At 63.5% G+C, this 43,542-nt stretch carries 44 protein-coding genes and 1 pseudogene; 30 read left to right on the plus strand and 15 right to left on the minus strand.

The window, feature by feature from the left end:
* The 18 genes and pseudogenes from QN397_RS20260 to QN397_RS20345 form a co-directional block, all read left to right on the plus strand.
* Window positions 1-260 (plus strand): annotated as a pseudogene (locus QN397_RS20260) (23S rRNA pseudouridylate synthase B); the annotation flags it as partial.
* A gap of 144 nt (window positions 261-404) precedes the next feature.
* A complete protein-coding gene (gene ndk / locus QN397_RS20265; protein ID WP_187052455.1) occupies window positions 405-830 on the plus strand; it encodes a nucleoside-diphosphate kinase in 426 nt (141 codons plus the stop codon).
* Between the two features lie 21 nt (window positions 831-851).
* A complete protein-coding gene (gene rlmN, locus QN397_RS20270; protein WP_323501741.1) occupies window positions 852-2,078 on the plus strand; it encodes a 23S rRNA (adenine(2503)-C(2))-methyltransferase RlmN in 1,227 nt (408 codons plus the stop codon).
* A gap of 4 nt (window positions 2,079-2,082) precedes the next feature.
* On the plus strand, window positions 2,083-2,928 hold the full coding sequence (pilW, locus tag QN397_RS20275; RefSeq protein WP_323501742.1) for a type IV pilus biogenesis/stability protein PilW: 846 nt from the start codon (window positions 2,083-2,085) through the stop codon (window positions 2,926-2,928).
* Window positions 2,921-3,859, plus strand: coding sequence for a helix-turn-helix domain-containing protein (locus tag QN397_RS20280; protein ID WP_323501743.1), 939 nt, complete (start codon window positions 2,921-2,923; stop codon window positions 3,857-3,859). Before pilW ends, QN397_RS20280 begins: the two co-directional genes overlap by 8 nt.
* Complete coding sequence (gene ispG, locus QN397_RS20285) at window positions 3,856-5,127, plus strand: flavodoxin-dependent (E)-4-hydroxy-3-methylbut-2-enyl-diphosphate synthase (RefSeq protein ID WP_323501744.1); 1,272 nt, start codon at window positions 3,856-3,858, stop codon at window positions 5,125-5,127. Before QN397_RS20280 ends, ispG begins: the two co-directional genes overlap by 4 nt.
* 13 nt (window positions 5,128-5,140) lie before the next feature.
* Window positions 5,141-6,439 carry a histidine--tRNA ligase gene (hisS, locus tag QN397_RS20290; RefSeq protein ID WP_323501745.1) on the plus strand — a complete coding sequence of 433 codons (1,299 nt, stop codon included), beginning with the start codon at window positions 5,141-5,143 and terminating at the stop codon, window positions 6,437-6,439.
* Between the two features lie 6 nt (window positions 6,440-6,445).
* Window positions 6,446-7,135: a tetratricopeptide repeat protein gene (locus QN397_RS20295; RefSeq protein WP_323496447.1), complete on the plus strand. Its 690-nt coding sequence runs from the start codon at window positions 6,446-6,448 to the stop codon at window positions 7,133-7,135.
* Window positions 7,132-8,274 carry an outer membrane protein assembly factor BamB gene (bamB, locus tag QN397_RS20300; RefSeq protein WP_323501746.1) on the plus strand — a complete coding sequence of 381 codons (1,143 nt, stop codon included), beginning with the start codon at window positions 7,132-7,134 and terminating at the stop codon, window positions 8,272-8,274. Before QN397_RS20295 ends, bamB begins: the two co-directional genes overlap by 4 nt.
* Before the next feature lie 17 nt (window positions 8,275-8,291).
* Window positions 8,292-9,638 (plus strand): ribosome biogenesis GTPase Der, encoded by a 1,347-nt coding sequence (gene der / locus QN397_RS20305; protein WP_323496449.1) that lies wholly within the window; start codon window positions 8,292-8,294, stop codon window positions 9,636-9,638.
* Between the two features lie 161 nt (window positions 9,639-9,799).
* Complete coding sequence (gene hfq, locus QN397_RS20310; protein ID WP_261802415.1) at window positions 9,800-10,045, plus strand: RNA chaperone Hfq; 246 nt, start codon at window positions 9,800-9,802, stop codon at window positions 10,043-10,045.
* A gap of 49 nt (window positions 10,046-10,094) precedes the next feature.
* Window positions 10,095-11,267 carry a GTPase HflX gene (gene hflX / locus QN397_RS20315; RefSeq protein ID WP_323501747.1) on the plus strand — a complete coding sequence of 391 codons (1,173 nt, stop codon included), beginning with the start codon at window positions 10,095-10,097 and terminating at the stop codon, window positions 11,265-11,267.
* A gap of 75 nt (window positions 11,268-11,342) precedes the next feature.
* Window positions 11,343-12,707 carry an FtsH protease activity modulator HflK gene (gene hflK / locus QN397_RS20320; protein WP_323496512.1) on the plus strand — a complete coding sequence of 455 codons (1,365 nt, stop codon included), beginning with the start codon at window positions 11,343-11,345 and terminating at the stop codon, window positions 12,705-12,707.
* 14 nt (window positions 12,708-12,721) lie between these two features.
* Window positions 12,722-13,630, plus strand: coding sequence for a protease modulator HflC (gene hflC / locus QN397_RS20325; RefSeq protein WP_323496454.1), 909 nt, complete (start codon window positions 12,722-12,724; stop codon window positions 13,628-13,630).
* Window positions 13,631-13,683: 53 nt separating this feature from the next.
* A complete protein-coding gene (locus QN397_RS20330) occupies window positions 13,684-13,872 on the plus strand; it encodes a DUF2065 domain-containing protein (protein WP_187052444.1) in 189 nt (62 codons plus the stop codon).
* An 84-nt stretch (window positions 13,873-13,956) separates the two neighbouring features.
* Window positions 13,957-15,108, plus strand: coding sequence for an ATP phosphoribosyltransferase regulatory subunit (locus tag QN397_RS20335; protein ID WP_323496456.1), 1,152 nt, complete (start codon window positions 13,957-13,959; stop codon window positions 15,106-15,108).
* 14 nt (window positions 15,109-15,122) lie between these two features.
* Window positions 15,123-16,454: an adenylosuccinate synthase gene (locus QN397_RS20340; RefSeq protein WP_187052442.1), complete on the plus strand. Its 1,332-nt coding sequence runs from the start codon at window positions 15,123-15,125 to the stop codon at window positions 16,452-16,454.
* Window positions 16,455-16,472: 18 nt separating this feature from the next.
* The gene (locus QN397_RS20345) at window positions 16,473-16,997 is read left to right on the plus strand and encodes a phosphoribosyltransferase (protein ID WP_323496457.1); all 525 of its coding nucleotides are present in this window, start codon (window positions 16,473-16,475) and stop codon (window positions 16,995-16,997) included.
* A 7-nt stretch (window positions 16,998-17,004) separates the two neighbouring features.
* Here the strand turns inward: QN397_RS20345 and QN397_RS20350 are convergent, their stop codons facing one another.
* From QN397_RS20350 to QN397_RS20370, 5 genes are all read right to left on the minus strand, one after another.
* Window positions 17,005-17,382 (minus strand): DUF2784 domain-containing protein, encoded by a 378-nt coding sequence (locus tag QN397_RS20350; protein ID WP_323496459.1) that lies wholly within the window; start codon window positions 17,380-17,382, stop codon window positions 17,005-17,007.
* Between the two features lie 16 nt (window positions 17,383-17,398).
* A complete protein-coding gene (locus tag QN397_RS20355) occupies window positions 17,399-18,235 on the minus strand; it encodes an ABC transporter permease (RefSeq protein ID WP_323496461.1) in 837 nt (278 codons plus the stop codon).
* Between the two features lie 34 nt (window positions 18,236-18,269).
* Window positions 18,270-19,532 carry an ABC transporter permease gene (locus tag QN397_RS20360; protein WP_323501748.1) on the minus strand — a complete coding sequence of 421 codons (1,263 nt, stop codon included), beginning with the start codon at window positions 19,530-19,532 and terminating at the stop codon, window positions 18,270-18,272.
* 28 nt (window positions 19,533-19,560) lie between these two features.
* Window positions 19,561-20,595, minus strand: a complete 1,035-nt coding sequence (locus QN397_RS20365; RefSeq protein ID WP_323496464.1) for an ABC transporter substrate-binding protein — start codon at window positions 20,593-20,595, stop codon at window positions 19,561-19,563.
* A gap of 64 nt (window positions 20,596-20,659) precedes the next feature.
* Complete coding sequence (locus tag QN397_RS20370; RefSeq protein WP_323501769.1) at window positions 20,660-21,760, minus strand: ABC transporter ATP-binding protein; 1,101 nt, start codon at window positions 21,758-21,760, stop codon at window positions 20,660-20,662.
* Window positions 21,761-21,991: 231 nt separating this feature from the next.
* Here QN397_RS20370 and alaS point away from each other — a divergent pair, with 231 nt between their 5' ends.
* From alaS to QN397_RS20385, 3 genes are read left to right on the plus strand one after another with little or no spacing between them, the layout of a single operon-like run.
* Window positions 21,992-24,643: an alanine--tRNA ligase gene (gene alaS / locus QN397_RS20375; protein WP_323501749.1), complete on the plus strand. Its 2,652-nt coding sequence runs from the start codon at window positions 21,992-21,994 to the stop codon at window positions 24,641-24,643.
* 14 nt (window positions 24,644-24,657) lie between these two features.
* Window positions 24,658-25,722 carry a 2-dehydropantoate 2-reductase gene (locus QN397_RS20380; RefSeq protein ID WP_323501750.1) on the plus strand — a complete coding sequence of 355 codons (1,065 nt, stop codon included), beginning with the start codon at window positions 24,658-24,660 and terminating at the stop codon, window positions 25,720-25,722.
* 19 nt (window positions 25,723-25,741) lie between these two features.
* Window positions 25,742-26,995, plus strand: coding sequence for a D-amino acid dehydrogenase (locus QN397_RS20385; protein ID WP_323501751.1), 1,254 nt, complete (start codon window positions 25,742-25,744; stop codon window positions 26,993-26,995).
* 48 nt (window positions 26,996-27,043) lie between these two features.
* Here QN397_RS20385 and QN397_RS20390 read toward each other — a convergent pair whose 3' ends face one another.
* The 5 genes from QN397_RS20390 to QN397_RS20410 all read right to left on the minus strand — a co-directional run bounded on the left by QN397_RS20390 (window position 27,044) and on the right by QN397_RS20410 (window position 30,332).
* Window positions 27,044-27,343 (minus strand): hypothetical protein, encoded by a 300-nt coding sequence (locus QN397_RS20390; protein ID WP_323501752.1) that lies wholly within the window; start codon window positions 27,341-27,343, stop codon window positions 27,044-27,046.
* Between the two features lie 18 nt (window positions 27,344-27,361).
* Entirely contained in the window at window positions 27,362-28,120 is a 759-nt protein-coding gene (locus QN397_RS20395) for an ABC transporter substrate-binding protein (RefSeq protein WP_323501753.1), read from the minus strand.
* A 43-nt stretch (window positions 28,121-28,163) separates the two neighbouring features.
* Window positions 28,164-28,844, minus strand: a complete 681-nt coding sequence (locus QN397_RS20400; protein WP_323496471.1) for an SAM-dependent methyltransferase — start codon at window positions 28,842-28,844, stop codon at window positions 28,164-28,166.
* A gap of 106 nt (window positions 28,845-28,950) precedes the next feature.
* The gene (locus tag QN397_RS20405) at window positions 28,951-29,715 is read right to left on the minus strand and encodes a class II aldolase/adducin family protein (RefSeq protein WP_323496472.1); all 765 of its coding nucleotides are present in this window, start codon (window positions 29,713-29,715) and stop codon (window positions 28,951-28,953) included.
* Window positions 29,716-29,726: 11 nt separating this feature from the next.
* Window positions 29,727-30,332 (minus strand): HD domain-containing protein, encoded by a 606-nt coding sequence (locus QN397_RS20410; RefSeq protein WP_323501754.1) that lies wholly within the window; start codon window positions 30,330-30,332, stop codon window positions 29,727-29,729.
* 137 nt (window positions 30,333-30,469) lie between these two features.
* Between QN397_RS20410 and QN397_RS20415 the strand changes: the two genes are divergently transcribed.
* Window positions 30,470-31,192 carry a Crp/Fnr family transcriptional regulator gene (locus QN397_RS20415; protein WP_323501755.1) on the plus strand — a complete coding sequence of 241 codons (723 nt, stop codon included), beginning with the start codon at window positions 30,470-30,472 and terminating at the stop codon, window positions 31,190-31,192.
* 58 nt (window positions 31,193-31,250) lie between these two features.
* Window positions 31,251-31,709, plus strand: a complete 459-nt coding sequence (locus QN397_RS20420; RefSeq protein ID WP_323501756.1) for a surface-adhesin E family protein — start codon at window positions 31,251-31,253, stop codon at window positions 31,707-31,709.
* A gap of 151 nt (window positions 31,710-31,860) precedes the next feature.
* Here the strand turns inward: QN397_RS20420 and QN397_RS20425 are convergent, their stop codons facing one another.
* From QN397_RS20425 to QN397_RS20435, 3 genes are all read right to left on the minus strand, one after another.
* Window positions 31,861-32,433: a cytochrome b gene (locus QN397_RS20425; protein WP_323501757.1), complete on the minus strand. Its 573-nt coding sequence runs from the start codon at window positions 32,431-32,433 to the stop codon at window positions 31,861-31,863.
* Window positions 32,430-33,497 (minus strand): catalase family peroxidase, encoded by a 1,068-nt coding sequence (locus QN397_RS20430; protein ID WP_323501758.1) that lies wholly within the window; start codon window positions 33,495-33,497, stop codon window positions 32,430-32,432. The genes QN397_RS20425 and QN397_RS20430 overlap by 4 nt, the downstream gene beginning before the upstream one ends.
* A gap of 282 nt (window positions 33,498-33,779) precedes the next feature.
* Window positions 33,780-34,556 carry a coniferyl-alcohol dehydrogenase gene (locus tag QN397_RS20435; RefSeq protein WP_323501759.1) on the minus strand — a complete coding sequence of 259 codons (777 nt, stop codon included), beginning with the start codon at window positions 34,554-34,556 and terminating at the stop codon, window positions 33,780-33,782.
* A 247-nt stretch (window positions 34,557-34,803) separates the two neighbouring features.
* Here QN397_RS20435 and QN397_RS20440 point away from each other — a divergent pair, with 247 nt between their 5' ends.
* From QN397_RS20440 to QN397_RS20470, 7 genes are read left to right on the plus strand one after another with little or no spacing between them, the layout of a single operon-like run.
* Entirely contained in the window at window positions 34,804-35,661 is an 858-nt protein-coding gene (locus QN397_RS20440) for an SDR family NAD(P)-dependent oxidoreductase (RefSeq protein WP_323501760.1), read from the plus strand.
* Window positions 35,662-35,714: 53 nt separating this feature from the next.
* Window positions 35,715-37,037, plus strand: a complete 1,323-nt coding sequence (locus QN397_RS20445; protein ID WP_323501761.1) for an ABC transporter substrate-binding protein — start codon at window positions 35,715-35,717, stop codon at window positions 37,035-37,037.
* 40 nt (window positions 37,038-37,077) lie between these two features.
* Window positions 37,078-37,788, plus strand: coding sequence for an ABC transporter ATP-binding protein (locus tag QN397_RS20450; protein WP_323501762.1), 711 nt, complete (start codon window positions 37,078-37,080; stop codon window positions 37,786-37,788).
* On the plus strand, window positions 37,785-38,540 hold the full coding sequence (locus QN397_RS20455) for an ABC transporter ATP-binding protein (RefSeq protein WP_323501763.1): 756 nt from the start codon (window positions 37,785-37,787) through the stop codon (window positions 38,538-38,540). Before QN397_RS20450 ends, QN397_RS20455 begins: the two co-directional genes overlap by 4 nt.
* Window positions 38,537-39,439 (plus strand): branched-chain amino acid ABC transporter permease, encoded by a 903-nt coding sequence (locus tag QN397_RS20460; protein ID WP_323501764.1) that lies wholly within the window; start codon window positions 38,537-38,539, stop codon window positions 39,437-39,439. The genes QN397_RS20455 and QN397_RS20460 overlap by 4 nt, the downstream gene beginning before the upstream one ends.
* 1 nt (window position 39,440) lies before the next feature.
* Window positions 39,441-40,499, plus strand: a complete 1,059-nt coding sequence (locus QN397_RS20465) for a branched-chain amino acid ABC transporter permease (protein ID WP_323501765.1) — start codon at window positions 39,441-39,443, stop codon at window positions 40,497-40,499.
* Window positions 40,500-40,515: 16 nt separating this feature from the next.
* Entirely contained in the window at window positions 40,516-41,772 is a 1,257-nt protein-coding gene (locus QN397_RS20470) for an amidase (protein WP_323501766.1), read from the plus strand.
* Here QN397_RS20470 and QN397_RS20475 read toward each other — a convergent pair.
* Both QN397_RS20475 and QN397_RS20480 read right to left on the minus strand, forming a co-directional pair.
* A complete protein-coding gene (locus tag QN397_RS20475) occupies window positions 41,766-42,557 on the minus strand; it encodes an SDR family NAD(P)-dependent oxidoreductase (protein WP_323501767.1) in 792 nt (263 codons plus the stop codon). The two genes, QN397_RS20470 and QN397_RS20475, sit on opposite strands and share 7 nt — an antisense overlap.
* Before the next feature lie 50 nt (window positions 42,558-42,607).
* The coding region (locus tag QN397_RS20480; RefSeq protein ID WP_323501768.1) for a Tm-1-like ATP-binding domain-containing protein at window positions 42,608-43,542 on the minus strand (935 nt) is incomplete at its 5' end.

A 43,542-nucleotide genomic window follows, 5' to 3' on the forward strand; every position in this document is an offset into this window, starting at 1 on the left:
GTGGCCAGGGCGGCGGCGGTGGAAACAACCGCGGCGACAGTCAGCCCGGCTTCAAGGGCGAAGACCGTCCGCCGAGCGGTGCCAATCAGCCCGATCCGATGAAGACGTCGGTCGGCTACATCGGCGCCGACAGCTTTTCAAGGCAGCGCAAGGAGCAACGCCAGGCGCCGCGGCGCGGCGGTGGATCGGGTGGCGGCTATGGCGGTGGCGGTGGTGGCGGCAATGCAGGCGGCGGCGGGGGTCGCCGTCGCGGTCGCTGAAAGCACCGCCGCCCCGCGGTTTTTCATGGATCGGTCATGGGTCGTTCGGCCCGGCCGGTTAAAATCAGAGGCTTTGTCAAGGCGGCAACCGATTGGGTGCGGCGCTGACGAATCGTCTCAAAATCAAGCAGGAAGCATCTCAAAATGGCCATCGAACGCACTCTCTCCATCATCAAGCCCGACGCCGTCGCCAAGAACGTCATCGGCAAGATCGTTTCTCGCTTCGAAGCCGCCGGCCTCAAGGTCGTCGCTGCGAAGCTCGTGCATCTGTCGCGCAATGAAGCCGAGCAGTTCTATGCCGTGCACAGCGCACGCCCGTTCTTCAAGGACTTGGTTGAATTCATGATTTCCGGCCCGGTGTTCGTGCAAGCGCTCGAAGGCGAAGACGCCATTGCCAAGAACCGCGACCTGATGGGCGCGACCGATCCCAAGAAGGCAGCTGCCGGCACCATCCGCGCCGACTTCGCCGACAGCATCGATGCCAATGCAGTGCACGGCTCCGACGCACCTGAAACCGCTAAGAACGAAATCGCTTTCTTCTTCGCCGGCCTCAACGTCTACGCACGTTGAGGTGCCCGCCCGACTGACGCAATGACGACGGCCAACCTTCTCGAGTTCGATCTGGAGGGGTTGGCCGCGTTCTGCGAGCGGCTGGGTGAAAAACGTTTCCGCGCGACCCAGCTTTTCCGCTGGATCCATCAGCGCGGCGCCAGCGACTTTTCGCAGATGACCGATCTCGCGAAGTCGCTGCGCGAAAAGCTGGCGACCACCGCGCGCATCGAAGCGCTCCCGGTCACCACGCAGCACGAGTCCGCTGACGGCACCATCAAGTGGCTGTTCGACGTGGGCGACGGCAATGCGGTCGAGGCGGTGTTCATTCCCGAAGACGATCGCGGCACTTTGTGCGTGTCTTCCCAGGCGGGGTGCGCCGTCGGCTGCCGCTTTTGTTCGACCGGCCACCAAGGCTTCAGCCGCAATCTGACGACCGGCGAAATCGTTGCGCAGCTTTGGTTTGCCGAGCATTTTTTGCGCAAACATTTGAAGCGCGATCCGGGCCAGGAAGACCGTGTCATCTCGAACGTCGTGATGATGGGCATGGGCGAGCCGCTGCAGAACTACACCGCGCTGGTTCCGGCCCTTCGCACGATGCTTGACGACAACGCCTACGGCTTGTCTCGTCGCCGTGTCACCGTCTCAACCTCTGGCGTGGTGCCGATGATCGACCGGCTCGGTACCGACTGTCCGGTCGCGCTTGCGGTGTCGCTTCATGCGCCGACCGACGCACTGCGCGACGACCTGGTGCCGCTGAACCGCAAGTACCCGATCGTCGAATTGCTCGAAGCATGCAAGCGCTATCTGGCGCACGCGCCGCGCGACTTCATCACCTTCGAGTACTGCATGCTCGACGGCGTCAACGACCAACCCGAGCATGCCGAGCAACTGGTCGCGCTGGTTCGCCAGCACGGCATTTCGTGCAAGTTCAATTTGATTCCTTTCAACCCGTTTCCCGCGTCTGGTTTGCTGCGGTCGCCGCAGGCCCGAGTGCTGGCTTTTGCGAAGACGCTGAGTGCAGCCGGGCTGGTGACGACCATCCGCAAGACGCGCGGTGACGACATCGACGCGGCATGCGGACAGCTGGCTGGCGATGTCAAAGACCGCACGCGGGCTGTCGAGCGCATGGCTGAACGGCGTGCGAGTGGTGCCGCTTCCACCTCGGGTCGAACCATCGTTTTGCACCCGGTCCGCGAGGCGCGGCCCAGTTCGAACACCGCGAAGATGTCGACGACTTCGAACACACCGAACATTCAGGAGCACTGAAGCGATGAGCATGGCTTTTTCGATGACGCGTTCGTTCGCGCAACCGCTGTTGGCGCGCCTCCTTCTTTGCCTGGTCACCGGCATCGCGCTGGCCGGATGCGCCAACAAGGGCACCGGCGCGGTGGCGAGCACGGCCGGCAATGGCGCGCAGTTGCTGACCGACTCCGACGAAGGCAATGGCCGCAAGCGAGCCCGCCTGCGGCTTGAACTCGCCATCGGCTACTTCGAAGCCGGGCAGACCACGGTGGCGCTCGACGAAATCAAGCAATCCCTGACAGCCGACCCGACCTACTCGGAGGCCTACAACTTGCGCGGCCTTGTCTACATGCGGCTCGACGACGCCGGCCTGGCCGAAGACAGCTTCCGCCGCGCCATCGCGCTCAATCCGCGCGAACCAAACACGCTGCACAACTACGGCTGGCTGCTGTGTCAGCAAGGCCGCAACGGCGATGCCATGCAGCAGTTTGGGCAGGCTCTGGCAATTCCGGGCTACCCCGATCGTGCCAAGACGCTCATGACGCAGGGCGTGTGCCAGATCAAGGCAGGCGACCGTGCCGATGCCGAGCGCAGCCTCACGCAGGCTTATGAAATCGATCCCGGCAACCCGGTGATCGGGTTCAATCTGGCCACCTTGCTGTTCCAGCGCGACGACATGACACGCGCCCAGTTCTACATCCGGCGCGTCAACAACAGCCCGTCTGCCAATGCCGAATCACTCTGGCTCGGCATCAAGATCGAACGCCGCCTGAATAATCGCGAAGCACTGGCCCAACTCGCCAGCCAGTTGCAGCGCCGCTTCTCTCAGTCGCGGGAGGCCATTGCGTACGAACGCGGAAATTTCAATGATTGAACGCGCCAGTGAGTTCGGCGCTTCGCAAGGGGCGCCGCTGGTGGTCGGCGACAGCACGAACATGAGCGCTGGCGACATGCTGCGCGAGGCGCGCGAAGCCCATGGCCTGCACATCGAAGTCGTGGCTGCGGCGCTGAAGGTGCCAGCGCAAAAGCTGCAGGCCCTCGAAGACGATGACATCGACTCCTTGCCCGATCCGGCTTTCGCTCGCGCACTTGCCGCCAGCGTCGCGCGAGCGCTCAAGATCGATCCGGTCAAGGTACTGGCGAAGATGCCCGGCTCGCCTCGCGCCGCGCTCGCCGACGCCGACCGCACCATCAGCAGTAGCTTCCGATCCGGTGCGCCGCGATCGGGACGAGGCTCGAATTTGTTGCCTTCAGGCGCGTTGCTCGCGGTCGTCGCGCTCTTGCTCATCGGTGCCGCTGCGTTGTTCTGGCTTCCCCAGTCCGCATTCGACCAGGTGAGCTCGGCCTTCGCGCGCATCACGTCGCGCAGTGCGGCCGAAACTCCCGCCGAGACCGAATCGGCTCCCGTCTCCGCAAGCGCACCCGGCACCGTGGTCGAGCCCGCCATGCCGGCGACGGTGCAGCCCGCGACGCCTGCGACCACCGCCCCTGTGGGGTCCCCGGGAGCGCAAGTCGGTGCTGTCGGCAGTGCTACCGCGACGACTGCAGCCGTCGCTGCAGGCAGCGACATCCTGGTTTTCGTCGCCCGCGCGGACTCCTGGGTGACCGTGACTGAAGGCGACGGCAAGCAGGTGCTTCGCCGCACCGTGCAGACCGGAGAGACTGTTTCGGTCACCGGCAGTCTGCCGCTGACCGTCGTCGTCGGCCGCGCGTCCGGCATCGATGTGAAGGTGCGTGGCAAGGTTTTCGATTTGGGCCCTGTGACCAAGGGCGGCGGCGTTGCACGCTTCGAGGTGAAATCATGAACGATTGCTTTCCGATCGAGTCAGCGGCGCCCAAGGCGCGGCGTTCGCGTCAGGCGACGGTGACGTGGGGCGCGCACACGGTCACGGTTGGCGGCGACGCACCGGTGCGCGTGCAGTCAATGACCAACACCGACACGGTCGATGCCATCGGTACCGCGATCCAAGTCAAGGAACTCGCGATCGCGGGCTCCGAGATGGTCCGCATCACGGTCAACACGCCCGAGGCGGCGGCCCAGGTTCCGTACATCCGCGAGCAGCTCGACCGCATGGGCATCGACGTGCCGTTGATCGGAGACTTCCACTACAACGGGCACCGTCTGCTCACCGACTATCCGGCCTGCGCCGAAGCGCTCAGCAAGTACCGCATCAACCCCGGCAACGTTGGCAAGGGCGACAAGCATGATCGCCAGTTCGGTCAGATGATCGATGCCGCGATGCGCTGGAACAAGCCAGTGCGCATCGGCGTGAACTGGGGCAGCCTCGACCAGGAGCTGCTGTCGGGCTTGATGGACATCAACAGCCAGCGTGCTGCGCCCTGGGACGCGAAGCAGGTCATGTACGAAGCACTCATCACTTCGGCCATCGATTCGGCCAAGCTCGCTGAATCGATGGGCATGGACGGCAATCAGGTCATCCTGAGTTGCAAGGTCAGCGGTGTGCAAGACCTGATATCGGTCTACCGCGAACTGGCAAAGCGTTGCGACTATCCGCTGCATTTGGGCCTGACCGAAGCAGGCATGGGTACCAAGGGCACCGTGGCTTCTGCTACGGCCTTGTCGATCCTGCTGCAAGAGGGCATCGGCGACACCATCCGCGTGTCGCTCACGCCGCAACCCGGCGAAGCACGCACCCAAGAAGTCGTGATCGCCAACGAGATCCTGCAGGCGCTGGGCCTGCGCATGTTCGTGCCGAGCGTGACCGCGTGTCCCGGTTGCGGTCGCACCACCAGCACCACGTTCCAGGAACTCGCCAAGCAAATCGACGACTACCTTCGCGCACAGATGCCGGTGTGGCGCACCAAGTACCCGGGCGTCGAAACCATGAAGGTGGCGGTGATGGGCTGCATCGTCAATGGGCCCGGCGAAAGCAAGCACGCGGACATCGGCATCAGCTTGCCGGGCAACGGCGAGGCACCTGCCGCACCCGTTTTTATCGACGGCGAAAAGGCACTCACACTGCGCGGCGACAACATCGCCAACGAGTTTCATCAGCTCGTCGAAAACTACATTGAAAAGCGCTTTGGTGGCAAGCACGCCGTCGTCGCCTGACCTTCCGGAATCCATGGCCGATAAATTGAATGCCGTCAAAGGCATGAACGACATATTGCCGCCCGAATCGGCGCGCTGGGAGGCGCTCGAGCAGACGGTGCGCGAACTTATGGGGCGCTATGCCTATCGCAATATCCGCACGCCGATCGTCGAGCCCACGGCGCTCTTCGTGCGCGGCACTGGGCAAACCACCGACATCGTCGAGAAGGAAATGTATTCCTTCGAAGACCGGCTCAACGGCGAGCAGCTCACGCTGCGGCCCGAGAACACGCCCGGTGTCGCGCGTGCGGCCATCGAGCACAACCTGACCTACGACGGCGGCAAGCGGCTCTGGTACACCGGCCCGATGTTCCGGCACGAGCGACCGCAGCGCGGGCGCTACCGCCAGTTCTACCAACTCGGCGCGGAGGCACTGGGCTTCTCGGGCCCGGAGGTCGATGCCGAGCTGATGCTGCTGGCGCACCAGCTGTTCCAGACGCTCGGGCTGCGCAACATCCGTGTCGAACTCAATAGCCTGGGTGTGCCGGTGGAACGTCAGGCGCATCGCGCGGCGCTCATCACCCACTTTCAGCAGAACGCCGACATGCTCGACGCCGACGCGCAGCGTCGCCTCGAGACCAATCCGCTGCGCATCCTGGACACCAAGAACCCGGCGATGCAGCCGCTGGTCGAGGCAGCGCCGCGCCTGCTGGACTATTTGGGCGACGCGTCGCGCCGCCATCTCGAAACCGTGCAGTCCCTGTTGACCGCTTGCGGCGTCGAATGGACGATTAACCCCCGCCTGGTGCGCGGTCTGGATTACTACAGTCACACGGTGTTCGAGTTCATCACCTCCGAACTCGGCGCGCAGGGAACCCTGTGCGGCGGCGGTCGCTACGATGGCCTGTTCGAAGTGCTCGGTGGCAAGCCGACGCCCGCCGTGGGATGGGGCATGGGGCTTGAACGCGTGCTTGAACTGCTGAAGGAGCAGGCCAGTGCGACCACTTTGCCAGTGCCAGACGCTTATGCGGTGATCCCGGATGCGGCAGCGCTCGCGCAAGCCATGCCGGTGCTGCAGCAACTGCGCGCGGCCGGCGTTGCCGTGCAGATGCATGCCGGCACGGCCGATGGCTTCGGCAGCTTCAAGTCGCAGTTCAAGAAGGCCGATGCCAGCGGCGCTTTGTACGCGCTGATCTTCGGTGCCGACGAGCTGACCCGCGGCGAAGTCATGGTCAAAGCGCTACGAGATGGCAGCGGTGCCCAGACCGCACGACCGCTCGCCGAGGTGGCCACCTGGGCCGCCACCCTACAATCTCGGGCTCTCTACATCTGACAGCGCATGGCAACTCCACTCGATCTCGAAGAACAGGAACAGCTCGACCAGCTCAAGCATTTCTGGACCACCTACGGCAGCCTCATCACCTGGGTCGTGCTGATTGCGGCTGGCGCATTCATGGCGTGGAACGGCTGGCAGTACTTGCAGCGCACCAAAGCTGCTCAGGCCGCTGCTCTCTATGACGAGCTGGAACGTGGCGCACAGGCCGGCGACACGGCGCGCATCGAGCGCGCGCTGGCGGACATGAAAGAGAAATTCGCAGGCACCGCCTATGCCCAGCAAGCGGGGCTGCTCGCGGCCAAGACGCTGCATGAAAAGGGCAACGACGAGGCATCGCGTGCCGCGCTCGCATGGGTCGCCGACAAGGCCGTCGACCCTGGTTACCAGGCCATCGCCAAGCTACGGCTGTCGGCCGAGCTGCTCGACAGCAAGGCATACGACGACGCTTTGAAGCAGCTCTCCGGCGGCATGCCCAAAGAATTCGAGCCCCTGGTGGCGGATCGCAAAGGCGACATCTATCTGGCCCAGGGCAAGCGTGAAGAAGCGAAGACCGAATACCGCAAAGCCTGGACCGGCTTCGAAGGTCGTGGTGACTATCGCCGCCTGATCGAAATCAAGCTGAATGCCGTCGGCGTTGATCCGAAGACCCTGGCGCCGACCATCACCGTTACCCCAGCCAAGACCACATCATGAATTTGAAGCGATTAGTGTCTCTGAAGCACGCCCTGCGAGCGGGCGCCGCGATCGTCGCGATCACCGTGCTCGCCGCCTGTTCCGGCACTGAAAAGCCGAAGCCGGCCGAACTCCCGGCCAACGTCGCCGTGCTCGGCGTGCGCCAGGCCTGGACCGCCAAACTGCCGGCAGTGACCTTCCCGCTGCAGACCGATGTCAGCGGCGACATGCTGGTCGTGGCCAGTGCCGATGGCACCGTCGTCATGCTCGACTCGCGTTCCGGCAAGGAAGCCTGGCGTGGCAATGCCGGTGCACCTCTCACGGCCGGTGTCGGCAGCGACGGCACTATCGTCGCGGTCGTCACTCGGAACAACGAACTCGTTGCGCTCGAAAACGGCAAGGTGCTCTGGAAGCAGCGCCTCAGTGCCGAGTCATACACAGCACCGCTGGTCGCGGGACGTAGGGTGTTCGTGCAAGCCGCTGATCGCACCACCAGCGCGTGGGATGGGCAAACCGGTCGCCGTCTCTGGTCGCAACAGCGCACCGCAGAAAACCTCGTGCTGAAGAAGCCCGGCGTGCTGGTCGCTGTCGGCGACACCCTGGTGACCGGCGTGGGTGGGCGACTCGTCGGCCTCAATCCGAACAACGGTTCGTCGCGCTGGGAATCGCCGATCGCGGCGCCGCGCGGCACCAACGACGTGGAGCGCCTGGTCGACCTGACCGGCACCGTGAGCCGGGTTGGCGATACCGTCTGCGCGCGTGCGTACTACGCCAGCGTGGGCTGCGTCGATTCGCAGCGCGGCACGCTCATCTGGAGCAAGCCGGCGTCCGGCGCCGAAGGCCTCAGCGGTGACGACCGCTTCGTATTCGGCACCGAATCGAACGGTAACGTGATGGCCTGGCGTCGTGCCGATGGCGAGCGCGGATGGGTCAGCGAGCGTCTGAAGTACCGCGATCTGACAGCGCCCCTCTCGGTCGGCCGCTCGGTCGTCGTCGGCGACAGTACGGGCCTGGTCCATTTCCTGTCGCGCGAAGACGGCTCGCCGCTCAACCGCGTGACCACCGATGGTTCGGCCATCGCTGCCACGCCGGTCCTTGCCGGCAACACGGTCGTCGTCGTCACCCGCAATGGCGGCGTGTACGGCTACCGGCCTGAATAAGTTTTGAAAGCCCGACTGTGAAACCCGTCATTGCTCTGGTCGGGCGTCCCAACGTCGGAAAATCGACCCTTTTCAACCGACTGACGCAAACGCGCGACGCGATCGTCGCGGACTATGCCGGGCTGACCCGCGACCGCCACTACGGAAATGGTCGCCAGGGCAAGCACGAGTTCATCGTGATCGATACCGGCGGCTTCGAACCCGACGCGGGCAGCGGCATCTTCAAGGAGATGGCCAAGCAGACGCGGCAGGCCGTCGCCGAGGCCGATGTCGTCGTGTTCGTGGTCGACGCGCGCGAAGGCATCTCGGCGCAGGACCATGACATCGCGAACGAACTGCGGCGCCTGGGGAAGCCGACGGTGCTGGTGGCCAACAAGGCCGAAGGCATGCAGGACGGCACCAAGCTGGTCGACTTTTACGAGCTGGGCCTGGGCGATGTGCATGGTATTTCGGCCGCGCACGGTCAGGGCATTCGCGATCTGGTCGAGCTGGCACTCGAGCCGCTGAATCTGGTCGACCCTGAAGAAGACGCTGACGAAGACGACCCGAACAAGCCCATCAAGCTGGCCGTGGCGGGGCGTCCCAATGTCGGCAAATCGACGCTTATCAACACATGGCTGGGCGAAGAGCGCTTGGTCGCTTTCGACTTGCCGGGCACCACGCGCGACGCGATCACCGTGCCCTTCGAGCGCAACGGCCAGAAGTTCGAGCTGATCGATACGGCCGGCTTGCGCCGCAAGGGCAAAGTCTTCGAGGCCATAGAGAAGTTCTCGGTCGTGAAGACCTTGCAGGCTATCGAATCGGCCAACGTCGTGCTGCTGCTGCTCGACGCATCACAGGGCGTGACCGACCAGGACGCGCATATTGCCGGCTACATTCTGGAGAGCGGTCGTGCGGTGGTCATCGCCATCAACAAATGGGAATCGATCGACAGCTACCAGCGAGAACAGATTCAGCGGCAGATCGAAACGCGGTTGCCGTTTTTGAAGTTCGCGGCGCTGCACTTCATCTCAGCGATCAAGCGTCAAGGCCTGGGCCCGGTCTGGCAGTCGATTGCGCAGGCGCATAAATCGGCAACCCGAAAGATGTCGACACCCGTGCTGACACGCTTGCTGCTCGAAGCGGTGCAGTTCCAGTCGCCTCAACGTGCCGGAATGTTCCGCCCGAAGATGCGTTACGCGCACCAGGGCGGAATGAATCCACCGGTGATCGTGATTCACGGGAATTCGCTCGAACACGTGACCGAAGCGTATAAGCGCTTTCTCGAAGGACGCATTCGAAAAGAATTCGATTTGGTCGGCACACCGATGCGCATCGAGTTCAAAACGTCGACAAACCCATTTGCCGACAAAGATCGCAAGTAACGGATTGCATGCCAAAGAGCGCGGATGACTCGCTACAGCGCCTCAAGTTCCGGATGTTGAGTGCCGTTATTTTCAGAGGGTTTTGGATGCCAATGCTGCAGCGCAGAAACCCTGTGTTAAGGTGACATTTCCAACAACAACTCTTGAACACGGAGAATATCGTGAGCAATAAAGGGCAGCTTCTTCAAGACCCCTTTCTGAACACCCTACGTCGCGAGCACGTGCCGGTTTCGATCTATCTGGTCAACGGCATCAAGCTGCAGGGCCAGATCGAGTCGTTCGACCAGTACGTCGTTTTGCTTCGCAATACGGTGACACAGATGGTCTATAAGCACGCTATTTCCACTATCGTGCCGGGTCGCGCCGTCAATTTCTCGGCTGCCGAGAACGACGACGTTGCCGCTTGAACGGCGCGGCGGGTTCGCCTGCCGCGCCTTTCTCCATATTTGACTCCGCTTGTCTGATCTGATTCCCCGCCAGGAAGGCGCCGCCGTTCTCGTCGGCGTGGACTTCGGGTTGCCGCATTTCGACGCAGAGCTCGAAGAACTTGGCCTTCTCGCGCAAACAGCCGGATTGACCCCGATTGCACGTGTGGTGTGCAAGCGCAAAGCCCCCGACGCCGCATTGTTCATCGGCAGCGGCAAAGCCGAAGAGATCAAAGAACTGGCCGAAATCCATCGCGCCAGTGAAGTCATCTTCGACCAGAGCCTGAGTCCGGCGCAGCAGCGCAATCTGGAGCGAACGCTCGACATGGCGGTGTATGACCGCACTTTTCTCATCCTTGAAATCTTCGCTCAACGCGCCCGCTCGCATGAAGGCAAGCTGCAGGTCGAGCTTGCGCGCCTCCAATATCTGAGCACGCGACTGGTTCGTCGCTGGTCTCACCTGGAGCGCCAGACCGGCGGTGCCGGTGTCCGTGGTGGCCCCGGTGAAAAGCAGATCGAGCTCGACCGTCGCATGATCAGCGAGTCGATCAAGCGCACGCGCGAACGCCTGGCCAAGGTGCAAAAGCAACGCGGAACCCAGCGCCGTCAGCGCGAGCGCCGCGAGATTTTCAATATCTCGCTGGTCGGCTATACAAATGCTGGCAAGTCGTCGCTGTTCAACGCGCTGGTCAAGGCGCGTGCCTATGCGGCAGACCAGCTCTTCGCCACGCTCGACACGACAACTCGGTCACTCTACTTGGGCGACGCGCGTCGCCAGGTTTCCATCTCCGACACCGTCGGCTTCATCCGCGATCTGCCGCACGGGCTGGTCGATGCCTTCAAGGCGACGCTGCAGGAGGCCATCGATGCCGATCTGCTTTTGCATGTCGTCGACGCGTCGAATCCCCATTACCCCGAGCAAATGGCCGAGGTCCAAACGGTGCTGAAAGAGATCGGTGCCGACAGCGTTCCGCAATTGGTGGTGTTCAACAAGATCGACGCCCTTGAAACTGGACGACAACCGCTGCATCTGGTTGACGAGATGGAAATAGAGGGAGTACGGATTCCCAGGATTTTTCTGAGCGCGCATACGGGTGAAGGCCTGCCGGCATTGCGAGCCGAGTTGGCACTGCGCTCCGGTTCGGTTTCCGATGCGACCATGACCTTAGCGTCCGACGCTGAATTGCACGATGCTGCAAACTGATTGGGCACAATCCCGTCACTGACGAGAGAACAGAAGCGAATGAATGCAAAGCCAGTGTGGAGCCGGTTTCAGGGAATGTTTAACCTGAACGACGGAAAATGGGGGCGAGGTGACGAGCCCTCGTCTAATGGCGAGCGCGCGGGCGCCAATCGGCCCGATGCCGATCCGCCAAGTACACCGCCACCACCGCCTTCGGGCAACAACAATCGGCCGCGCGGCCAGGGCCCGAACCAGGGCCCCCCTGACCTCGATGAGTTGTGGCGTGACTTCAATCGCAAGCTCGGCGGTCTCTTCGGCGGCGGTCGTGGTGGCGGTGGCGACAAGAACCGGCCTAGCGGCAACGGTGGCGGTGGCCCCGGCGGCTTCCGCCCCGACATGAAGAACGCGGGCGTCGGCCTCGGCCTGGTGGCGGCGGTTGCCGTGCTCATCTGGCTCGGCACCGGCTTCTTCATCGTGAACGAAGGCCAGCAGGCCGTCATTACCCAGTTCGGTCGCTTCAAAGAGACGGTGGGCGCAGGCTTCAACTGGCGGTTGCCGTACCCGATCCAGCGTCACGAGCTTGTCGTTACCTCGCAGATCCGTTCGGTCGACGTCGGGCGCGACAGCATCGTGCGTTCAACCGGGCTGCGTGAGTCGGCCATGTTGACCGAAGACGAGAACATCGTCGAAATCAAGTTCGCGGTGCAGTACCGTTTGAGCAACGCGCAGGCATATCTTTTCGAGAGCAAGGCACCGGCAGACACGGTTGTCCAGGTTGCTGAAACAGCCGTTCGCGAAGTCGTCGGCAAGATGAAGATGGACGCGGCGCTCGCCGAAGAGCGCGACCAGATCTCGCCGCGCGTGCGCATACTGATGCAGACCATCCTCGACCGTTACAAGGTCGGCGTCGACGTGGTGGCGATCAATTTGCAGCAAGGCGGCGTGCGTCCTCCCGAGCAAGTGCAGGCGGCGTTCGATGATGTGCTGAAGGCTGGTCAGGAGAGGGAGCGTGCCAAGAACGAGGCCCAGGCGTATGCCAACGACGTCATTCCCCGTGCGACCGGTACCGCGTCGCGCCTGAAAGAAGAATCCGATGCCTACAAGGCGCGAATCGTCGCCCAGGCTCAGGGCGATGCCGGACGCTTCGGCGCCGTGCTCACCGAATACCAGAAGGCTCCGCAGGTCACCCGTGACCGCATGTACACCGACGCGATGCAGCAGATCTACAGCAATACGACCAAGGTTCTGGTCGACTCCAAATCGGGCTCCAACTTGCTCTACCTGCCTCTCGACAAACTCATGGCATCGAGCGGCGTCAGCCCGGTGCCTGCGCCCGCCGATGGTGCCTCGCCAAATGTGGCGGGCACCGCTACTCCGCAGTCATCGGTGATTCCGGTCATTCCCAATGGTGGCGAAGCCCGAGCGCGCGATGGTCGTTCCCGCGACCGTGACGCGCGTTGAGCCGGAGCATGAACATGAACAGAATCGGTTTCATCGCTTCCACCATCCTGGTGGTTCTCGTGTTGCTCAGCTCCACGCTATTCGTTGTCGATCAGCGCCAGTTCGGGGTCGTGTATGCGCTCGGCCAGATCAAGCAGGTCATCAAAGAGCCAGGCTTGAACTTCAAGCTGCCGCCACCGTTCCAGAATGTCTCGTATCTTGACAAGCGTTTGTTGATGCTCTCCAGCCTCGAAACCGAACCGATGCTGACGGCTGAAAAGCAGCGAGTCGTTATCGACTGGTATGTGCGCTGGCGCATCAGCGATGCGTCGGAATACATTCGAAACGTCGGAATCGATGAGAACGCAGGTGCAGTGCAACTCAACCGCGTGGTGCGCAACGCGTTCCAAGAGAACATCAACAAGCGCACTGTGCGCGACCTGATTTCGGTACGACGTGAAGCGCTGATGGCGGACGTTCAGCGCGAAGTGCTCGCCGTGGTCAAGGGCGCGAAGCCGTGGGGCGTTGACATCGTCGATGTGCGCATTACACGTGTCGACTATGTCGAAGCCATTACCGAGTCGGTCTATCGACGCATGGAGGCCGAGCGCAAGCGGGTCGCCAACGAATTGCGCTCGACCGGTTTTGCCGAAGGCGAAAAGATCCGTGCCGATGCGGATCGCCAGCGTGAGGTCACGGTCGCCAACGCTTACCGCGATGCACAGAAAATCAAGGGCGAGGGCGATGCACAAGCTGCTGCGGCCTACAGCGAGTCGTTCGGCAAAGATCCGCAGTTCGCGCAGTTCTATCGCAGCCTTGACGCGTACAAGCAGAGCTTCAACAAGAAGAGCGACGTTCTGGTGCTCGATCCTTCGTCCGACTTCTTCAGGGCGATGCAGAGTTCGGGCTCGACTACGACGCCTGCAGCGGCACCGCGCCGTTGATGGCCGGCTGATGTGCGTTGCTGGCTGACGTGCCGCCTTGATGCCGGGCCCGTGTGACTGCTGAAACATTCTGGAGCGCGCTGGCTCTGGTGCTGGTGATCGAAGGCATCCTGCCTCTGGTCTCGCCGGGCGGCTGGCGACGCGCCTTCAGTCAACTGCTTCAGTTGCGCGATGGCCAGCTGCGCTTCTTCGGCCTTTGCAGCATCGTCCTTGGGCTAGTGTTGCTTTGGCTGGTGAGCTAGCCCAACGTTCGACCCAGCCAATCTGAGCGCGGGGCCGTCGGCCCCAGCAATTAGAATTCCGGTTTAACCCACCCGTCATTTCTCATGTCCGCTTGGGTCCTCCCGGATCACATTGCCGATGTACTGCCTTCCGAGGCACGCCACATCGAAGAACTTCGTCGCCAACTGCTCGATACCGCCCGCGGCTACGGCTATGAGTTGGTAATGCCGCCGTTGCTCGAGCACCTCGAATCGTTGCTGTCCGGCACCGGCGAGGCACTCGATCTTCAGACTTTCAAACTCGTCGACCAGCTTTCCGGCCGAAGCATGGGGCTGCGCGCAGACACCACGCCACAAGTCGCGCGCATCGACGCCCACCTGCTGAACCGGGAAGGCGTCGCACGGCTGTGCTACTGCGGCCCGGTGCTGCACACCAAGCCGGACAGGCCGCATGCCACGCGCGAGCCGCTGCAGTTCGGCGCCGAGATCTATGGCCATGCCGGCCTCGAAGCCGACACCGAAACCTTGCTGCTGGCGCTCGACTGTCTTCATGCCGCTGACGTGCCGCAAGGTGCCATCGTCGACATGGCTGACGCGCGCATCGTGCGTGCACTGTTGGCAGGCGTGCTGGTCGATGCGGCGACCATCGGTCGCGTGCATGCGGCGCTGGCCGCCAAGGATGCGAGCGAGCTTAATTCGCTCACGCAGAAATTTCCGACGACATCGCGTGAAGGGCTTGCGGCACTGGTGCAGCTCTATGGCGATGTCAGCGTGCTCGACGAAGCCGAGAAGGCATTGAGGGCCATCCCCGGCGTGCTGCCGGCGCTGGCCAATCTGAGGCAACTCGCCGCGCGGCTCGATGGCGCCGAGGTGAGCTTCGACCTGGCCGATCTGCGAGGCTATGCGTATTACAGCGGCATGCGCTTTGGCATCTACGTGCCGGGCGCAGCAGATGCCCTGGTGCGTGGCGGCCGCTACGACGAAGTCGGCGCGGTGTTCGGGCGCAATCGGCCGGCGGTCGGTTTCAGCCTCGACCTGCGTGAGCTCGTCGGCGTGGTGCCGACGCGTCCGTTGCGCGCCGCCATCCGTGCGCCATGGAGCGATGCATCGGGGCTTCGCAAGGCGATCGCCGATCTGCGCCAAACCGGGGAAACCGTGGTGTGCGTGCTACCGGGACACGGCAGCGAAATCGAAGAATTCCATTGCGACCGCGAGCTCGTCGAGCGCGCCGGCCAATGGAGTGTGCAAGTGATCTGATTCAGGAAATTCAAATGAGCGTTACCACCGGAAGAAATGTGGTCGTCGTCGGCACCCAATGGGGCGATGAGGGCAAGGGCAAGCTGGTCGACTGGCTGACCGAGAGCGCCCAGGGCGTGGTCCGCTTCCAGGGCGGCCACAACGCGGGCCACACGCTCGTCATCAACGGCGTGAAAACCGCCCTGCACCTGATCCCGAGCGGCATCATGCGGCCGGGCGTCAAGTGCTACATCGGCAACGGCGTCGTGCTGTCGGCTGCCAAGCTCTTCGAGGAAATCGAAGGGCTGGAGAAGGCCGGCGTCGAGGTGCGTTCGCGGCTGCGCATCAGCGAGGCTTGCCCGCTGATTCTTCCGTTCCATGCCGCGCTTGACATCGCTCGCGAGACCTATCGCGAGAAGGGCGGCAGCGAGAAGATCGGCACCACCGGGCGCGGCATCGGCCCAGCGTATGAAGACAAGATCGCACGCCGCGCACTGCGCGTGCAAGACCTGAAGCATCCGGAGCGCTTCGCGCAAAAGCTGCGCGTGCTGCTCGATCTGCACAACCATGTCCTGACGCAAGTGCTCAGCGCACCCGCCATCGACTACGACATGGTGTTCGAAGAAGCCATGCGTCACGCCGTGCTGCTGAAGCCGATGATGGCCGACGTGTCGCGTGAGCTCAACGATGCACACAAGGCGGGCGCCAACCTGTTGTTCGAAGGCGCGCAGGGCACGCTGCTCGATGTCGACCACGGCACCTATCCCTACGTGACGTCGAGCAATTGCGTGGCCGGCAATGCCGCGGCGGGTTCGGGCGTTGGCCCCGGCATGCTGCACTATGTGCTCGGCATCACGAAGGCTTATTGCACGCGCGTCGGCGGCGGCCCATTCCCGACCGAGCTCGACTGGGAAACGCCCGGCACCGTGGGCTATCACCTGAGCACCGTCGGTGCAGAAAAAGGCGTGACGACCGGCCGCAGCCGTCGTTGCGGCTGGTTCGACGCGGCGCTGCTCAAGCGATCGGCGCAGGTCAACGGACTTTCAGGCCTTTGCATCACCAAGCTCGACGTGCTCGATGGGATCGACGAGTTGTTGCTTTGCACCGGCTACATGCTCGATGGCGAATACACCGACATCCTGCCGATGGGCGCTGACGAAATCGAACAGTGCACGCCCATCTACGAAAAGCTCGAAGGCTGGAGCGAAAGCACGGTCGGCGTCACGCAGTACGACAAGTTGCCCATCGCGGCGCGTCTGTATTTGCAGCGCATCGAACACGTCACCGGCGTGCCGATTCACATGGTGTCGACCAGCCCGGATCGCGATCACACGATCATGATGCGGCACCCTTTTCTCGCAGACTGATCCCAGGAGACCGTTCCCATGTTGACCGAAGACGGCAAGCACCTCTACGTAAGTTACGACGAGTACAACAATCTGGTCGAGAAGCTCGCGATCAAGATCTTCCAGTCGGAGTGGGAGTTCGACACCATCCTTTGCCTCGCTCGCGGCGGCATGCGGCCCGGCGATGTGCTGTCGCGCATCTTCGACAAGCCACTGGCCATCATGTCGACCAGCTCGTATCGCGCCGACGCCGGCACGGTGCAAGGCCATCTCGATATTGCGCGCTTCATCACCACGCCGAAGGGCGAGATCGCGGGACGCGTGCTGCTGGTCGACGACCTGGCCGACTCGGGCCACACGCTGCACGCCGTCATGGAGATGCTGCGCACCAACTACGCGCCGATCTCCGAGCTGCGCAGCGCAGTGATCTGGACCAAGGCGTTGTCGACGTTTACACCTGACTATTCGGTCGAGTTCTTGCCGACCAATCCGTGGATCCATCAGCCCTTCGAGAACTACGACTCGATGGGTGCTGAAAAGCTGATGGCCAAGTGGTCGGTCTAAGGCCAGTCTAGGGCCGGTCTGAAGCGCGTCGGCGCCTTGCAAGCCATCGCGCATACAGTGCGAAATTGAGCGCCAGCACGAAGATGCCGAGCCCGATCTGCACGCCGCGCGTCAGCCCGTCCGGGTAGATCGAGGCGAGCAGGTAGTGTTCGATGAAGCCGCCGTCGTAGCCGGCTTCTCCTGCCGCCCGGCGCAGGGTGTTTTCGATGGGTGTGAGCGGGCAGATGCGGCCTGCTGCCGCCACGTACACGGCCCACGCAACGGCCGCGAGGTGCGCCCAGGCCAGCCGCGGCCAGCGCGCAACGCCGACCGCGCCGATCAGCACGAAGACGATAAAAAGGCCGTGCAGTACCAACACGGCATCGGCCAGCCAGCGCGCGGTCATGGCACCCGCATCGTTCTCAGCGGCGCCGCCCGCGCAACCACTCGAGCACCAGCAGCAAAATGGTTGTGAACACGATCAGCAACGTCGCCACTGCAGCGATGGTCGGCGAGATGTTCTCGCGGATACCGGTGAACATCTGGCGCGGCAACGTGACCTGATCGGGTCCGGCAAGAAACAGCGTCACCACCACTTCATCGAACGAGGTTGCGAAAGCGAACAGCGCACCGGAGATCACGCCCGGCGCGATGATCGGCAGCGTGATCCGCCAGAACGTATTGAACGGCGTCTCGCCCAGGCTGAGCGAGGCTCGCACCAGGTTGTGATCGAAGCTCGCCAGCGTGGCCAGCACCGTCGTCAGCACGAAGGGTGCACCGAGCGCTGCATGCACCACGATCAGCCCGAAGTAAGTGTCGGCCAGCCCGATCGGCGCGAAGTAGAGGTACGTCGCGACGCCGACCACCACGATGGGCACCACCATCGGCGAGATCAGCACGGCCATCAGCAGGCCCTTGAAGCGGAAGTCGGTGCGCGACAAGCCGACTGCTGCCAGGGTGCCCAGTGCGGTTGCGACCACCGTTGCCGCGGGTGCGACGATAAAGCTGTTGCGCGCTGCGCGTCCCCATTCGGACGACTCGAACAGGTTGCGATACCACTTGAGCGACCATGCCGGGATCGGGTACGCAAGAAAGGAACTGTCGGAGAACGACAGCGGGATCACTACCAGGATCGGCGCCAGGAGGAAGCCCAGCACCAGCACGCAGAAGCAGCGCACCGCCCACCAGCCGAGCTTGTCGGCGAAGGTGGCGTAAGCCGGGAACACCGGAAACACCGGGAGGTCGAGGAACTTGGGCATGGCCGTCGTTTGCGTATCGGGTAGATTGGCTGTTTCAGCCCAAGCTCAGATCGGCCTTGCCGATGCGCCGATACACCGCATAGAGCACCAGCGTGGCGACCAGCAACAGCGAGCCCAGCGCGCATGCCATGCCCCAGTTGACCTCGACGTTCGTATAGCGCGCGACGTAGTAGCTCAGCATCTGGTCGCTTGCGCCACCCAGCAAAGCCGGCGTCACGTAGTAGCCGATGGCCAGGATAAAGACCAGCAGCGCACCGGCACCGATGCCCGGATAGGTCTGCGGCACGTACACCCGGAAGAACGCGGCCAGCGGCGGACTGCCGAGCGAGATGGCCGCGCGCACGTAGGTCGGCGGCACGCTCTTCATCACGCTGTAGAGCGGCAGGATCATGAAGGGCAACAGGATATGCACCATCGAAATGATCACGCCGGTGCGGTTGAAGAGCAGCGGCAGCGGGTTGTCGATGAGGCCGATGCCGATCAGCCCGCGGTTGACCAGCCCTTCGGACTGCAGCAGCACGATCCACGCCGCTACGCGCACCAGGATGGATGTCCAGAACGGCACCAGCACCAGGATCATCAGCACGTTGGCCTTGCGAGCCGGCAGCGACGCCAGCCACCAGGCGAGCGGGTAGGCCAGCAGCAGGCAGAAGAAAGTCACCACCGCGCTGATGTTGAAAGTGCGCAGAAGGATGCCGGTGAAGGCGCGCTGGTCGGGCGGCATGCGTTCGATGCTGCCGTCAGCGTCGCGACGCAGGTCGACCGACGCGAGCAGATAGTCGGCCGTCCAGCGCGAGCCGTTCTTGGCGATCGCCTGCCAGTACGGCGCCTCGCCCCAGCGCGGGTCGAGTTCGATCAGGCGAGCTTTGACTTCGTCCGGGGTACCGGCGATCGGCAGTGCGCGAAAGGTGCCCATCACCAGCGAACGGGCGCCGGCGATTTCGGTATTCAGGCGGCGCGCCAGGGCGCCCGCGTCGGAGCTGTCGGGCAGTTGGGCCAGATCGGCTGCGACAGCCGCATAGGCCGCGGCAGTCGGCGCATCCTTGCGGTCCCATCCGTCGAGCGCGCGCACCGTGCGGGGCAGTGCGTTCGCGACTTCAGGGTTTTGGATGGCGCGCTGCAGCAGCGCCACGATCGGCACCAGCAGCGTCAGCAGCAGGAAGATCAGCAGCGGCAGCGTGAGCGCAAAGGCGCGCCATTTTCGGCGTGACTCGGCGCGCGCCAGGGCATGCCGCAGGTCGCCCGGTGGCGCTTCCGCGGAGATGCCAGCGCCCAGCGCCGCCGTGCTCATCGTCATCTAAAAAACGGCAGCGTCGCTTGCGCGATTACTGTGTCGCCCACGAAGCGAAGCGCTTCTCCAGCGCCTCGCCCTGGTCGGCCCAGAACGACACGTTGAACTGCAGCGCCTCCTTGGCGTTGGACGCCGAGGTCGGCAGGTCTGCGAGCACCTTCTTGTCCAGCGAAGCCAGCGTCTTTGTGTTGGTCGGACCATACGGAATAGCCTGCGAATAGACGGCCTGGTTCTCCGGCTTCATCGCGAACTGGATGAACTTGAGCGAGGCTTCCTTATTGGGTGCGCCCTTGGGGATGACCCAGTAGTCCAGGTCGTAGATGCCGCCCGGCCAGTAGATCTTGAGGTCGCGGCCTTCGCGGTTGGCCGCGTCGATGCGGCCGTTGTACACAGTGGTCAGCACCACGTCGCCGGCCACCAGGAACTGGGGTGGCTGCGCACCGGCTTCCCACCACTGGATGTTGGGCTTGAGCTCGGTCAGCTTCTTGAAGGCGCGCTCCGCGCCGTCCTTGGTGGCCAGCACCTTGTAGACATCGGCCGGCTTCACGCCATCGGCCATCAGCGCGAACTCGAGGTTGTAGCGTGCGCCCTTGCGCATGCCGCGCTTGCCGGGGATCTTCTTCACGTCCCAGAAATCGGCCCAGCTGGTGGGTGCGGTCTTGAGCTTTTCGCCGTTGTAGGCCATCACGGTCGACCACACGAAAACGCCGACGCCGCAGTCGGTGACGGCCGAGGGCAGGAAGTCGGCCTTACTGCCAATTTTCGAATAGTCGAGCTTTTCGAACAGGCCCTCGTCGCAGCCGCGCGCCACGTCGGGGGACTCGACCTCGACCACGTCCCAGGTAACCTTCTTGGTCTCGACCATGGCCTTGATCTTGGCCTGCTCGCCGTTGTATTCGACCGGCACCACCTTGATGCCCGCTTTCTCGATCGGCTCGTAATAGGCCTTCTTCTGCGCGTTGGCGTTGGCACCGCCGAAGTTCACGACGGTGATCTGCGTTTGCGCGAAGGCCGGCGCGGCGAGGCCGGCCACCAAGGCAACGGTACAAGCGAGAAAAGTCTTTTTCATGGTGAGTCTTCCTTTATGTTGACGGGGCAAAAACAAGAATAAGAATAAGAACAGAACAGCAGGGCTACACCGCGTAGATACGCGCATGAGCGACCGGGAACTCGAGCGAAACGCTGTCGCCAGCCCGCGGCGGCGCCAGGCCGATGAGCCCTGACATCGGCAGCTTGACGGTGGCTTCGGTCTGCCCGGCGCCGACGTTGCAGAGCAGCCGCAGGTGGTCGCCGTAGTAGATGACACGCGCCACCTCGGCCGCCAGCGTGTTTGTACCGGGTGCTGCGTCGGCGGAGTGCAGTACCACGCGCTCGGGCCGAATGCACATCTCGACCGCGGCGCCGGTAGCCGAGCCGCCGACGTTCAACCCACCGAGCAGGCCGCCATTCGGCAGCGCCATGACGGCATGCTCTCCCGCGGTCTGGAGCGTTCCCTTGAGCACAGTGTTGTCACCGACGAACCCCGCCACGAAGCGGTTGGCAGGCATCTCGTACAGCCGGTCGACCGTGTCGAGCTGCTGGATCACGCCCTCGTTGAACACCGCCACGCGGTCGCTCATGGTCAGCGCTTCGCCCTGGTCGTGCGTCACGTAGACGAAGGTCACGCCGAGCTGGCGATGGATTTCTTTCAGCTCGAGTTGCATGTGCTCGCGCAACTGCTTGTCGAGCGCGCCCAGCGGCTCGTCCATCAGCACAAGCTGTGGCTCGAAGACCAGCGCGCGCGCGAGCGCCACACGTTGCTGCTGGCCGCCGGAGAGCTGGCCCGGCAGCCGATCGGTCATCCCCTTGAGCTGCACCATGTCGAGCGCGCGCTTCACCCGAGTCGTCTGATCGTCCTTCGACACCTTGCGCACCGTGAGCGGGTAGGCCACGTTCTGCCCGACCGTCAGGTGCGGGAACAGCGCGTAGTTCTGGAACACCATGCCGAAGTGCCGCTTGTGCGGCGGCGTGCCGGTGATCTGCCGGCCATCGAGCAGGATGTCGCCCGAGGTCGGCGACTCGAAGCCCGCCAGCATCATCAGCGTGGTCGTCTTGCCAGAGCCCGACGGGCCGAGCAGGCTCAGAAACTCGCCGCGATGGATGTCCAGGTCGAGCTGGCGCACCACGAGATGCTCGCCGTCGTAGGTCTTCTGGACGCGCTGGAAGCGCACTAGGGGTTCGGCGGTCGTTGGAATATTCAATGGGGTGTCGCGAAGTTGCCCGCCATGATGAACAGACCTTGCCTCACTGGCAAGCAGACTAGCAAGTCGGATGCCTGCATCTGTCCCCGCGGGTGTGCCGGGCCTTGCCGAACCGTTAAAATTGAAGCCTCCGGGCCGGTCGACGACCCCCATCGACGATTCACGGACGCCCCCAAACTGCGAAGAAACAAGTCGGCTGCGCGAAGCCGGCGAAAAGCCACCACCATGTCCCAATCTCCTTCCAGCTCGGCGAACGTCACCGCCAACGCCACCGTCGCCGACATCCGCAAGACCTTCCTCGACTTCTTCGCCTCCAAGGGGCACACGGTCGTGCCGTCGAGCTCGCTGGTGCCTGGCAACGACCCGACGCTCATGTTCACCAACTCGGGCATGGTCCAGTTCAAGGACGTGTTCCTCGGGGAAGACAAGCGCTCGTATGTCCGCGCAGCGTCGGTACAGGCCTGCCTGCGGGCCGGCGGCAAGCACAACGACCTGGAGAACGTCGGCTACACGGCACGGCACCACACCTTCTTCGAGATGCTGGGCAACTGGAGCTTCGGCGACTACTTCAAGCGCGAGTCGCTCACATGGGCCTTCGAGCTGCTCACCAAGGTCTACAAGCTGCCGGCCGAAAAGCTCTGGGCCACCGTCTACATCGAGGACGACGAGGCCTACGACATCTGGACCAAGGAGATCGGCCTGCCGCCAGAACGCGTGGTGCGCATCGGCGACAACAAGGGCGGACGCTATATGTCCGACAACTTCTGGATGATGGCCGACACCGGTCCTTGCGGCCCGTGCTCGGAAATCTTCTACGACCACGGCCCCGAGATCGCTGGCGGCCCGCCCGGCAGCCCGGACGAAGACGGCGACCGCTACATCGAGATCTGGAACAACGTGTTCATGCAGTTCGACATGCAGCCCGACGGATCGGTCAAGAAGCTGCCCGCGCCGTGCGTCGATACCGGCATGGGCCTGGAGCGGCTGGCCGCCATCCTGCAGCACGTGCACAACAACTACGAGATCGACCTTTTCGACAGGCTCGTCAAGGCCGCGGCACGGGAGACCGGCGAAACCGACGAGAGCAACAAGAGCCTGCGGGTCATCGCCGACCACATCCGCGCAACGGCGTTCCTGGTGGCTGACGGCGTGATCCCTTCGAACGAAGGCCGCGGCTACGTGCAGCGCCGCATCATTCGCCGCGCCATTCGGCATGGCTACAAGCTCGGGCAGAAGAAACCGTTCTTCCACAAGCTGGTGCCCGATCTGGTGGCGTTGATGGGCGAGGCTTACCCGAAGCTGGTGGCGGATGAGAAGCGCATCACTGCCGTGCTGAAGCAGGAGGAAGAGCGCTTCTTCGAGACGCTGGCCAACGGCATGGAAATCCTCGACGCGGCACTCGGCGGCGATACCAAGGCGCTGCCCGGCGACGTCGCTTTCAAGCTGCACGATACCTTCGGCTTCCCGCTGGACCTGTCGGCCGACGTGTGCCGCGAGCGTGGCGTCACGGTCGACGAGGCCGGCTTCAACGCCGCCATGGAACAGCAGAAAGCCAAGGGCCGCGCGGCCGGTAAGTTCAAGATGGACCGCAACGTCGAATACGGCGGCACCAGCAACACCTTCACCGGCTACGAGCACCTCGAAGAGCGGGCCATCGTGCAGGCGCTCTACTTCGAAGGCGCGCCGGTGTCCGAGCTCAAGGAAGGCCAGCCCGGCATCGTCGTGCTCGACACCACGCCCTTCTATTCCGAGAGCGGCGGCCAGGTCGGCGACCAGGGTTTCATCACGGCCGAAGGCGTGCAGTTCGGCGTCGAAGACACGCAGAAGATCAAGGCCGACGTGTTCGGTCATCACGGCACGCAAACGCAGGGCACGCTGAAGGTCGGCGATGCGGTCAAGGCGGCGGTCGATGGCGTGCGCCGTGCCGCAACGATGCGCAATCACAGCGTGACGCACCTGATGCACAAGGCCTTGCGCGAAGTGCTCGGCGAGCACGTGCAGCAAAAGGGCTCGCTGGTCGATGCCGACAAGACGCGCTTCGACTTTGCGCACAACGGCGCGGTCACGCACGAGCAGACGCTCGAAATCGAGAAGCGCGTCAACGCCGAGATTCTTGCCAACGTTGCGACGCAGTCGCGCGTGATGGACATGGAATCGGCCCAGAAGACCGGCGCCATGATGCTGTTCGGCGAGAAGTACGGCGAGTCGGTTCGCGTGCTCGACATCGGCTCCAGTCGCGAGCTGTGCGGGGGCACGCACGTGAGCCGAACCGGCGACATCGGCATGTTCAAGATCGTCAGCGAAGGCGGCGTGGCCGCGGGCGTGCGACGTATCGAAGCCGTGACCGGCGCTAACGTGCTGCACTATCTGCAAGACCTCGAATCGACCGTGCACAGCGTGGCCGCCACGCTCAAGACGCCGACCGCCGAGCTGCAAAGCCGGCTCACGCAAATGCTGGATCAGACCCGGGCGCTGGAGCGGGAAGTCACAGCCCTCAAGAGCAAGCTCGCCTCGTCGAAGGGCGACGAGCTGATCGCGCAGGCGATCGACGTCAACGGCATCAAGCTGTTGGTGGCCAAGCTCGACGGTGGCGATGCAAAGACTTTGCGCGACACCATGGACAAGCTCAAGGACAAGCTGAAGAGCGCGGTGATCGTGCTGGCTGCCGTCGATGGCAGCAAGGTGCAGATCGCGGCCGGCGTCACTTCCGACAGCGTGACCAAGATCAAGGCTGGAGAGCTGGTCAATTTCGTCGCTCAGCAACTGGGCGGCAAGGGCGGCGGCAAGGCCGACATGGCGATGGCGGGCGGCACCGATGCAGCAGCGTTGCCGGCGGCTTTGAAGTCCGTGCACGCCTGGGTGGCGGAACGCGCCTGAACACGGTGCAAGCCATGACCGGTGCCTTTGCCAACGGTGTGCCCGGCGAAGTGCCAGAGGTACTGGTGATGGGCGCGGGAACCATCGGCTGCTTCATCGGCGGCAGTCTCGCGGCGGCGGGCGTGCGCGTGACCTTCGTCGGCCGGCCACGCGTGCTGCAGGCGCTCGCGCAGCATGGCCTGTCATTGACCGACCTCGATGGCGCGAAGCATCACGTTGCCGCCACCGATCTGCAATTGCTCGTCGAGGTGCCTGCGAACGCCCGGCCCGCACTCGTGCTGCTTGCGGTCAAGAGCGGCGCGACCGCCGAGGCGGCCGCACAACTCGGCGCCGTCTTGCCGCCCGGCACGCCGGTCCTCTCGTTGCAGAACGGCATCTCCAACGCGGCCGTGGCCTCGCGTGCTGCGCCGCATCTGAACGTGCTGCCCGGCATGGTGCCGTACAACGTGGCGGAGATCGGTCTCGGTGCATTCCATCGCGGCACGCCGGGCCGGCTCGCGGCGCAGGACGACGCATCGCTTCGTGAATGGACCGCAGTGTTCGAGCGCGCGGGTGTTCCGCTCGACCTGCATGCCAACCTGTTGCCCGTGCAATGGGGCAAGCTGCTGCTCAACCTCAACAACCCGGTCAATGCGCTGTCGGGTTTGCCGCTGCGCGATCAACTCCTGCAGCGCGGTTATCGCCGCTGCTTCGCGGCGTTGATCGACGAGGCACTGTCGGTGCTGCAGCGCGCGGGCATCGCGCCGGCGCAAGTGGCTGCCGTGCCGGCCCATCGCTTGCCGGGCTTGCTCAGGCTGCCCGACTGGCTCTTTCGCATCGTCGCGGCGCGCATGCTGAAGATCGATGCCAAGGCGCGTTCCAGCATGGCCGACGACCTCGCGCTGGGCCGCCGCACCGAGATCGATGCGCTGAGCGGCGAGGTCGTGCGGCTCGCCCAATCGCTGAACACAAGCGCGCCACGCAATGCGAAGATGGTCGCATTGCTGGAAGCGGCGGCGCAGGCGGGCCAGTCTTCCGGTGCGTCGCCGATGCGGCAGCGCTGGTCGGCACAGCAATTGCACGACGCACTGGATCTGTAAGAAACGAACAAAGGTTGGAATGCGAGTCTTGATCCTGGGCAGCGGTGTGATCGGCACCTCGACCGCTTATTACCTGGCCCGCGCCGGCCATGAAGTCACGGTGCTCGACCGCCAGCCTGCACCGGCCATGGAGACCAGCTTCGGCAATGCCGGCGAAGTCTCTCCTGGTTATTCGGCACCTTGGGCTGGTCCCGGCGTGCCGCTCAAGGCCATCAAGTGGATGTTGATGCAGCACAGCCCGCTGGTCATCAAACCGATGCTCGACCCCGCCATGTGGCGCTGGGGGTTGTCGATGCTGCGCAACTGCACCGAGGCGCGCTACGAGATCAACAAGGGTCGCATGGTGCGCCTGGCCGAGTACAGCCGCGATTGCCTCAAAGCCTTGCGCGCCGACACCGGCATCCAGTACGACGATCGTGCACAGGGCACGCTGCAACTGTTCCGCACGCAACACCAGCTCGACGGCACCGCGCAAGACGTCGAAGTGCTGAAGAAGTCCGGCGTCGCTTACCAGGTGCTCGATCGCGATGGCTGTGTGCAATACGAACCGGCACTCGCCGGCGTCAAGGAAAAGTTCGTCGGCGGCTTGCGGTTGCCGGGCGATGAGACGGGCGACTGCTTCAAGTTCACCCAGGCGCTGGCCAAGCTGGCCGAAGCCGCAGGCGCGACCTTCCGCTTTGGCGTTTCGATCCAGGCGATCGAACGTCACGGCGTCGGTATCACGGGCGTGCGTACCGATGCCGGCACCTTCGAAGCCGATCGCTATGTGGTCGCGCTCGGCAGCTATTCGCCGGCCGTACTCAAGCCGCTCGGCATCGGCTTGCCGGTGTACCCGGTCAAGGGCTTCTCGATCACCGTGCCGATCACCGACGCCAGTGGCGCACCCGAATCGACGGTGATGGACGAGACCTTCAAGGTCGCGGTGACGCGTCTGGGCGATCGCATCCGCGTCGGTGGCACGGCACAGTTGTCGGGCTTCGACCTCGCGCTCGATCAGGGTCGGCGTGACACGCTCGAACACGTCGTCACCGACCTGTTCCCGCGCGGCGGTCCTGTCAAAGATGCGACCTTCTGGACGGGCCTGCGCCCCATGACGCCGGACGGCACGCCCGTCATCGGTGCAACGTCCATCGACAACCTGATGTTGGCGACCGGCCACGGCACATTGGGCTGGACCATGGCGGCGGGTACAGGCCGCGTGATGGCGGATCTGATCGATGGGCGCAAGCCGGAGATCGATATGGAAGGCCTGACGGTCGCGCGTTATCGCTGATCGCGTGGGAGCGGGTGCGGCTTCCCCCCGACGTTGGGCTGGTGCGACCTAACGCGCGTTGACGATCCCCAATACAGCTCCGTTGTCGTCCGCATTGCAAACCACCTGGCGACGACCATCGGCACTGGCAATACGAATTTCATAGAGCCCATCGCGTGGTGACGATGCGCTGGTGATCGCCAGGCTCTCCCGCGGCACGCTGTATTGACGCGCGGCGGCGGCGATGCAATCGGTGCGCGCCTTGTCCGGGGCGCCGCCGACTTTCACGGCTGTGGAGGTGCAGGCGCCGAGCAGTGCTGCGATGAGCAATGCGCCGCCCAGACTCTTCGTTTGGATGAGAGTGGTCATATGTTCTTTCTTGCGAGTTCAGATTGATTTGGCGGGCGCCGGCTGCGATGGCGCCACAGCAGCCCCTTCAATGCGATGACGCTTCAGCGCATCGGCAACGAAGCCTGTGCTTTTCATTTCTTCGACGAAGCCGGCGAGCACGCTTTGCGCTTCTGCGCCGCGACCGGCCGGCAGTCCCATCGCCTGCTGAATCACCATGAAGCGGCCGGGCAGCATCCGCACGCCGGCCGCACGTTGCGCCTCGCCTTCAAGCAGTTGCCGAATGCCGGCCGCGACCTCGACTTGGCCGTCACGCAGTGCGGCAAGCACCGCCGGAGCGCTGGCCATGCGAACGATTTCGGCCTGCTTGATTTCGCGCGTGAGGAAGAGGTCGTAGGCGCTGCCTGAGCCGACGGCGATGCGCTGCCCGGTGCGATCGACCTCGGCGTTGTCGGTGAGCGAAGACAAGTCCGGCACCAGGTAGCTGCCTTCGATGAGTACATAGGGCGCGGTGAATCGCAAGCCTTCGCTGCGTGCCGGATCGATGGCGAAGAAGCCGATGTCGGCCTTCTCGTTCTTGACGGCCTCGACCGAGGCTGCAGCCTTATCGAACAGCACCAGTTCGATGCCGACACCGAGCCGACGCGCAAGCTCGTGGGCCAGGTCGATCGACACGCCGACCGGTGCACCGGTCGCGTCCTTGTTGGCAAGAATCGGGTTGCCGAGGTTGATCGACGCGCGCAGCGTGCCGGTCGGTGCGAAGGCGGCGACGACCGCAGGAGAGATCGTATCGGTCATTGCAGACAAGTCTACGGTCGCCCACCACGCAACGACGTAGCGTTCAATCCCGCCGATAGGTCAGCATGCGCCCCTTGTACGCAGCGCTTTGCGCCGTCGCCAGCCGGTCCAGCTTTTCTTCCTGCATCGAGAACCCCTCGTTCGCCATTTGACGATTGAAGGCCGGGCGGTTGCTGCGGTTCGGGTCGACGATCCACACCTCGGCGCCAACAGCGGCGTGGCGGCCGATAAAGCCTGCCAAGTGCGCATCGTCGTCCCGTTCGTAAAGGAGATCGCTGCCGATGATCAGATCGAAGAAGCCGTGCACCAGGGCGCGCGTCGAATGCGGCGGCGCCAGTCGCCAGTCGCCGTGCCGGTACTTCATCGGCGGCAGGTTGTTGAGCCGCAAGTTTTCGAGCAAGAACACGGCGGCCAGTGGATGGCAATCGCTGGCCGTCATATCGTTGCCGAGTCGATGGCCGACCAAGCTCGCCAGTGCCAGTCCGCAGCCGATTTCAAGAATGCGGCTGCCTGCGATCACCGGTCGAAGTGCCATGCGTGCCGCGAGCTCTGCGCCCGAAGGCCAGAGCAGCCCGAAGAGCGGCCAGGTCGCGGAAGAGATCCCGAGGTCGTGCGCTTCGCCTTGCGGATCGGAGAATTGCTGGCGGTCGAGCAGCGAGCGAATGACGAGGTCGTGGACGCCCTCGATGGCGATGTGCTCCAGCTTGACTTGATAACCGGGCATGTGAGCCGGGCCGCACAGCAGTGGCCCGCAAAGTGCGGAGTATGCGCGCCGGGGCTCTGGCGCGTGCCCGGGTCAGCTCGGGCACGCCGCGGTCGATCCTCCCGGGCTAGTCCTTGTACGTCGGGTCCAGCTTGTCGAGCTTGCGGATCAGCGACGGCCAGACGAACGTGCCACCCAGGCCGCCGGTCTGCACCTTCATTGCCAGGCCCACGCCTTCGACGATCTTGGGATTCACTTGCGTCAGCTCGCCGCCGCCAGCCTGCGCCGCGATCTGGATCTGGCAGGTGCTTTCGAAGGTGTACATCGACAAGAACGCATCTGCGATTGTCTTGCCGCAGACCAGCAGCCCATGGTTGCGCAGCATCAGGAAATTGGCGGTGCCCAGGGCGGCCTGCAGGCGCGGTTTTTCGTCTTCACGAAAGGCCACGCCTTCGTAGTTGTGATACGCCAGCGAGCCCAGGACGAAGGTCGATTGCTGGCTGATCGGCAGGATGCCGTTCTTTTGCGCGCTGACACCGACGCCCGCACGCGTGTGCGTGTGCATGACGCAGACGATGTCTTCGCGCGCTTCGTGCACGGCGCTGTGAATGACGAAGCCGGCCGGGTTCACGGGGTAGGGCGAATCGATAACCTTGTTGCACTGCATGTCGATCTTCACCAGGCTCGACGCGGTGATCTCGTCGAACATCAGGCCGTACGGATTGATGAGGAAGTGGTGCTCCGGGCCGGGAATGCGCGCGGTGATGTGCGTGAAGACGAGGTCGCTCCAGCCGTAGTGCGCGACCAGGCGATAGCAGGCGGCGAGATCGACACGCAGTTGCCATTCTTCGGCGGAGACGAGTTGCTTGACGTTTTGGGTGCTGGCGTTCATGGGGTGTTCCTTCAGACGGTTTCGGGGGTCGCGGGTGCGGTCTTGACTGCGGCCGCTTTGTAGATGCTTTGCCGTGGCTGCGCCATCACGCGCTGCAGCATCGGCATGAACTCGGCAATCGGCAGCGTCTCGGCGGTGGCGTCGAAGGCCGGGTTGTCGTAGAGCTCGCAAAATTCAGCCGTACGGTCGTAGTGCGGGCTCTCGCGGAAGTTGTCGCGCATGTTGCGATCGAGCCCGATGTGGTTAAAGAAGTAGTGGCCCTGAAAGATGCCGTGGTGCTGCACCATCCAGAGGTTGTCTTCGGTCACGAAGGGCTTGAGGATGGCGGCAGCGATGTCTGGGTGGTTGAAGGCGCCGAGCGTGTCGCCGATGTCGTGCAGCAGTGCGCACACCACGTACTCGTCGTCGCGGCCATCACGCAGCGCGCGCGTCGCGGTCTGCAGCGAGTGCGTGTAGCGGTCGATCGGAAAGCCGCCGTAGTCGCCTTCCAGGATCTGCAGATGCTTGACCACGCGCTGCGGCAGGCCGCCTGCGAACTGCATGAATTCACCGCCGATCGTTTGCCAGTCTTCGCGTGTGCTGTCCTGCATGCGGACGAAGTTCGCTCTTGCATTCATCGTGTCTGTCTTCCGTTGTTGTTTGAGGGCGTGCGACCACTGTAGTCCTGCACCCGCTGTGCAACTGTCAAAAATTTGACAATAATCACCTCTGGTAAACCCCCGGTCTGCCTCCGGTACATCTCCAGTTGTAGCCCATGCCGTCGCCTGTAAAACCTCGTCTTTCAGCGCCGCATCGCGCCGCGATGGAGTCGAACCCGTGGTTTGCCGGCATCCCCCGCGCGCAACGCGACGCATTGCTCGCCGCGGCCGAGGTGGTGCATGTGCCGAAGGGCACGATGGTCTTCCGGCAGGGCGATGCGTTGCCGTCGACCGGTGGCGGCTTTCATGGCCTGGCCGCTGGCCGCATCAAGATCTCGACGTTGCGGCAAGACGGCCGCGAAGCGATCCTCGCTGTGCTGGAGCCCGGCAACTGGTTCGGCGAAATCACGCTTATCGACGGCTCGCCACGCACGCACGACGCCACCGCGCTCACCGCCCTCGATCTGCTGGTGGTGCCCCCTGAAACCTTCGCGCAGCAGATGCGCGACGTCGCCTTTGCCAACGCCATCGCGGCCCTGCTGGCGGCGCGCGTGCGCGGCCTCTACGCGATGATGGAAGACGCCACGCTGCGCGGCCTGCGGGCTCGTGTTGCGCGGCGTCTGCTCACGCTGGCGCGGGGTGACGCAACGCAAGCTGCCGAGCCTCGGCGCAGTGTCAGGTTGCCGCAAGAGGCGCTGGCAATGATGCTCGGCGTCACGCGGCAGACCCTGTCCAAGGAACTGAATGCGCTAGCAAAGGATCGAGTGATCGGGTTAGGCTACGGCCGCATCGAGCTGCGGTCGCTGGAGGCGCTGCAGCGGCTTGAGAGTGCGTCTTGAGCGGCTTGACGCGCGATGTTCGAAAACGTTTACATCGACAAAGAGCGGAGATGACGAAATGAGGGTGCGGCTGGCGGGAGCGGCGGTGGTGGTGGTGATGGCGGCGGCCTCGGCGGCGCATGCGCAAACACCCTTGCAAATTGAGTGGTTCACCGTGGCGGGCAATCCGGGTGATCCGGCCTCCAACACGGTGCAGGTCGACCCGGTGGCTATCGGCGTCGAAGGCGACAACAGGGCGGCGTCCAAGCGCTTGAACGTCCGAGTCAATCGATCGGCGGAACGCGTCAACTGGGACAACATCCCTTACCGGTCTTACGAGTCGCAGGTGGTTTTCGACTGCCAGGCGCGGCGTGCAGCCTATGTGCAGGCAAGGTACTACGCGCAGCCGCTGTGGCAAGGCGAGCCGCACACCGTGGCGGACTACGGCGGCAACCCGCGGCCGATGTTGTTTCGGGACATGGAGCCGAATCCGGTGAACAGGATTGTTCGGGCGGCGTGTCGGTTGAAGGCTGGATGATGCGGTGCGGTGCGGTGCTACATGACTTCGGTGGCAGCCTTCACGACGAAGCTGGACCACTCGGCCAGCAAAAAGGCGCCCACCAGCAATGTGGCGCGACTCACGAGGAAGACGGTTCTCATCTGGTTCAACAGGCTCGAGCTACGACCGCTCAATCAGCGCGACTTGCAGCAACTGATCCACCGGTCGGCCCCATCGCCTCGTACACGCCATCGCGTCGCACGAGCTTGTGAAACAGTGCCGCCGCCAGATGAATGAGGATCAACGCGAAGAAGGTGAATGCCAGGAACTGGTGCGTCTTCCACAACACGCTGTGCAAGCCTGGGTTCGGCGGCACGATGGCCGGCAGATGCAGGCCGGCAACGATCACCGGATAGTCGGCTGCCGACAACATCGCCCAGCCGATCAGAGGCATCGCGATCATTAGCAGGTAGAAAACGACATGCGACAGGCGCGCCGCCAGCTTCATCGGCTCGGGCATGCCGATCGGCAGCGGCGGTGCACCATCACGCCATCGAACGATCAGCCTGATGAGTGCGAGCACGAGGATGGTGATGCCCAGTGGCTTGTGGATCGACACCAGCGTGAGGTACTGCGGCTTGATCGTCGAGACCATGCCGACACCGATGAAGAGCATCGCGATGATGCAGATCGCCATCAGCCAGTGGAGTGCACGCTGGAGTGGCGTGAATCGATGCTTGATCGGGCTCGTGTTGGCAATCATTGCTTGGCTCCCGAAGCGGTACGCGGATAGCTGCTTTCTTCGGCGGTCCGGCGGTTGTAAGACACCGAGTAGGCAGCCGATCGCGCGGCCGGGAACGGGTCGTCTGAAGTGCGCATGCCCGCGGGCAGCACGACCGGATCGAAGTTGATGTCGCGGCAGGGGCCGTCGGCTTCGGGCTCGATCTTGCGCACGACGAGTGCGCCCACATCGATCTTGCGGCGGTCTTCAGGCCAGGCCTTGCTCGGGTCTGCGGTGGGGTCGCCCGGGTTGGCCGCGGTGACCATCAAGCTCCAGCGTTGAGGCGACTGCGCGACACGGTCTGTGATGTCCTTGCCCAGGAAATCGGGGCCGCGTTTCTTGAGTTCGTCTACCGGCACGGCGACCGGCGACGCGGCCGGAATGAACGACCAGCGTATTGCCTGATCCTGGCCCTGCGCGTTGGTAAAAATGAAGCTGTTCAGGCTGTTGTAGGCCTCCTCCGCATAGGAGCCGGTAAAGGGTGCGCTGCCCGCCCACTTGCCGAACACTGCCAGCTCCGGATGGGTGCCGACGAAGTTCTTCATCGCGTCCGGAGCCTTCGACTGCTGTGCCAATTGCAGGTCGTAGAAAGCTTGCGGACTCGCGACTGGAAAAAACGGCGCATCGATCATGGCGGAGCGCCACTCCTGCCCGTCAGGCGATTGAATGCGCAGACTCAACCCTCGCACGCGCGAGGTCGCGTCTTCGGTATTCGGGTCGGCGACTGCAAGATTGAAGCGGCCAGTGACCGGAAAGCTGCCGGGCGAAAGGACCTGCGCCTTGGACAACGCAGCGCCTGCGCCATTGGAGTCGAAGGTGCCGGTGAAGCAGATGCCTTTCGAATGATTGCGGCGGAAACCCAATGCTGCACCGCCGGGTGGCGCGAGGTTGTCGACGATTTTGGTCTGCGTGACGCGGTCGGGCGAAAGCCAGCCCGCGGTGTAAGCGAAGGCGGCTGCGATCACTGCGACGACGGCGGCGATCAGCGCCAGTCGGGCTGGGGTCGAGCCGGCGGATCGGTTGGGTGGGATTGGTGGTTTGTTCATCGAGTCTTTGTTTTGTAAGGAGCGTGCCGCTCGAAAGCTTTAACGCCTGACGCGATAGTTCGTGTCGGTGGTTCCCTGCAAGCCAAGTCGGCTGGCGCCTTGTGCCACGGCGGTACGGAGCCGGTTGCAGACGTCAAAGATGGCGTTCCGAAGCCCGCAATTAGGTCTACGTCTGACCTTGGCTTCGGCAGTTCCGTGACTAAAAAATCCCACACTCACGTCGAATCTACACAGTGATCCTGCCGCAGTGCCCGCTTGCGAGGGATCCTTGCAACGATGTGCTTAATTAAATCCGTGAGTGCTGCAAAGCACGTTCGAGAACATTCCGCCATCCACAGGCAAATTCGTCCCCCTGATCCAGGCTGAGCCATCGGACATCAGAAACGCGATGACCGGAGCGATGTCAGCAGGTGTGCCGGGGCGATCCATCGTTTTCATGTCCTCCTCGGCCCGGGCCCCGAGCGTCTCGATGAAGTCTTTCAGGATGGGTGTATCGACTGGCCCCGGGCTGATCGAGTTCATTCGAATGCCACGGGCGCGCCACGTCCATCGGTTCTGCATGGTCCACACGATGAGCGCTTCCTTCGAGAAGAAATAGCTACGGGCTTCGGAGATTTTGTGGCCTCTGCAGAAGGCTGCGACGTCGTCGAACCCCAGATCCGAACTCGCCATCACCACGTCCTTCGCGTCGGCCCATCCGAGGCCCGCCAGGGAAGCAAGGTTCACGACAGATGCACCATCCGAGAGCTTCGGAACGAGCTGTGTGGTCAGGTACTTGAGCCCCACCAGGTTCACCTTCACAACCGCTTCTGCTGGCCGCGTCGGTGGCAGGCCTGCAATGTTCGCCAAGCCATTTGCGCCCGCCGGAAGCGCGGCGACCAGTTCATCGATCGATGACTTGTCAGACAGGTCGGCCCTGAAGAAGCGCCCTACAGGTCGGTCCGGTTCGTTGATGTCAACCGAGATGACATCCGCGCCGCAGGCGGCGAGAAGTGCTGCGGAAGCAGCGCCGATTCCCGAAGCTGCACCAGTGACAACGATGGTCTTGCCTTGAAGCATGAGAGAGGCCCTTGCGAACGAAGTGTGCGTCATCTGACGCGCTCAACCGTAGGGCGTCATTAGGGCTTGCCCGCACGCGTTCTCTGTTTTCACCCAGTGAAAAGCACTGCGGCGCGGCTTCAGGCGATCGCTCGATCGCACACATGATCCGCCTCGTTGTCGATCGGTATTGATCGCTGCATAACAAAGAGCGTGTGAACAAGGAAGCGGGAGTACAAACTCCGCCGTCACCGCCAAGGAGACATCAATGGACGATTCGGCTGAGGAGACTGCCGGTGGTGCTGGCGCTGGTTCATCCAGAAATCCATCACCTCGCGCTCACATGCACGTGCTGGAAATGTTCGACCTGACCGGTAAAGTCAGCGTCATCACTGGTGCTGGAAACGGACTGGGCTATCAGATTGCCGAAGCGATGGCAGAGGCCGGTTCCGATGTTGTTTGCGCCGACATCGACATGGAAAGAAACGAAGCCGCTGCGGCTCGGGTCCGGGCCATCGGTCGCAAGGCACTGACAGTGCGGTGCGATGTGACACGCGAAGCCGACGTGGCTGCATTGTTCAAGCTCGCAGACAGCACCTTCGGGCGGGTCGACATCGCCTTCGCCAATGCCGGCATTGCAGACGCCGTGCCCCAGCCTCTGCACGACTATCCCACCGACAACTGGAACGCGGTGTTGGCCGTAAACCTCCAGGGTGTCTTCTATACCGATCGCGAAGCGCTGAAGATCATGGTGCGCCAGGGCAGCGGCAAAGTCATCAACGTCGCGTCCATGTGGGGTCTGGCGGGGGCATCAAGCGTTGCGCCACTTCCGGCCTACAACGCTGCCAAGGGCGCCGTCGTGAATCTGACGCGCGAACTGGCGCTCCAGTACGCGACCCAGAACATTCAGATCAACGCGATCTGTCCTGGCTTCTTTCGGACCCGCCTGGCCGACGGCAAATACGACGACCCCGACTTCGTTGCCGCCGTCACCGCTTTCACGCCGATGTCGCGTGTCGCGGACGCGAGCGAGATCAAAGGCACGGCGTTGTACTTGGCGTCGGGTGCTTCCAGCTTCACCACTGGCTTGATGCTCGTCACCGATGGCGGCTGCATGGACAAGTAGGCCTTCGACGGTTTCGATTTTTTCTCACTCAAACAAAACCTGGAGACAAAGCCATGAACGAAGACACGAATCTCAACAGCGGCGAGGAATTGATGCCCACCCGTCGCACAGTGCTCGGCGCTGGTGGCGCAGTCGGGCTGGCACTGCTCAATCCTGCCTCGGTGTTCGCCCAGGGCGCCGACGGTTCCAGCACGATCCGGATCGGTTTCATCAGCCCGCGCACCGGTGCTCTGGCCGGCTTCGGCGAGGCAGATGGCTTCATCCTCGGGCTCGCGCGTGCCACGTTCAAGGAGGGGCTGACGGTCGGCGGAAAGAAGTACGCGGTCGAGATCCTGGATCGCGACACGCAGTCCGATCCAGCCCGGGCAAGCCAGGTCGCGAAGGCACTGATCAACAGCGACAAGGTCGATCTGATGCTCGTCATCTCGGCGCCGGAGACCATCAATCCCGTGTCCGACGCCTGCGAGGCCGCGGGTGTGCCGTGCCTGTCGACTGTCATGCCCTGGGAGGCGTGGTATTTCGGCCGCGGCGCCAAGCCCGGCGCTCCGTCACCATTCAAGTGGACCTACCACTTCTCTTTCGGGGTCGACGAGTTCGCAAGGTGCTACGCGTCGCAGTGGAGCCTGCTGCCAACCAACAAGAAGGTTGGTGCGCTGTATCCGAACGACGCGGACGGCAACGCCATCCGAGCGAACCTGGCGCCAGCGTTGCAAAAGGCCGGCTTCACGATTGTCGATGCGGGACCTTACGAAGACGGCACCACCGACTATTCAGCACAGATTGCGAAATTCAAGGCAGAGAAGGTCGAGATCTTCAACACCTTTCCGATTCCACCCGACTTCGCCGCCTTCTGGCGTCAAGCCGCGCAGCAGGGCCTGACCAAGCAACTGAAGGTCGCGCAAGTAGCGAAGTTCGGACTCTTCCCCTCCAACGTAGAGGCGCTCGGCCCGCTCGGGTACAACCTCTCAAGCGCCTGCTACTGGCACAAGAACTTTCCCTACAAGTCGGCGCTCACAGGCATCAGCAGCGCCGATCTGGCCAACAGCTACGAGAAATCTGCGAACAAGCAATGGACGCAGCAGCTCGGCGCGACCATGGCGCTCCTGGATGCAGGAGCCGAGGCGCTGAAGACCAGCAGCAACCCGAAGGACAAAGCGGCCATCGCCAAGGCCTTGAGTACGCTGGTCGTGACGACCATGATCGGCAAGGTCGACTTCACCAAGGGACCGGTGCCCAACGTGTCCAACACCTCGATCATCGGCACCCAGTGGGTCAAGGCGCCGGCGGGGTCCAAGTACAAGTTCGACTACGTGATCACCGAGAACGTCACTGACTCGAACGTGCCTGTCGGCGCAAAGCTGCTTCCGCTCGCCTGAAGCGAAAGGACGCTGCCCAATGTCGGCTCAAGATTCGTTGTTGTCCGCGCGTGGCATTCGCAAGCATTACGGTGCGCTGGTCGTGCTCGACGGTGTGGATTTTGATGTCCAACAGGGTGATGCCATCGGGATCGTCGGGCCCAATGGTGCCGGCAAGACGACGCTGCTGAGCGTTCTGTCGGGCTCTCAGGTCGCCACCGCCGGCCGGATCGCGTTTCGCGATGCGGAGGTGTCTTCGCTGGATGCCGCCGCGCGATGCCGGCTGGGTATCGCGCGCACGCACCAGGTACCGCAACCCTTCTCTGGGATGACGGTGTTCGAAAACGTGTTCACGGCGGCGACGCACGGCGGCGGGTTCAGGCGGGCCGAGGCCTACGACCGCTGCATCGACGCGCTTGACCTGTGCGGCATGACTGCACTTGCCAACCGTCGGGCAGAAACACTCGGACTCCTCGACCGAAAACGCCTTGAGCTCACGCGTGCGCTCGCCACCAATCCCCAAGTGCTTCTGCTCGATGAAATCGGCGGTGGACTGACGGACGGCGAGGCCTCCGAACTGGTGCAGACAATCCGCGTGCTGCATTCACGGGACATCGCCATCGTATGGATCGAACACATCGTGCATGTCCTTTTGCAAGTGGCTCAGAGGCTGGTCTGCATGGACGCCGGCCGAATCATTGCCGAGGGCGATCCGAATGTGGTACTCGCCAACGCCACGGTAGTCGATGCCTACCTGGGAGGCGGTCAATGAGCTTGCTGAAGATCGAAAGCCTTGTCGCGCGACATGGCCTGCTCCCCGCGGTGCAGGGCATCAGCCTGGACATCGAACAGGGAGAAACGCTTGCGCTGGTCGGCGCCAATGGCGCCGGCAAGACGACTTTGCTGCGCACGGTGGCCGGTGTCCATCCGGTGTCGGGTGGCCGCATTGTTTTCGACGGCGAGGACATCAGCAGCATGCCTGCACACCGCCGCGCCGCAGCCGGCCTGGCGCTGGTGCCTGAAGGCCGCCGCCTTTTTCCTGCGATGACTGTCGAGGAGAACCTCCTGGTTGCCCGTTCGGCCAAGCGTGAAGGAAGGTGGAATCTGGCCACGGTCCTGGACGCCTTTCCGCAGCTCGTCCCCAAACTGAAGGCGGCCGCAGGGACGTTGTCCGGTGGCCAGCAGCAGGCGGTGGCCATCGGCCGCGCTTTGATGACCAATCCACGCGTGCTCTTGCTCGATGAAGTGTCGCTCGGCCTTTCGCCCCTGGCTGTTCAAGGCGTCTACGATTCGTTGCGCGCCCTCATGGGCATGGGCCGCGAACAAGGCACGACAGTCGTGCTGGTCGAGCAGGATTTGAAGCGAACCTTCCAGGTGGCAGACCGCATCGTCTGCCTGCTCGAAGGAAGGGTTGTCGCCAGTGGGCGCACCGACGAAATGACGCGCGAGCAAGTCATGGATTGCTACTTCGGCCATCGCACGACCGCGTCGCAAGACGCTGCACTTTCGATTGCGACCCCATGATCTGGCTCAATCAAATCACCCAGGGCCTGATGCTCGGCGGCTACTACGCCGTGCTCGCCTGCGGCCTCTCGTTCATGTTCGGCGTGATGCGCATCATCAACCTGGCGCATGGCAGCCTGGCCGTGCTCTCCGCGTACATGCTGTACTTCCTGGCCGATCGCTTCGAGATACATCCGCTGCTCGGACTGCTCGCTGTGGTGCCGGTGATGGCGCTGCTTGGCTGGGTGCTGCATCGACTGGTCCTGGAGCGAAGCGCGCGCGCCGGTGCGCTGGTGCCTCTGCTGAGCACCTTCGGGCTCGCCAGCGTGCTCGACAACACCATGTTCGAAGGGTTCGGCGCCGACACCCGCTCGCTGGCGCCCTATATCGACTCGCTGAGCTACGACAGTTGGACCTTGCCGGGCGGCATCATCGTCGGCCAGCTCGCCGTGCTGACACTTGTGGTGGCCATCGCAATGCTGGGCGGCCTGCAGCTCTTGCTGACGCATACCGCGCTCGGCCGTCGCATCCGCGCCGCCGCGCACGACCCCGACACTGCGCAGCTCGTGGGCGTCGACGCCAGATCGGTCTATGCCGCCGCCAGCGCCATCGCGCTGGCGACCGTGGCCGTTGCAGGGGGCTTCCTTGCAATGCGTGCGACCTTCGACCCCTACACCGGGCCGCAGCAGCTGATCTTCGCCTTTGAGGCGGTGATCATCGGCGGCACTTCGCTTTGGGGAACATTGCTCGGCGGCATCGTGCTGGGCATTGCGCAGAGCATCGGCGCCCAGGTGCATCCGCAGGGCTTCCTCATTGCCGGGCACGTGGTGTTTCTTCTGGTCCTGCTGACCCGCGTGTATGCCACGGACCGTTTCCGCAGCTTCGTTCGATCGATGCGCCGCCCCGCCAGAAAGGCATGAAATGAATTCGCCGCCTGCAAATTCGCGCATCAAGCGCTGGACCACGGTTTCGATTCTCACGGTGTCGCTGGTGGTCGTGACCCAGCTGGTACTGGTGCTCGGCCCCCTGTTCCTGTCTCCCAATCTGGTGGAGCGACTCACGACGCTGTTCATCTACGGCATCCTCGCGCTGATGTGGAATGCGCTTGCGGGCTACGCGGGGCTGCTGTCGGTCGGTCATCAGGCCTTCTTCGGCCTCGGCGCCTACTTCACTGTACGGCTGGCCGACTGGGGCGTGAGCCCTTATCCGGCCCTGCTGCTGGCGGCGGTGATCGTCGCGGCCCTGTCGCTGCCGATTTCCTCCTTCATGCTGCGTCTGCGCGGCGGTGAGTTCGCCATTGGGATGTGGGTCGTGGCGGCGCTCGCACACTTGCTTGTGAATCTCGACAACTTGGTGCAGGGCGAGACGGGCACTTCGTTGATTGCATTGCAGTCGTACGAAGTGGAGGCGCGGCGTGCCTACACCTACTGGGCAGCGCTGGCCACGATGGCCACATTGGCCTGGCTGGTCTTCGTGATGCTGCGCGGCAAGATGGGAACGGCGGCGCAGGCGATCCGTGACAACGAGGAGGCTGCCAGTTCGGTGGGCATCAGGGTCCATCAATCGAAGCGCCTGATCTTTGTGCTGTCTGCTTTCGGCTGCGCGGCTGCCGGCGCGCTGTGGCTCGCCACATCCATCACCTTCCAGCCCAAGACCTACTTCAGCGTGCAATGGACCGCCTACATGATCTTCATGGTGCTGGTCGGTGGCATCGGCACCTACGAGGGGCCGATCCTCGGTGCGGTGTTGTTCTTCACTCTGGAGACCTTGTTCGGCGGAACCGGCGTGATCTACCTCATCGGGTTGGGCGCGACGGCGCTCCTGTTTGCACTCTTGCTTCCGCGTGGCATCTGGGGCGAGATCGAGCGACGGCTGGGTGTGCAGTTGCTGCCTGTGGGGTATTGGCTGGACATACGGGATCGACTGCACAAGGAGAAATCTCCGACCGTTCCCGGACCGAGTCCGATCGTCAAGCACTGACCCGTCGAGTGCGCTGATGCAGGACGTCGACAACGCCAAGTCCCTCGCGCGCATGAACGACGCGCTGCATGCCTTCGTGAGCCTGGGGTCGATGCAGGAGCCCGCTCCCTCAGGCCCGCTACAGGGTAGGACCATCGCCCTCAAGGACAACTTCGACCTGGCCGGAGAGCGGGTCGGCGTTGGCGCGCCGATGTTCGCCGACAGGCGCGCCACCAGTTCGTCGTCCGCTGTTCAGCGCCTGCTGGACGCTGGTGCGCGGATCGCCGGCCGTGCCCAGATGGTCGAGCTGGCCTTCGGCGGATGGGGCATCAACCCCGCGCTCGGTACGCCGCGAAACCCCTGGGACGCGCAGACCGTGCGCGTGGCCGGAGGCTCGAGCAGCGGCTGCGCGGTGGCGGTGGCCGCCCGCATGGCGACAGCCGCGCTTGGAAGCGACTCAGCAGGATCAATTCGCATGCCGGCTGCGTTGTGCGGGATCACCGGCCTGAAGACGACCCACAGTCTGATCGCGCTCGACGGCGTGTTTCCGCTTGCGCCGTCTTACGACAGCGTGGGGCCGATGGCACAAACCGCCGACGACTGCGCGCGCCTCTTCGAGGTGCTGACGCGCAAGCGGCTGCTTCCCATGCGGGCGCCGGACGGATGGCGGATCTCCCGGCTCGCCAGAGCGGACTATCCCATCGCTTTGGAACCCGAGATGCAACGGGCGCTCGACGACGCGGCCGCGGTATTCGAAGGGCTGGGCGCGGTGCTGCACGATACCGTGACGCCCTTTGCACTGGCGGACCTGACGCGGGACGCCGGCATGCTCATTGCGTCGGAAGCCTGGGCAATCCATCGCACGCGATTCGAAAGTGACCCCGGCGCATTTGGCGAGGAAATCAGGCGGCGCCTCGAGCAGGCGCGGAGTGCCGACCCGGCCCATGTCGCCGCTGCACGCCATGCGCGCCGCAAAGCCACAGACAGTTTCGAGAGTTGGTTTACCGTCGAAGAAGTGTTGCTTCTGCCGACCGTACACTGCACCGCACCGCCATTGGCTTCAATCAACGAAAGCATTCCGCCACTCGGTCAATTCACGCGCTGGGTCAACCACGTCGGTGGTTGCGCGATCAGTCTTCCTGCAGGGTTCGACCGCCATGGCTTGCCCCTGGCCATCCAGCTCGTGGGACGAGGCGGAGCAGAAGGTCGGCTGCTGGCACTCGGTGCTGCCTTTCAGCGCGCAACGCAGTGGCACCTGCGGACGCCACCCCTTGCGTTCGTCCAGCCTCAGTGAGCGGTCTGGCCCCCGTCGACCACGAAGGTCTGGCCGGTGGTGAAAGACGCGGCTGACGAGCACAGATGCAGGACAGTCCCGGCGATTTCCTCGGGTTGAGCGGCTCGCCCGATTGGACTGTTCTGCATCAGTTTCGCGGCAAAACCAGGATCGTCCAGCCACCGGTTGGTCATCGGCGTTGCGACCAGTCCCGGCGCCACGGCATTGACTCTGATGTTGCGTGTCGCGTAGTCCAGCGCGGCGGCCTTGGTGAGGCCCACCACACCATGCTTGGCAGCCACATAGGAGGCCATGCCCGGATCAGCCACGACACCCGCAACGGAGGCGGTATTGACGATGGCGCCTCCCCCCGTCTTGAGCATCGCGCCAATTTCATACTTGAGGCACAGGAACACGCCACGCAGGTCGACTGCGATGGTGCGATCGAAATCCTCCACGCTCATGTCTGCAAAGTCCGCCGTTGGCGGCAGCAGGCCTGCATTGTTGAATGCAGCGTCCAGCCTGCCGTAGGTCTGCACCGCGGCGTCGACCAATGCACGAACCGACTCCGGATCGCTGACATCGGTCGGAACGAACTGCGCCTGGCCGCCGGCCGCGACGATCGCTGCAGCGGTGTCAGCGGATCGCTTGTCGATGTCGCCCAGTATCAGTCGTGCGCCGGCGTTCGCGAAAGCGATCGCAGTCGCTCGACCGATGCCGGTACTGGCTCCGGTGACAAGGACGACCTTGCCCTCGAAAGCGCGCTGGGCAGCCGGGCTGGCCGGGTTCTTGTTATCCGTGGTCATGGATCGAATTTCCTTGCTGATGAACGTTCGAATCGTCCCTGCCGCCCTGCTCAAGCAGTAGCAGTAGCAGTAGCTTTGGCCGTCTCCGCTGTGTAGGCCAGAACCTGTTTGACGATGGCGTCTGCAAACTCCGGATCGTTGATATGGCAGTCGAAAGCGCGGGGCACGATGCCCGCTGGCAAGGCTTCCTTCAGCGCATCGAGAAACACGGGGCACAACGACGGATCGTGCAGATAGCCGTCGGGACTGTCGTGGTTCGAAAATCCCTTTAGCGGGACAAAGAACGACACCGGGCCGCGCGTCTGTTCCGCCTCGTCGATCAAGGCGCCCATGTGCTTTGCCAACGCCTGAAGTTCACTGGCCTCGGTGCGTACGGCCGTCAATGCATGGTTGTGCATGTGATACCGATGCCCCGGAAACATCGCAGTGGCCTGGTCGATCGGGCCGGCCACCATGAAGTCTGCATTGCCCGGCGCAAAGATCACCGGCACGCCTTTTCGGATGGCCCACTTTGCGCGGTCCGGTCCGGCGCTGCACAAACCGTTATTGAGAAAGTCATTGATCTCCACCAAGGAGGTATCGACCACCGCAACCACGTCGCGCTCGCCGACGATCTGGTCCATGGCCATGCCGCCGGTGCCAAGGGTGTGAAACACCATCACTTCGTAGCCCTTGGCTTCGAGTTGCTTGCGCACATTGACAGTGCATTTGTCGATCGTGCTGAGCGTCGTCATCGCGATCAGCGGCTTCGGTTCAACGCGCTTCGGCGAGTAGTCTTTCGCCATGGCCGCCGTCGCCAGCGCAGCATTGCGGAACACGTCTCGCGTGATGCTGTTGAGCCCCGCGATGTCGCATACCGGATTGAACATGTTGATGTCCTTGGCACCGATGAAAGGCTTCGTGAAACCCGAGGCCATCGTCGACACCATGACCTTGGGGAGACCGTAAGGGAAGGAGCCCATCACCACGGTGCCCAGTGCGGTGC

It is taken from the genome of Variovorax sp. RTB1, assembly GCF_035018765.1.
Taxonomy (GTDB): domain Bacteria; phylum Pseudomonadota; class Gammaproteobacteria; order Burkholderiales; family Burkholderiaceae_C; genus Variovorax.

Excerpts from the sequence above, each read along its gene's own strand:
- ndk (WP_187052455.1), top strand. The coding sequence starts at position 405 with ATGGCCATCGAACGCACTCTCTCCATCATCAAGCCCGACGCCGTCGCC.
- rlmN (WP_323501741.1), top strand. The coding sequence starts at position 852 with ATGACGACGGCCAACCTTCTCGAGTTCGATCTGGAGGGGTTGGCCGCG.
- pilW (WP_323501742.1), top strand. The coding sequence starts at position 2,083 with ATGAGCATGGCTTTTTCGATGACGCGTTCGTTCGCGCAACCGCTGTTG.
- QN397_RS20280 (WP_323501743.1), top strand. The coding sequence starts at position 2,921 with ATGATTGAACGCGCCAGTGAGTTCGGCGCTTCGCAAGGGGCGCCGCTG.
- ispG (WP_323501744.1), top strand. The coding sequence starts at position 3,856 with ATGAACGATTGCTTTCCGATCGAGTCAGCGGCGCCCAAGGCGCGGCGT.
- hisS (WP_323501745.1), top strand. The coding sequence starts at position 5,141 with ATGGCCGATAAATTGAATGCCGTCAAAGGCATGAACGACATATTGCCG.
- QN397_RS20295 (WP_323496447.1), top strand. The coding sequence starts at position 6,446 with ATGGCAACTCCACTCGATCTCGAAGAACAGGAACAGCTCGACCAGCTC.
- bamB (WP_323501746.1), top strand. The coding sequence starts at position 7,132 with ATGAATTTGAAGCGATTAGTGTCTCTGAAGCACGCCCTGCGAGCGGGC.
- hflK (WP_323496512.1), top strand. The coding sequence starts at position 11,343 with ATGTTTAACCTGAACGACGGAAAATGGGGGCGAGGTGACGAGCCCTCG.
- hflC (WP_323496454.1), top strand. The coding sequence starts at position 12,722 with ATGAACAGAATCGGTTTCATCGCTTCCACCATCCTGGTGGTTCTCGTG.
- QN397_RS20335 (WP_323496456.1), top strand. The coding sequence starts at position 13,957 with ATGTCCGCTTGGGTCCTCCCGGATCACATTGCCGATGTACTGCCTTCC.
- QN397_RS20340 (WP_187052442.1), top strand. The coding sequence starts at position 15,123 with ATGAGCGTTACCACCGGAAGAAATGTGGTCGTCGTCGGCACCCAATGG.
- QN397_RS20345 (WP_323496457.1), top strand. The coding sequence starts at position 16,473 with ATGTTGACCGAAGACGGCAAGCACCTCTACGTAAGTTACGACGAGTAC.
- QN397_RS20350 (WP_323496459.1), bottom strand. The coding sequence starts at position 17,382 with ATGACCGCGCGCTGGCTGGCCGATGCCGTGTTGGTACTGCACGGCCTT.
- QN397_RS20355 (WP_323496461.1), bottom strand. The coding sequence starts at position 18,235 with ATGCCCAAGTTCCTCGACCTCCCGGTGTTTCCGGTGTTCCCGGCTTAC.
- QN397_RS20360 (WP_323501748.1), bottom strand. The coding sequence starts at position 19,532 with ATGACGATGAGCACGGCGGCGCTGGGCGCTGGCATCTCCGCGGAAGCG.
- QN397_RS20365 (WP_323496464.1), bottom strand. The coding sequence starts at position 20,595 with ATGAAAAAGACTTTTCTCGCTTGTACCGTTGCCTTGGTGGCCGGCCTC.
- alaS (WP_323501749.1), top strand. The coding sequence starts at position 21,992 with ATGTCCCAATCTCCTTCCAGCTCGGCGAACGTCACCGCCAACGCCACC.
- QN397_RS20380 (WP_323501750.1), top strand. The coding sequence starts at position 24,658 with ATGACCGGTGCCTTTGCCAACGGTGTGCCCGGCGAAGTGCCAGAGGTA.
- QN397_RS20385 (WP_323501751.1), top strand. The coding sequence starts at position 25,742 with ATGCGAGTCTTGATCCTGGGCAGCGGTGTGATCGGCACCTCGACCGCT.
- QN397_RS20390 (WP_323501752.1), bottom strand. The coding sequence starts at position 27,343 with ATGACCACTCTCATCCAAACGAAGAGTCTGGGCGGCGCATTGCTCATC.
- QN397_RS20395 (WP_323501753.1), bottom strand. The coding sequence starts at position 28,120 with ATGACCGATACGATCTCTCCTGCGGTCGTCGCCGCCTTCGCACCGACC.
- QN397_RS20400 (WP_323496471.1), bottom strand. The coding sequence starts at position 28,844 with ATGCCCGGTTATCAAGTCAAGCTGGAGCACATCGCCATCGAGGGCGTC.
- QN397_RS20405 (WP_323496472.1), bottom strand. The coding sequence starts at position 29,715 with ATGAACGCCAGCACCCAAAACGTCAAGCAACTCGTCTCCGCCGAAGAA.
- QN397_RS20410 (WP_323501754.1), bottom strand. The coding sequence starts at position 30,332 with ATGAATGCAAGAGCGAACTTCGTCCGCATGCAGGACAGCACACGCGAA.
- QN397_RS20415 (WP_323501755.1), top strand. The coding sequence starts at position 30,470 with ATGCCGTCGCCTGTAAAACCTCGTCTTTCAGCGCCGCATCGCGCCGCG.
- QN397_RS20420 (WP_323501756.1), top strand. The coding sequence starts at position 31,251 with ATGAGGGTGCGGCTGGCGGGAGCGGCGGTGGTGGTGGTGATGGCGGCG.
- QN397_RS20425 (WP_323501757.1), bottom strand. The coding sequence starts at position 32,433 with ATGATTGCCAACACGAGCCCGATCAAGCATCGATTCACGCCACTCCAG.
- QN397_RS20430 (WP_323501758.1), bottom strand. The coding sequence starts at position 33,497 with ATGAACAAACCACCAATCCCACCCAACCGATCCGCCGGCTCGACCCCA.
- QN397_RS20435 (WP_323501759.1), bottom strand. The coding sequence starts at position 34,556 with ATGCTTCAAGGCAAGACCATCGTTGTCACTGGTGCAGCTTCGGGAATC.
- QN397_RS20440 (WP_323501760.1), top strand. The coding sequence starts at position 34,804 with ATGGACGATTCGGCTGAGGAGACTGCCGGTGGTGCTGGCGCTGGTTCA.
- QN397_RS20445 (WP_323501761.1), top strand. The coding sequence starts at position 35,715 with ATGAACGAAGACACGAATCTCAACAGCGGCGAGGAATTGATGCCCACC.
- QN397_RS20455 (WP_323501763.1), top strand. The coding sequence starts at position 37,785 with ATGAGCTTGCTGAAGATCGAAAGCCTTGTCGCGCGACATGGCCTGCTC.
- QN397_RS20460 (WP_323501764.1), top strand. The coding sequence starts at position 38,537 with ATGATCTGGCTCAATCAAATCACCCAGGGCCTGATGCTCGGCGGCTAC.
- QN397_RS20465 (WP_323501765.1), top strand. The coding sequence starts at position 39,441 with ATGAATTCGCCGCCTGCAAATTCGCGCATCAAGCGCTGGACCACGGTT.
- QN397_RS20470 (WP_323501766.1), top strand. The coding sequence starts at position 40,516 with ATGCAGGACGTCGACAACGCCAAGTCCCTCGCGCGCATGAACGACGCG.
- QN397_RS20475 (WP_323501767.1), bottom strand. The coding sequence starts at position 42,557 with ATGACCACGGATAACAAGAACCCGGCCAGCCCGGCTGCCCAGCGCGCT.